The organism is Brevibacterium sp. 91QC2O2 (assembly GCF_024580695.1).
GTDB classification, from domain to species: domain Bacteria; phylum Actinomycetota; class Actinomycetes; order Actinomycetales; family Brevibacteriaceae; genus Brevibacterium; species Brevibacterium moorei.
In genome coordinates, this window is sequence record NZ_JANIJY010000001.1 from 227,619 (window position 1) to 284,571 (window position 56,953).

General features: G+C 67.9%; 54 protein-coding genes and 1 tRNA gene (1 of these 55 running past the window's edge). 5 read left to right on the forward strand and 50 right to left on the reverse strand.

The genetic code is table 11. The features are described 5' to 3' along the window. Positions 1–13: 13 nt before the first annotated feature. Positions 14–448: an OsmC family protein gene (locus NQ036_RS01095; protein WP_257046401.1), complete on the forward strand. Its 435-nt coding sequence runs from the start codon at positions 14–16 to the stop codon at positions 446–448. On the opposite strand, the gene coaE is transcribed toward NQ036_RS01095, so the two are convergent. The 3 genes from coaE to rpsA all read right to left on the reverse strand — a co-directional run bounded on the left by coaE (position 445) and on the right by rpsA (position 5,058). Continuing rightward, positions 445–1,623, reverse strand: a complete 1,179-nt coding sequence (coaE, locus tag NQ036_RS01100) for a dephospho-CoA kinase (RefSeq protein WP_257056861.1) — start codon at positions 1,621–1,623, stop codon at positions 445–447. The two genes, NQ036_RS01095 and coaE, sit on opposite strands and share 4 nt — an antisense overlap. Positions 1,624–1,666: 43 nt before the next feature. Beyond that, complete coding sequence (locus NQ036_RS01105; protein ID WP_257046403.1) at positions 1,667–3,457, reverse strand: hypothetical protein; 1,791 nt, start codon at positions 3,455–3,457, stop codon at positions 1,667–1,669. 128 nt (positions 3,458–3,585) lie between these two features. Beyond that, the gene (rpsA, locus tag NQ036_RS01110; RefSeq protein ID WP_257046404.1) at positions 3,586–5,058 is read right to left on the reverse strand and encodes a 30S ribosomal protein S1; all 1,473 of its coding nucleotides are present in this window, start codon (positions 5,056–5,058) and stop codon (positions 3,586–3,588) included. Positions 5,059–5,263: 205 nt separating this feature from the next. Here rpsA and NQ036_RS01115 point away from each other — a divergent pair, with 205 nt between their 5' ends. Further along, positions 5,264–6,121: a class I SAM-dependent methyltransferase gene (locus NQ036_RS01115; RefSeq protein WP_257046405.1), complete on the forward strand. Its 858-nt coding sequence runs from the start codon at positions 5,264–5,266 to the stop codon at positions 6,119–6,121. A gap of 7 nt (positions 6,122–6,128) precedes the next feature. On the opposite strand, the gene NQ036_RS01120 is transcribed toward NQ036_RS01115, so the two are convergent. Both NQ036_RS01120 and polA read right to left on the reverse strand, forming a co-directional pair. Beyond that, positions 6,129–6,548, reverse strand: a complete 420-nt coding sequence (locus NQ036_RS01120; protein ID WP_257046406.1) for a MarR family winged helix-turn-helix transcriptional regulator — start codon at positions 6,546–6,548, stop codon at positions 6,129–6,131. Between the two features lie 231 nt (positions 6,549–6,779). Next, entirely contained in the window at positions 6,780–9,461 is a 2,682-nt protein-coding gene (polA, locus tag NQ036_RS01125; protein ID WP_257056863.1) for a DNA polymerase I, read from the reverse strand. Between the two features lie 63 nt (positions 9,462–9,524). Between polA and NQ036_RS01130 the strand changes: the two genes are divergently transcribed. Beyond that, positions 9,525–9,989, forward strand: coding sequence for a hotdog fold thioesterase (locus NQ036_RS01130; protein ID WP_257046408.1), 465 nt, complete (start codon positions 9,525–9,527; stop codon positions 9,987–9,989). Between the two features lie 12 nt (positions 9,990–10,001). On the opposite strand, the gene NQ036_RS01135 is transcribed toward NQ036_RS01130, so the two are convergent. Continuing rightward, positions 10,002–10,616 carry a response regulator gene (locus NQ036_RS01135; RefSeq protein ID WP_257046409.1) on the reverse strand — a complete coding sequence of 205 codons (615 nt, stop codon included), beginning with the start codon at positions 10,614–10,616 and terminating at the stop codon, positions 10,002–10,004. Positions 10,617–10,735: 119 nt separating this feature from the next. Between NQ036_RS01135 and NQ036_RS01140 the strand changes: the two genes are divergently transcribed. Further along, positions 10,736–10,817: transfer RNA gene (locus NQ036_RS01140), tRNA-Leu, on the forward strand. A 60-nt stretch (positions 10,818–10,877) separates the two neighbouring features. Here NQ036_RS01140 and pyk read toward each other — a convergent pair. From pyk to NQ036_RS01230, 18 genes are all read right to left on the reverse strand, one after another. After that, positions 10,878–12,362, reverse strand: coding sequence for a pyruvate kinase (gene pyk / locus NQ036_RS01145; RefSeq protein ID WP_257046410.1), 1,485 nt, complete (start codon positions 12,360–12,362; stop codon positions 10,878–10,880). 42 nt (positions 12,363–12,404) lie between these two features. Continuing rightward, positions 12,405–13,850 carry a glutamate synthase subunit beta gene (locus NQ036_RS01150; protein ID WP_257046411.1) on the reverse strand — a complete coding sequence of 482 codons (1,446 nt, stop codon included), beginning with the start codon at positions 13,848–13,850 and terminating at the stop codon, positions 12,405–12,407. Next, complete coding sequence (gene gltB / locus NQ036_RS01155) at positions 13,843–18,489, reverse strand: glutamate synthase large subunit (protein WP_373456812.1); 4,647 nt, start codon at positions 18,487–18,489, stop codon at positions 13,843–13,845. Before gltB ends, NQ036_RS01150 begins: the two co-directional genes overlap by 8 nt. 113 nt (positions 18,490–18,602) lie before the next feature. Next, positions 18,603–18,968: a hypothetical protein gene (locus NQ036_RS01160; protein WP_257046413.1), complete on the reverse strand. Its 366-nt coding sequence runs from the start codon at positions 18,966–18,968 to the stop codon at positions 18,603–18,605. Between the two features lie 8 nt (positions 18,969–18,976). Next, the gene (gene trpA, locus NQ036_RS01165; protein WP_257046414.1) at positions 18,977–19,801 is read right to left on the reverse strand and encodes a tryptophan synthase subunit alpha; all 825 of its coding nucleotides are present in this window, start codon (positions 19,799–19,801) and stop codon (positions 18,977–18,979) included. Next, positions 19,798–21,024, reverse strand: a complete 1,227-nt coding sequence (gene trpB / locus NQ036_RS01170) for a tryptophan synthase subunit beta (protein ID WP_257046415.1) — start codon at positions 21,022–21,024, stop codon at positions 19,798–19,800. The genes trpA and trpB overlap by 4 nt, the downstream gene beginning before the upstream one ends. Positions 21,025–21,069: 45 nt before the next feature. Continuing rightward, a complete protein-coding gene (locus NQ036_RS01175) occupies positions 21,070–21,855 on the reverse strand; it encodes an indole-3-glycerol-phosphate synthase (protein ID WP_257046416.1) in 786 nt (261 codons plus the stop codon). Between the two features lie 11 nt (positions 21,856–21,866). Next, a complete protein-coding gene (locus tag NQ036_RS01180) occupies positions 21,867–22,148 on the reverse strand; it encodes an HGxxPAAW family protein (protein ID WP_257056865.1) in 282 nt (93 codons plus the stop codon). Between the two features lie 91 nt (positions 22,149–22,239). Continuing rightward, positions 22,240–22,737, reverse strand: coding sequence for a Trp biosynthesis-associated membrane protein (locus NQ036_RS01185; RefSeq protein WP_257046418.1), 498 nt, complete (start codon positions 22,735–22,737; stop codon positions 22,240–22,242). Continuing rightward, entirely contained in the window at positions 22,734–24,185 is a 1,452-nt protein-coding gene (gene trpE / locus NQ036_RS01190) for an anthranilate synthase component I (RefSeq protein WP_373566571.1), read from the reverse strand. Before trpE ends, NQ036_RS01185 begins: the two co-directional genes overlap by 4 nt. A gap of 40 nt (positions 24,186–24,225) precedes the next feature. Next, a complete protein-coding gene (gene hisI / locus NQ036_RS01195; RefSeq protein ID WP_257046420.1) occupies positions 24,226–24,597 on the reverse strand; it encodes a phosphoribosyl-AMP cyclohydrolase in 372 nt (123 codons plus the stop codon). After that, complete coding sequence (gene hisF / locus NQ036_RS01200; RefSeq protein ID WP_257046421.1) at positions 24,594–25,364, reverse strand: imidazole glycerol phosphate synthase subunit HisF; 771 nt, start codon at positions 25,362–25,364, stop codon at positions 24,594–24,596. The genes hisI and hisF overlap by 4 nt, the downstream gene beginning before the upstream one ends. Continuing rightward, the gene (locus NQ036_RS01205; protein ID WP_257046422.1) at positions 25,364–26,869 is read right to left on the reverse strand and encodes an acetyl-CoA carboxylase carboxyltransferase subunit alpha/beta; all 1,506 of its coding nucleotides are present in this window, start codon (positions 26,867–26,869) and stop codon (positions 25,364–25,366) included. The genes hisF and NQ036_RS01205 overlap by 1 nt, the downstream gene beginning before the upstream one ends. Positions 26,870–26,908: 39 nt before the next feature. Next, positions 26,909–28,111 carry a CaiB/BaiF CoA-transferase family protein gene (locus tag NQ036_RS01210; protein WP_257046423.1) on the reverse strand — a complete coding sequence of 401 codons (1,203 nt, stop codon included), beginning with the start codon at positions 28,109–28,111 and terminating at the stop codon, positions 26,909–26,911. A 25-nt stretch (positions 28,112–28,136) separates the two neighbouring features. After that, complete coding sequence (locus tag NQ036_RS15760; RefSeq protein ID WP_257046424.1) at positions 28,137–28,589, reverse strand: PH domain-containing protein; 453 nt, start codon at positions 28,587–28,589, stop codon at positions 28,137–28,139. Further along, positions 28,573–29,412, reverse strand: a complete 840-nt coding sequence (gene hisG, locus NQ036_RS01220; RefSeq protein WP_257046425.1) for an ATP phosphoribosyltransferase — start codon at positions 29,410–29,412, stop codon at positions 28,573–28,575. The genes NQ036_RS15760 and hisG overlap by 17 nt, the downstream gene beginning before the upstream one ends. A gap of 71 nt (positions 29,413–29,483) precedes the next feature. Beyond that, positions 29,484–29,747: a phosphoribosyl-ATP diphosphatase gene (locus NQ036_RS01225; protein WP_257046426.1), complete on the reverse strand. Its 264-nt coding sequence runs from the start codon at positions 29,745–29,747 to the stop codon at positions 29,484–29,486. 31 nt (positions 29,748–29,778) lie between these two features. Further along, entirely contained in the window at positions 29,779–30,435 is a 657-nt protein-coding gene (locus NQ036_RS01230) for a nicotinamide mononucleotide transporter family protein (RefSeq protein ID WP_257046427.1), read from the reverse strand. A gap of 131 nt (positions 30,436–30,566) precedes the next feature. Between NQ036_RS01230 and NQ036_RS01235 the strand changes: the two genes are divergently transcribed. Further along, on the forward strand, positions 30,567–31,403 hold the full coding sequence (locus tag NQ036_RS01235) for a hypothetical protein (protein ID WP_257046428.1): 837 nt from the start codon (positions 30,567–30,569) through the stop codon (positions 31,401–31,403). A 10-nt stretch (positions 31,404–31,413) separates the two neighbouring features. Here NQ036_RS01235 and rpe read toward each other — a convergent pair whose 3' ends face one another. From rpe to ruvX, 26 genes are all read right to left on the reverse strand, one after another. Then, positions 31,414–32,079: a ribulose-phosphate 3-epimerase gene (gene rpe / locus NQ036_RS01240; protein WP_257046429.1), complete on the reverse strand. Its 666-nt coding sequence runs from the start codon at positions 32,077–32,079 to the stop codon at positions 31,414–31,416. 30 nt (positions 32,080–32,109) lie between these two features. Beyond that, positions 32,110–33,552, reverse strand: coding sequence for an RsmB/NOP family class I SAM-dependent RNA methyltransferase (locus tag NQ036_RS01245; protein WP_257056867.1), 1,443 nt, complete (start codon positions 33,550–33,552; stop codon positions 32,110–32,112). Continuing rightward, positions 33,549–34,493 carry a methionyl-tRNA formyltransferase gene (locus NQ036_RS01250; RefSeq protein ID WP_257046431.1) on the reverse strand — a complete coding sequence of 315 codons (945 nt, stop codon included), beginning with the start codon at positions 34,491–34,493 and terminating at the stop codon, positions 33,549–33,551. Before NQ036_RS01250 ends, NQ036_RS01245 begins: the two co-directional genes overlap by 4 nt. Before the next feature lie 49 nt (positions 34,494–34,542). Continuing rightward, the gene (locus NQ036_RS01255) at positions 34,543–36,672 is read right to left on the reverse strand and encodes a primosomal protein N' (protein ID WP_257046432.1); all 2,130 of its coding nucleotides are present in this window, start codon (positions 36,670–36,672) and stop codon (positions 34,543–34,545) included. 53 nt (positions 36,673–36,725) lie between these two features. Then, entirely contained in the window at positions 36,726–37,940 is a 1,215-nt protein-coding gene (metK, locus tag NQ036_RS01260) for a methionine adenosyltransferase (protein ID WP_257046433.1), read from the reverse strand. Between the two features lie 11 nt (positions 37,941–37,951). Then, positions 37,952–39,187 carry a bifunctional phosphopantothenoylcysteine decarboxylase/phosphopantothenate--cysteine ligase CoaBC gene (gene coaBC / locus NQ036_RS01265; RefSeq protein WP_257046434.1) on the reverse strand — a complete coding sequence of 412 codons (1,236 nt, stop codon included), beginning with the start codon at positions 39,185–39,187 and terminating at the stop codon, positions 37,952–37,954. A gap of 16 nt (positions 39,188–39,203) precedes the next feature. Next, entirely contained in the window at positions 39,204–39,533 is a 330-nt protein-coding gene (gene rpoZ / locus NQ036_RS01270; protein WP_257046435.1) for a DNA-directed RNA polymerase subunit omega, read from the reverse strand. Continuing rightward, entirely contained in the window at positions 39,534–40,127 is a 594-nt protein-coding gene (gene gmk / locus NQ036_RS01275; RefSeq protein WP_257046436.1) for a guanylate kinase, read from the reverse strand. After that, positions 40,127–40,441: an integration host factor, actinobacterial type gene (gene mihF, locus NQ036_RS01280; protein ID WP_257046437.1), complete on the reverse strand. Its 315-nt coding sequence runs from the start codon at positions 40,439–40,441 to the stop codon at positions 40,127–40,129. The genes gmk and mihF overlap by 1 nt, the downstream gene beginning before the upstream one ends. Positions 40,442–40,485: 44 nt before the next feature. After that, complete coding sequence (gene pyrF / locus NQ036_RS01285) at positions 40,486–41,322, reverse strand: orotidine-5'-phosphate decarboxylase (RefSeq protein ID WP_257046438.1); 837 nt, start codon at positions 41,320–41,322, stop codon at positions 40,486–40,488. Position 41,323: 1 nt separating this feature from the next. Beyond that, complete coding sequence (carB, locus tag NQ036_RS01290) at positions 41,324–44,602, reverse strand: carbamoyl-phosphate synthase large subunit (RefSeq protein ID WP_257046439.1); 3,279 nt, start codon at positions 44,600–44,602, stop codon at positions 41,324–41,326. Positions 44,603–44,613: 11 nt separating this feature from the next. Continuing rightward, positions 44,614–45,771, reverse strand: a complete 1,158-nt coding sequence (gene carA / locus NQ036_RS01295; protein ID WP_257046440.1) for a glutamine-hydrolyzing carbamoyl-phosphate synthase small subunit — start codon at positions 45,769–45,771, stop codon at positions 44,614–44,616. Beyond that, complete coding sequence (locus NQ036_RS01300; protein ID WP_257046441.1) at positions 45,768–46,262, reverse strand: ABC transporter permease; 495 nt, start codon at positions 46,260–46,262, stop codon at positions 45,768–45,770. Before NQ036_RS01300 ends, carA begins: the two co-directional genes overlap by 4 nt. Beyond that, a complete protein-coding gene (locus tag NQ036_RS01305; RefSeq protein WP_257046442.1) occupies positions 46,250–47,569 on the reverse strand; it encodes a dihydroorotase in 1,320 nt (439 codons plus the stop codon). Before NQ036_RS01305 ends, NQ036_RS01300 begins: the two co-directional genes overlap by 13 nt. Then, complete coding sequence (locus NQ036_RS01310; RefSeq protein ID WP_257046443.1) at positions 47,566–48,585, reverse strand: aspartate carbamoyltransferase catalytic subunit; 1,020 nt, start codon at positions 48,583–48,585, stop codon at positions 47,566–47,568. The genes NQ036_RS01305 and NQ036_RS01310 overlap by 4 nt, the downstream gene beginning before the upstream one ends. Next, entirely contained in the window at positions 48,585–49,130 is a 546-nt protein-coding gene (pyrR, locus tag NQ036_RS01315) for a bifunctional pyr operon transcriptional regulator/uracil phosphoribosyltransferase PyrR (RefSeq protein ID WP_257046444.1), read from the reverse strand. The genes NQ036_RS01310 and pyrR overlap by 1 nt, the downstream gene beginning before the upstream one ends. A 138-nt stretch (positions 49,131–49,268) precedes the next feature. Beyond that, positions 49,269–49,946 carry an HAD family phosphatase gene (locus tag NQ036_RS01320; protein WP_257046445.1) on the reverse strand — a complete coding sequence of 226 codons (678 nt, stop codon included), beginning with the start codon at positions 49,944–49,946 and terminating at the stop codon, positions 49,269–49,271. Between the two features lie 6 nt (positions 49,947–49,952). Then, complete coding sequence (nusB, locus tag NQ036_RS01325) at positions 49,953–50,351, reverse strand: transcription antitermination factor NusB (protein ID WP_257046446.1); 399 nt, start codon at positions 50,349–50,351, stop codon at positions 49,953–49,955. Next, positions 50,348–50,911 carry an elongation factor P gene (gene efp, locus NQ036_RS01330; protein WP_257046447.1) on the reverse strand — a complete coding sequence of 188 codons (564 nt, stop codon included), beginning with the start codon at positions 50,909–50,911 and terminating at the stop codon, positions 50,348–50,350. Before efp ends, nusB begins: the two co-directional genes overlap by 4 nt. Positions 50,912–50,975: 64 nt before the next feature. After that, positions 50,976–52,079: a 3-dehydroquinate synthase gene (gene aroB, locus NQ036_RS01335; RefSeq protein ID WP_257046448.1), complete on the reverse strand. Its 1,104-nt coding sequence runs from the start codon at positions 52,077–52,079 to the stop codon at positions 50,976–50,978. A 4-nt stretch (positions 52,080–52,083) separates the two neighbouring features. After that, positions 52,084–52,761 carry a shikimate kinase gene (locus tag NQ036_RS01340; RefSeq protein ID WP_257046645.1) on the reverse strand — a complete coding sequence of 226 codons (678 nt, stop codon included), beginning with the start codon at positions 52,759–52,761 and terminating at the stop codon, positions 52,084–52,086. Further along, positions 52,761–53,951: a chorismate synthase gene (aroC, locus tag NQ036_RS01345; RefSeq protein ID WP_257046449.1), complete on the reverse strand. Its 1,191-nt coding sequence runs from the start codon at positions 53,949–53,951 to the stop codon at positions 52,761–52,763. Before aroC ends, NQ036_RS01340 begins: the two co-directional genes overlap by 1 nt. Before the next feature lie 10 nt (positions 53,952–53,961). After that, on the reverse strand, positions 53,962–54,666 hold the full coding sequence (locus NQ036_RS01350; RefSeq protein WP_257046450.1) for an A24 family peptidase: 705 nt from the start codon (positions 54,664–54,666) through the stop codon (positions 53,962–53,964). A 1-nt stretch (position 54,667) separates the two neighbouring features. Next, entirely contained in the window at positions 54,668–55,525 is an 858-nt protein-coding gene (locus NQ036_RS01355; RefSeq protein WP_257046451.1) for a shikimate dehydrogenase, read from the reverse strand. Then, on the reverse strand, positions 55,518–56,684 hold the full coding sequence (mltG, locus tag NQ036_RS01360; RefSeq protein ID WP_257046452.1) for an endolytic transglycosylase MltG: 1,167 nt from the start codon (positions 56,682–56,684) through the stop codon (positions 55,518–55,520). Before mltG ends, NQ036_RS01355 begins: the two co-directional genes overlap by 8 nt. Further along, positions 56,681–56,953, reverse strand: the 3' portion of a protein-coding gene (ruvX, locus tag NQ036_RS01365; RefSeq protein ID WP_257046453.1) for a Holliday junction resolvase RuvX. It continues 222 nt past the right edge of the window; 273 of the gene's 495 nt are visible here — the last part of the coding sequence; the start codon falls outside the window, past its right edge; its stop codon occupies positions 56,681–56,683. The genes mltG and ruvX overlap by 4 nt, the downstream gene beginning before the upstream one ends.

Here is a 56,953-nt window from a genome sequence, read left to right on the forward strand (position 1 = left end):
AGGATGAACAAGCATGACGCATACTTCGAGCGCCACCGGCACATGGCGCGGCACCCTGGGGACCGGCACCGGCAGCGTCGACCTGACCGGCTCCCGGACGGTCACGCTGCCGCTGTCATGGGAGGCCGGGATCGCCGAGGAGGACCCGGCCAGTGGTACGACCACTCCCGAGGAGTTGCTGGCCTCTGCCCTGGCGGGCAGCTACGCCATGACCTTGGCCAATGCGCTGGCGGCTCAGGGAATCTCACCCGAGGTCGTCACAGCCGGCGCCGAAGTCGAGTTCGATCAGGACAAGGGGGTCACGGGAATCGACCTGACCGTGATCGTGCGAGCCGAGGGGCTGGTGCGGGCCGAGCTGCTCAATTGCGCCGAACGGACCAAACGGGCATGTCCCATCGCCCGTGTGCTGCACCGGGTGCCGCTGCGGCTCAGCGCCGATCTGGCCTAGTCCCCGGAAGGTCGGGACCGCTCGGCGCGGAACCTGGATCGGTAGGCGGGCAGGATAAGAGGAGCGCAGTCCTCGACGAAGCCGCCCCAGTCGTCGGCGCCGGCGTGCTCATCGGCGATTTCGGCCAGCTGGCCGGCGAAGGAGGCGCGCTCGGCGGCATCACTGCGCAGTAGCTCGCGCAGCCACACCGCGAAGTCGAAGGCGCGGGAGCCCGGTTCGCCGACATAGAGCACAGTGGGCCGCCCCGGATCGGCGGAGGCGAAGCGCCGCAGCGCCTCGACGGGTGTTCCGTCCTCCCAGTCATCGGACCAATCCCCCGGTGCAGGCACGAACCCGGCCTGTTCGAGCGCCACTTCCAGGCGCGGGTCCGCAGGCCGGTCCACACGCAGGTGGAACTCCATCAGATCCAGCGCGGGCAAGTCGGCAACGGCCCCCGGGCCGCTCGGCTCGATCCCGGACAGGCCCAGCCGTGCGGTGGCACGTCGGATCCGCGCAACCGTCCGCGCCGTCTCCGCCGGCCAGCTTCGGGGGCGCAGCTCGACGGGACCACGGGCCGCGGCCAGGCCCAAGCGCAGGTTCTCCGCGAACGGCGACAGGCGCAGGTCGAAGATTTTGCCGAAGGCGTCCGTCACCCGGCTCAGGTCCCCCGCATTGTCCAAGTGGATGTCGCACACCGCGCGTCGGGTCTCATCATCGGCTTGGCGTGCGATCCTGGCCTGCGCATCGGCCGGGTCCAGGCCACGCCCGGCGACCAGCCGCTCCAGGCGGATGTCCGCGGGCACATCCACCAGGACCGACAGCTGGTAGTCGGGTGCCAGATCGTTCTCGACCAGCAGGGGGACATCGTGGACGACGATCGAGCTTCGCTCATAACTGGCGAACAGTTCTCGGCTCCGTGCGGCGATTGCCGGATGCATGATCGCATTGAGCGCATCGGTGTGTGCTTGATCGGCGAAGGCCCTGGACGCCAGTTCCGCCCGGTTCAGCCCACCATCGGCATCGAGTACCGCCGGGCCGAACTCGTGTGCGAGGGCCGCCAGCGCCGGCATCCCCGGCTCGACCACCTCGCGGGCCACTCGATCCGCATCGACGACGGGAACGCCGCGCTCGCGGAAGAGCTGGGCCACGGTGGTCTTGCCGGCGCCGATCCCGCCGGTCAGTCCGATCCTGAGCATGCCGTTCTCCTTCGTCTTCGCCACCGGCCCCAGTAGACCGCTGTCATCGTATGTCCACGATATACACCCCGCCGTCGGCTCGTGCCTGGCGCCCCACGGCCTGGGACATGGCACCGGCGAGTTCCGGCACGTCCCAGGGCCGGTACGGGGAGTCCGCGACCAGCAGAACGTACTGGACTCCCCTGGCGCGCAGCTCCGCCACCGCCCGGCGCATCTCAGCGGAATCGCCACTCGGCAGTCGGTGGTCGCGCGACTCGTCGAGCAGGCCGTCGAGGGCATCGGAATCGGCCATATAGCGGATGGGGGCTTGGCTGTCCCCGCCGATGAAATAGCCCCCGGTCTGCCGGAACCGGTTGCCGGCCTCGGCCTGCCAGAGCATGGCCTCGGCCACGCCCGCCTGGTCACCGGCCACCGGGCGCGGCAGGATCTTGACCACGGCGCCCTGCGGCACAGCGCCCGCACCCGCGCGGAAGAACTCTGGGATCAGAGGCGTGCGCACGGGAACGGGCCCGCTCGTGGTCGTCACGAGCACAGCGACCAGGCCGGCGGTGGTCAGCCCCCTGGCCCAGTACGGCCGGGACCACCGGGCTCCGAGGTGCCAGAGTCCGCGCAGGGAGATGGCCAGCAGCAATGCAGCACCCAAGGCGACGGGACCGGCCAGCCGCATGGGCAGTACATTGCCCAATACCGGAAGTGCTTCGACGAGCCCGAACGGGCCCGGGGCCATGGCTCGTCCCCAGGCGAACAGCGGTGAGCCCATCGACAGCAGGAACACCAGGACAGTCGACAGCGCGAGGATCCTCACCGGTCGTCCGTAGACGCGATTGCGCCACAGGACGGGGGTTCCCAAGGCGATGATCATGAGCCACGGAATGCCCAGATATCCGCCGATCTCGGAGGGGTCGAGTCCCGTCACCCGGGGAATCGGGGTCTCGCCACCGCCCAGCAGGGTGTAGCGTCCCGGTACCACGGGATCCAGCAGATCGGCGTTCCAAACCCCATGGGGCCGAATCGCACCGCGGGGCGCCCCCGGCAGACCGAACATCGTCGCCAGTAGGGGCGTGCCGATGGCCAGCGCGATGGCGGCCGCCAGCACCAATCCACCGCACAGCCGCCGGCGGGCCGCCCACAGGCGCCGGAAGTCGCAGCACAGCCAGACCGCCACGACCGCACAGTAGGCCAGGAACGTTCCGGCGAGTACCTCCGTGGAGATGTAGAACTGCCAACCGATGATGATGCCCAGGAAAACAGACCAACCGAGTACCGCACGGTGCCGCCGGGCACGGAGTAGACGGATCAGCCCCAGTCCGACCAGGGGTGCCAGCACCGCGCTGGACAGGTTGAGGTGCCCGGATGACTGGGCGATGACGAACGTGGAGAAACCATAGAAGAACCCCGCAGTGAATGACCAGAACCGGGGTAGGAACTGTGCGGCCAGAGCAGCGGCGGCCAGGGCGCACAGCACCGGAGCCGCCGCGATTGCCAGATTATAGGCCACGAGCGGACCCCACAGCCAGGTCACAGGGGCCAGCGGCAGGGCGATGAGGAACACCGTCGTGTTCCATCCGCCGTTGACCCCGATCGGATAGTTCAACGCGGTCGTATACAGCGCATTGGCCTCGAGGTGGTCCATCCCCAGCCAGCCTGCGGCGACGTCGGCTGCGTGGGCGAACCAGAAGACGAAGAGGGAGGAGTCGTCGTTGTCGGCGAACACCCGGCTGCCCGGATGGGCCAGCAGCGGACCGAAGATGATGAGGTCCCAGCCGAGTAACAGAAGAAGGAAACCGGTCCAGGCGATGAGTGCACGGGAGCGGGCGATTCCTGAAGTCAACACCGAACAACCGTCTCATACCGGGCTGGGAGGAGACGAGGGGACGCGCAAGGGCCCCGCCTCCCGGTTTCCCGGGAGGCGGGGCCCTTGTCACTCAGACCGGCTGGGCCGGTCGGACTGACTCACACGGCTCAGTTGCCCGCGAGCTTCTCGCGCAGAGCAGCGAGTGCCTCATCGCTGGCCAGCGTGCCCGCGTCCGAGGTGGACTCGGAGGCGTAGGACGCCTGGGCCGGAGCTGCCTCGGACGAACCGGTTGCGGCTTCGGCATCGGCGGCAATGGCCTTGGCGACCTGCTTCTTGTGTTCTTCCCAACGGGCCTGGGCTGCGGCGTACTGCTGCTCCCATTCCTCGCGCTGGGCCTCGTAGCCCTCGAGCCATTCGTTGGTCTCCGGGTCGAAGCCCTCGGGGTACTTGTAGTTGCCCTCTTCGTCGTATTCCTGAACCATGCCGTACAGAGCCGGATCGAGGAATTCCTCGGCCTCGGGATCGACACCCTCGTTGGCCTGCTTGAGCGACAGCGAGATGCGGCGGCGGTCCAGGTCGATGTCGATGACCTTGACGTAGATGGTTTCGTCGACCGAGACGACCTGCTCCGGCAGATCGATGTGGCGCACGGCCAGCTCGGAGATGTGGACCAGGCCCTCGATGCCGTCCTCGACGCGCACGAACGCACCGAAGGGAACCAGCTTGGTGACCTTGCCGGGCACGATCTGACCGATGACGTGCGTCCGGGCGAAGTGCTGCCAGGGATCTTCTTGGGTGGCCTTGAGCGACAGGGAGACACGTTCGCGATCCATGTCGACGTCCAGGACCTCGACGGTGACCTCGTCGCCGACCGAGACGACCTCGGACGGGTGGTCGATGTGCTTCCAGGACAGTTCGGAAACGTGCACCAGCCCGTCGACGCCACCCAGGTCCACGAAGGCACCGAAGTTGACGATCGAGGAGACGACGCCGGGACGGACCTGGCCCTTCTGCAGGGTCTGCAGGAAGTCGTGGCGGACCGCGGACTGGGTCTCTTCCAGCCAGGCGCGACGCGACAGGACCACGTTGTTGCGGTTCTTGTCGAGTTCGATGATCTTGGCCTCGACCTGCTGGCCGATGTAGGGGGCCAGATCGCGGACGCGGCGCATCTCGACCAGCGAGGCGGGCAGGAAGCCGCGCAGGCCGATGTCGACGATGAGGCCGCCCTTGACGACCTCGATGACGGTGCCGGTGACGACGCCGTCCTCTTCCTTGACCTTCTCGATGTCGCCCCAGGCGCGCTCGTACTGCGCACGCTTCTTGGACAGCATCAGACGTCCGTCCTTGTCCTCCTTGGTCAGGACGAGGGCTTCGATCGGGTCTCCGACCTCGACGACGTCGGCAGGGTCGACGTCATGCTTGATCGACAGTTCGCGCGAAAGGATGACGCCTTCGGTCTTGTAGCCGATGTCGACCAGGACTTCGTCGCGGTCGACTTTGACGACCGTGCCCTCGACGATGTCGCCATCGTTGAAGTACTTGATGGTCGCGTCGACGGCCGCGAGCAAGTCTTCGGCAGATCCGATGTCGTTGACTGCGATCTGCGAGTTGTTCGCCGTGTCCGGCGTGGTGGTGGTCATGAAGGTAGAGACTCCGTAGTGGACTGACATCCGGTCCAGGACACGAGCGGATCCCGCGGCCCGAATCGAGAAGTTGTTGTTGACAATATGGACGCGTATACACGCACATGCGGCATACAGCTGTCAACTGTAGCATCTTCTACGGAGTTTATAAACCTTCTGTCAGCCTTTCCGGCCGATATCCACCCCGCACTTCGGAGGAACTTTGAACGACGACGACTTCGGCGATCCCCATGAGCCCGACCAGCAGACCATCTCCGGGGGATACCTGGCGATCGACGCGGAATCCTCGGTGCGGGCCAACCGTTCCTACTGGGACGGCTCGGCCGAAGCATATCTGGCCGAGCACGGCAGCTTCCTGGGCGCCAGCGATTTCATCTGGTGCCCGGAGGGGGTCCGCGAAGCCGATGTGCACCTGCTGGGCGATGTGGCCCGCAAACAGGTGCTGGAAGTCGGCTGCGGAGCCGGGCAGTGCTCGCGGTGGCTGGCGGAGAACGGCGCTGTGGCGACCGGTATCGACCTGTCCTCGGGGATGCTCGAACAGGCGTCCCGTCTCCAGCGGGAGAAGCCGCTGAGCCAGGCGGCGACGCCGCCCACCTTCCTCCAGGCCGACGCCAGACACCTGCCTTTCCCGTCCGGCAGCTTCGATATCGCGTTCTCCTCGTATGGTGCGTTGCCCTTCGTCAAGGACGCCGACCAGGTTCTGGCGGAGGTCGCCAGGGTGTTGCGTCCCGGCGGCACCTGGACGTTCTCCGTGACCCATCCGCTGCGCTGGATCTTCCCCGATGTGCCCGGCGAGGCCGGCCTGACCGTCGAGTACTCCTACTTCGACAGAACTCCCTATGTCGAACTCGACGCCCAGGGCAACCCCGTCTACGCCGAGCACCACCGCACGATGGGCGATTGGATCTCCCTGCTCGTCGGCGCCGGCTTCCAGCTCACGAAGCTCACGGAGCCGGAGTGGCCTGCCGACAATACGACCAGCTGGGGCGGCTGGTCGCCGCTGCGCGGTGCCCTGATGCCTGGCACCGCGATCTTCTCCGTCCATCTACCCCAGGACTGATCCCGGCTCAGCGCGAACCGAGTTCCGCCAGCAGGACATCGAGTCCGAGCCTGGCGGATTGGGACAGCCCGGCCGTGAAGTCCGCATCCGCGGCGGCCGCTGCGATAGCCGCGGCGGCCGCGCGATCACGCCCGTGGTCGGTCAGTGCAACCAGTTGCACCCGCCGGTCGGCCTCGCCCCTGGTGCGGGTGACCGCACCGGACGCCGAGAGCTGATCGGTCAGGGTCACCACCAGACTCGGCGCCACGGACAGTGCGCCTGCGATGTCCCGCTGTGACAGTGGCCCCTCCTCCAGCGCCGCCAGATAGGCGGCCTGCCGAGGGGTCAGCCCGACCGATTCGAGGCGTCGGCCCAGCGCCCGCGTGAGTCGTTCCCCCAGTGCCGCCAGGCGCAGACTCGCCGAATCCGCCAACTTCTCGTCCGTCATACGGAACATAATAACAACTGTAATCATTCACAGCTGAATGATTACCCTCAGTATTATATAGCCGATTACCATTTATATCAGGATCATATGGGCGTCCTGGGAGTGCAAAGGCCCGGCGCTCAATGCGCCGGGCCTTCTCAACCGTGTCTCAGGGGTCGGGGGACGCCGGTAACAGCGGTCGGGACCGGCAGCACGTCTGGTGTGCGGGCCCGGCGCCGCCCGCGCCGTTTCTCAGTGGGCGGCGTCCTCCCAGGTCCCACCATGGCCGATGTTGACGGTCAACGGAACCCGCAGGGTAGCCGCCTGGCCCATTGCCTCCGTGACAATCCGGGCGACCTCCTGGCGTTCATCGGCATGGGTTTCGATGATGACTTCGTCATGCACCTGCAGCAGTAGCCGACTGTGCAGACCGGCCTCGTGCAGACCACGGTCCACCCTGCGCATCGCGATCTTCATGATGTCGGCGGCACTGCCCTGGATCGGGGCGTTCAGCGCGGCACGTTCGGCCATCTGCCGCTGCTGCCTGCGGTCGCTGTTCAACTGCGGCAGATACCGTCGGCGCCCGTACATGGTCTCCGTGTACCCGCGTCCGCGCGCCTCCTCGACGATCGCCTCCAGATACTCCTTGACCGCACCGAAACGCGCAAAGTAATCGTCCATCAGCCCCTGGGCCTCCCCCGCCCCGATCCGCAGCTGCCGCGACAGTCCGTAGGCGCTCAGTCCGTAGACCAGGCCATAGGACATCGCCTTGACCTTCGAGCGCATCGCAGGGGTCACCTCGGCAGCGGGCACACCGAAGACCTCGCCCGCGACATAACTGTGCAGATCCTCCCCCGCATTGAAGGCGGCGATCAGACTCTCGTCACCGGCCAGATGCGCCATGATCCGCATTTCGATCTGCGAATAGTCGGCGCTGAGCAGCTCGGTGTAGCCGGCATCGGCCTCGGGCACGAATACGCCGCGGATCCGTTTGCCGGCATCCGAGCGAACGGGGATGTTCTGCAGGTTCGGATCCTTCGAGCTCAGCCGCCCCGTGGCCGCCACCGTCTGCAGATACGTGGTGTGGATCCGGCCATCGCCGGCGACCGTCTTCTGCAGGCCCACCACGGTCTGCTTGAGTTTGATCGTGTCGCGGTAGGCCAATAAGTGGCCCAGGAAGGGATGATCTGTTGAAATGTAGAGATCCGTCAGGGCGTCGGCATCGGTGGTGTAACCCGTTTTCGTCTTCTTCGTCTTGGGCATGTCGAGTTCATCGAACAGCACCACCTGCAGCTGTTTGGGCGAACCCAGGTTGACCTCGTGACCGATCGCCTCGTATGCCTGCTGGGCCGACAAGTCGGCCTGGGTCCCGAACTCGTCGATCAGCGCAGACAGTGCCGGTCCATCGACTCCGATGCCGGCGAGTTCCATCCGTGCCAGCACCTCCTGGGTGGGGCGCTCGATCCGATCGAGCAGGGACACCTCGGCCACCCGGTCCAGCTCCGCGCGCAGAGCGCTCGCCAGGCCGATGACCGCCCAGGCCCGCAACCCCAGCGATTTCCCGGCGTCGAGGTCGAGCGTCCCGGGTTCGGCATCGCCGGTCAGGTCGAGGCCGAGGTGACGCATTGTGAGTTCGGCGAAATCATAGGATCTGGCATCGGGGGTGAGCAGGTACGCGACGAGTTCCGTATCCGTATGCGGTTTGATCTGCCCCAGACCACGGTGGACCAGGGCTTTGACCTGCGGTTTGGCATCGTGGCACGCGAGGTCCTCGGCACCCGCCAGCACGCCGTCGAGGGCGCGCAGTACCGCCTCCGGGAGGGAGTGCAGTTCGATCACGCCGATGTTCCGGTCCTGTGCCAGGGCGAGGACATCGGCGTCCTGGCCGGCCGGATCCGCATCACAGGCCAGGCCCAGGGGCGCAGCCGGGTCGAGACCGTCCAACCATTGCAGAACATCATCGGCAGCCAGCACACGGACCTCGGGTAGTTCGACAGCCGGGGCGCTCGGCGCCCGATCGGCGGGGTCCAGGAACGCGGCGATGCGCTCTCCGAACTGTCTGAACTCCAATTGGTCGAACAGTTCACCGACCCGGGCCCTCTCGCCATGACCCAGGCGAGCGGCCTCGAGGCCCTCGGTCAGCCCGAAGTCCGCCGGTGCCAAATCGTCGATCAAGCGGTTGAGCCGGTAGTTGCGCTCGACGTCGGCCATATGGTCGCGCAGATTCTGACCGGCCTTGCCCTTGATGTCGTCGGCATGGGCGAGAACCCCGGGTAGATCGCCGTAGAGCCCCAGCCACTTCGCCGCGGTCTTCTCACCCACCCCGGGCACGCCGGGCAGGTTGTCAGCCTTCTCCCCCACCAGAGCGGCCAGTCCACGGTAATTCGCCGGGCTGACTCCGTACTTGTCCTCGACGGCCTGCGGGGTCATATAGGTCAGATCCGTGAAACCGCGCTTGGGATACAGGATGGTCACCGCCGCATGGTCCTCGGCTGCTATGCGCGAGAGCTGGAAGGAGTCCTTGTCCCCGGATGCCACGTACGTGTCGTAGCCGGCGGCCGCGCCGACCCCGGCCATGGTGGCCAGAATGTCGTCGGCCTCATAGCCCTTGAGCTCGAGGACCGGCACGCCCAGGGCGCCCAGCACGTCCTTGATCAGTTCGACCTGGCCGTGGAACTCCGGGGCGGTCTTCTTCCGGCCCGCCTTGTACTCGGAGTATTCGGCCAGTCGGAAGGTCTCGCGCCCCAGGTCGAAGGCCACCGCGATGTGGGTGGGCGCCTCGCGTTCGGCTGCGGTGAGCAGCATCGAGGTGAATCCGTAGACCGCATTGGTGGTCTGCCCGGTCGCCGTGGAGAAGTTCTCCATCGGCAGGGCGTGGAAGGCGCGATAGGCCAGGGAATGTCCGTCGATCAGCAGCAGTTTCTCGTCACTCACGCGTCTAGCCTAGCGGGTCGGCGGCCCCTGCTACTCTGAGCAACAGAACCTAGAAGGAGACACATGTCTGATTTCACACTGCCCACGATCGACGCGCAGACCACGGCGGAGGAGTACGCGCAGATCATCGCCCAGTACAACGAAGTCGGCTTCCCCGGCACTCTCAACGCCCGGATGGGTATGGAGTACCTCGAGCTGGGCCATGACTTCATCACTGCGCGCGTCCCGGTCGAGGGGAATCTTCAGCCAGCCGGACTCTTCCACGGCGGTGGCCACGTCGTGTTGGCCGAAACACTTGGGTCCACACATGCCGCACTGCGCGCCGGCGGGCACAATGTGGTGGGCGTCGACCTCAATGCAACCCACCTGCGCTCCATCACCTCGGGCTACGTCTATGGGCGCGCCGAAGTGCTCCACGGCGGTCGCAGCCTGTTCAGCCACGAGGTGCGGATGACCGATGAGGCCGGCCGGCTGCTGTCGATCGTGCGAATCAGCAATATGGTGCTCAGTTCTCAGAAAAAGTACTGAGCACCCGGGCCCTCACTTCTTGGCCTTGCCGATCTGCTCGATCACGGTCTCCGCGACCTCTCGCATCGTCAGGCGACGGTCCATGGAGGTCTTCTGAATCCACCGGAAGGCCTCCGGCTCCGTCAGGCCCATATTGGTGATAAGCGCAGACTTGGCGCGCTCGACCAGCTTACGGGTCTCGAAGCGATCGGACAGGTCGGCGATCTCGGCCTCGAGGGCGGCCATCTCCGCATGCCGACTCAGGGCGATCTCCAGCGCGGGCACCAGATCGGCGGCGGTGAAGGGCTTGACGACATAGGCCATGGCGCCGGCGTCACGGGCCCGCTCCACCAGTTCCCGCTGGCTGAAGGCCGTGAGCAGGACGACCGGCGCGATATGGGCACGGGTGATACGTTCGGCGGCCGAGATCCCGTCGAGCTTGGGCATCTTGATGTCCATCACGACGACATCGGGACGCAATTCCTCCGCCAGGTGGACGGCGGATTCCCCGTCGGCGGCTTCGCCGACCACATCGTAGCCGACCTCCCGGAGCATCTCGACGATGTCGAGGCGGATGACGGATTCGTCTTCGGCCACGACGACGCGGCGGACCGGCTGTTGTTCGGCATTCGTTTCACTGGAAGTCACCGTTACATCTTAAGCCCTTGAGGCCCGAGGACCAATGCCACGGCCCGGTGGTCCTCGGCACGACCCGGGCCGGGATTGGCGCGGTGGCCCCGACATGTGATGTAATTACGGGGTACCCGGCCGGATTGGCGGAATCGGTAGACGCGGCGCACTCAAAATGCGTTATCGAAAGATGTGTGGGTTCGAGTCCCACATCCGGTACGAACACGAGGGGGCCTGCCCGGTTGTTTCCAACCGGGCAGGCCCCCTTTCTCGCGCCTCCTATTTGTATCCGGCCAGCGGATCCTCCGAGGTCACCTGCGAATCGTCATACGCCGGCGCCAGCCCCTTGGCCGCGTCGCCGAGCCGATGCACCCGCAGGGCATTGGTCGAACCGATGATTCCGGGCGGAGAACCCGCGACCAATACAACGTACTGGCCCTCTTCTGCCAGGCCCTCCCCCAGCAGTACGGCATCGAGCTGTTTGGCCATCTGATCGGTGTGGTGAACGGCGGCCACCTTGAAGGCCACAACTCCCCACGACAGGGCCAGCTGATTGCGCACCCGATCGGTCGGGGTGAAGGCGAGGATGGGCCGTGGCGGCCGCAGCCTGGCCATTCGGCGCACGGAATCACCCGACTGGGTGAACGTGCACAGCACGCCGATGTTCAGCTGCTTGGCGATGAGCACCGCCGCAGCCGTGATGGCACCACCCCTGGTGTGGGGCTCGGTGCCCAACGGGGGTACCCGGTCCAGACCGTGGTCTTCGGTCGATTCGATGATCCGCGCCATGGTGCGCACCGAATCCAGCCAGTATTCGCCCACCGAGGTCTCCCCCGAGAGCATCAGGGCGTCGGCGCCGTCGAGCACCGCATTCGCGCAGTCACTGGCCTCGGCCCTGGTGGGACGGGGTTCGCCGATCATCGACTCGAGCATCTGGGTGGCGACGATCACGGGCTTGGCCTGCCTGCGGCACAGCTCCACCGTCTGCTTCTGCACGATCGGCACCTGTTCGAGCGGCAGTTCCACGCCCAGATCGCCACGGGCCACCATGATGCCGTCGAAGGCGTCGACGATCGAGCGGATGTTCTCGACCGCCTGCGGCTTCTCGATCTTGGCGATGATGGGCACCGTGATACCCTCCTCGGCCATCACCGAACGCACCCGGTCCGCATCTTCCGGCGACCGGACGAAGGAGAGGGCGATCCAGTCGGCGCCCATGTTCAGGGCGAAGCGCAGGTCCGCCACGTCCTTCTCGCTCATCGCCGGCACCGAAACCGGCACACCCGGCAGGTTGATGCCCTTGTGATCGGATACCCGGCCGGGGATCTCCACCTGGGTGACGACATCGGTATCGGTGACCTCCACGGCGCGCAGGCGCACCCGGCCATCGTCGATCAGCAGTGGATCGCCGATCTGCACATCGCCCGGCAGGCCGTGGTAGGTCGTGCCCACCACCTCCGCGCTGCCGGGGACGTCCCTGGTGGTAATGGTGAAGGTCTGGCCCTTGACCAGTTCGACCGGGGCGTCCTGCGCGAAGGTCTCCAGTCGGATCTTCGGCCCCTGCAGGTCCGCCAACACTGCAACCGCGCGACCGGTGTCCGCCGCGGCGCGGCGGACCCAGTCATAGAGCCGCTGATGGTCGGCGTGACTGCCGTGACTGAAGTTGAACCTGGCGGCGTTGACCCCCTCCTCGATCAGGGCACGGATGTCCTCATAGGATTTCTGCGCGGGACCCAGGGTCGCCACGATCTTTGCATGCCTCATACGCTCAACCCTATACGCTCCGGTCCATCCGTGTCCGCCCGCTCAGGCTCGCAATGCCTGCTGATCGGGTGTGACGGGAGCCGGCAGCAGGGTCGAACCCGTGAGGTGCTGATCGATTGCGGCGGCCGCCGCACGACCCTCGGCGATCGCCCAGACGATGAGCGACTGCCCGCGCCCGGCATCACCTGCGACGAAGACGCCCTCGGCCGGATTCTGCCACGCAGCGTCCCTGGCAAGGGTACTGCCCTGTGACCGGATGCCCGTTTCCGCAGCCGGCAACTGCGGACCGGTGAAGCCCATCGAAATGAGCACCAGGTCCGCCGGGATCTCCCGCTCGGTCCCCGGGGTGGGAACCCGCCGGCCGTCGACGAACTGGGTTTCGGCAACCTCGACCGCACGGACGTGGCCCGCGTCATCGCCGAGGAAGCGCACGGTCGAGGCCAGGAACTCGCGCGTCCCGCCCTCCTCGTGGCTCGAGGAGATCTCGAAGACGCGCGGCGTGGTGGGCCAGGGCTGTTCGGCCGGCCGCTCGACCGGCGGCTGGGCGCCGATGGCGAGGGTGGTCACGGACTTCGCCTGCTGGCGCAGTGCCGTGCCCAGGCAGTCCGATCCGGTATCGCCGCCCCCGATGACGATGACGTTCTTGCCCTTGGCGTCGATGATGTCGACCTCGTCACCGTGCTGTGCCCGGTTGACCGGCACCAGATAGTCCATCGCGTACTCGACTCCGGCCAGGTCCCGGCCGGGCACCGGCAGATCACGGGGAACCGTCGCACCCGTGCACACGCACACCGCATCGAAGCGCTCGCGCAGGTCGGACCAGGACATATCCGTTCCGATCCGCACCCCGGTGCGGAAGCGGGTGCCCTCGGCACGCATCTGCTCGATCCTGCGGTCGATGGTGGGCTTCTCCAATTTGAAATCGGGGATGCCATAGCGCAGCAGGCCACCGATCCGATCATCGGCCTCGTAGACGACCACGGTGTGCCCCGCCCGGGTCAGCTGCTGGGCACAGGCCAGGCCGGCGGGTCCCGAACCGACGACGGCCACGGTCTTACCCGAGATCCGCTCGGGGGTCTCCGGGCGGACCAGGCCGGCGGCGAAGCCCCGATCGATGATCGTGACCTCGATGTTCTTGATCGTCACCGGCGGCTGGTTGATCCCCAACACGCACGAGTCCTCACACGGTGCGGGGCAGGCCCGCCCCGTGAACTCCGGGAAGTTGTTCGTCGCATGCAGGAGTTTGAGCGCCCGCGGCAGCTCGTCACGGTACATCGCGTCGTTCCATTCGGGGATCAGGTTGCCCAGTGGGCAGCCCTGATGGCAGAACGGGATGCCGCAGTCCATACAGCGTCCGGCCTGCCCGACGAAGGCGGAGTCCCCGAGGTCTGTCGGGATCTCCTTGAAATCGAGCAACCGCAGTGCGACGGGTCGCTTGGACGGCAGTTCGCGGTTGCGAACCTTGAGGAATCCGCGTGGATCAGCCATGAGTAGCCTCCAGAATCTTGTTCCAGGCCTCGTCACCCTCGGGGTCCTGGCCGGAACCGGTGAACATCTGCTGGATCTCCAGCACACTGGCGTAGTCGACGGGAACGAGCTTGGTGAAGCGGCTCATCACGTCCTCGCCGCGTTCGAGCTGGTCCAGCAGTCCGCCGGCCAGCGGGGAATCGGTCCGATCCGCGTGCGCCACGAGGATCTCGCGGATGAACAGCGCATCGGAGTCCGAGAGCGCACTGAGCTGGAATTTCCCGGCCCTCCTGTCCGCCGCGTTGATCCGACCGGGATTGAAGTCCAACATATAGGCGGTGCCGCCGGACATCCCGGCGGCGAAGTTCCGACCGACGGGACCCAGGATCACAGCGGTTCCGCCGGTCATGTACTCCAGCCCGTGGTCTCCGATGCCCTCGACGACTGCGGTGGCCCCGGAATTGCGGACCAGGAAGCGCTCACCGACCTGTCCGGACAGGTAGAGACGCCCACCGGTGGCACCGTATCCGATCACATTGCCGGCGATGACGTTCTCCTGTGGCAGGCCCCGTACTCCGGCAGCGGGCGCCACCGCGATCGTGCCCCCCGACAGACCCTTGCCGACGTAGTCATTGGCGTCACCCCGCAGTCGCAGGGTGATTCCAGCCGGCAGGAAGGCGCCCAGGGACTGGCCGGCGTAGCCATCGAGTTCGACCCTGATGAGGTCCTCGGGAAGGACCTCTGTCCCGCAGGACAGGGTCGCCGTGTGTCCGAGCAGCGTACCGATCGAGCGATCCACATTCGTCGCATGGGCGGTCAACGTCACGGGTTCGCGCGTCTTCAGCGCTTGTTCGACCTCCGCCATGAACTGCTGGTCGAAGTGCTCCTCGATCCGGTGGTTCTGCCCCGTCGTGTGCTTGCGCACCGCGGCGACGGCACCGTCGATGGTGTGCGGGACGTGGAGCACATCGCCCAGGTCCAGTCCCTGCGCCTTCCAGTGCCCGATCGCCCTCTTCATATCGAGACGCTCCACCTGGCCGATTGCCTCGTCGAGGCTCCGGAAGCCCAGTTCGGCCAGATACTCGCGGACCTCCTGGGCGATGAATTCGAAGAAGTTCACGACGAACTCCGGTTTGCCGGAGAAACGCGAGCGCAGTTCTGGGTTCTGGGTGGCCACGCCCACGGGACACGTGTCCCGGTGACACACGCGCATCAGAATGCATCCGGAGACCACCAGAGGTGCCGTTGCGAAGCCGAATTCCTCTGCGCCGAGCAGGGCGGCGATGACGACATCGCGTCCGGTCTTGAGCTGACCGTCGACCTGGACGGAAACGCGTTCGCGCAGCCCGTTGAGCAGCAGGGTCTGCTGTGCCTCGGCCAGGCCCAGCTCCCATGGGGCGCCGGCGTGCTTGAGGGAGTTAAGCGGGCTGGCGCCGGTCCCGCCGTCGTGGCCGGAGATCAGCACGACATCGGCTGCGGCCTTGGCCACGCCGGAGGCGACGGTGCCCACGCCCACGCTCGAGACCAGTTTGACGTGGACCCGGGCCGAGGGGTTGGCCCGCTTGAGGTCGTAGATCAGCTGCGCCAGGTCCTCGATCGAATAGATGTCGTGGTGCGGTGGCGGCGAGATCAGGCCGACGCCGGGGGTGGCATGGCGGGTCCTGGCCACCCAGGGGTAGACCTTCGAGGGTGGGAGCTGTCCGCCCTCGCCCGGTTTGGCGCCCTGGGCCATCTTGATCTGGATGTCGTCGGCCTGCGTCAGGTACAGGCTGGTCACGCCGAAGCGGCCGGAGGCGACCTGTTTGATCGCCGAGCGGCGTTCGGGGTCCATCAGCCGGTCGGCGTCCTCGCCGCCCTCGCCGGTGTTCGACTTCGCGCCCAGGCGGTTCATGGCGATCGCCAGGGTCTCATGGGCCTCTTGCGAGAGTGAGCCGTAGCTCATCGCCCCGGTCGAGAAGCGCTTCACGATGCTGGAGACCGATTCGACCTCGTCCAGGGGGATGGGTCCGTCCGGTCCCGGCTTGAGGTCGAAGAGCCCGCGCAGGGTCATGAGCTCCGCGGCCTGGTCGTCGACCTTCTTCGTGTATTCGCGGAACACGTCCATCCGGCCGGTGCGGGTGGAGTGCTGGAGCTTGAAGACCGTCTCCGGATTGAACAGGTGGGGCGGGCCCTCCCTGCGCCACTGGTATTCCCCGCCGGTTTCGAGCACCCGGTCCTGCAGTCTGGGGTGTTCGCCGGGATATGCCGCGCCGTGGCGCGCCTCGACCTCTGCGGCGACTCCCTGCACGCCCATGCCACCCAGGCGGGCCGAGGTGCCGGTGAAGTAGCGTTCGACGAAATCCTCGCTCAGGCCCAGGGTTTCGAAGGTCTGGGCCCCGTGGTAGGACTGCACTGTCGAGATGCCCATCTTGGACATGATCTTCAGCAGGCCCTTGCCCAGGGCCCTGAGCACTCCGGTGACGGCGGTGGCCTCGTCGATGCCGGGCAGGCGGCCCTGCCTGACCATGTACTCGGCCGATTCCATCGCCAAATAGGGGTTGACGGCCGAAGCGCCGAATGCGATGAGGGTTGCGACGTGGTGGACCTCGCGAACGTCGCCGGCCTCCACGATGATGGAGACCCTGGTCCTGGTGCGCTCCCTGATCAGGTGCTGGTGGACGGCCGAGGTCAGCAGCAGGGAGGGGATCGGGGCGAATTCCGCATTCGAATCGCGATCGGAGACGATGATGAACTGGGCGCCGGCTGCCACTGCGCGGGAGGCCTCGGTGCACAGTTCCTCGATCCGGCGGGCCAGGTTGACTCCCCCGCCGCCGGGCCGGTAGAGCCCGCGCAGCACCTTCGTCGGACTCTGGGCCGAGCGCAGGCCGGCGAACCGCTTGGGGCTCATGTGTTCGAACTTCGCGAGTTCGTCGTTGTTGATCACCGGGTGTGGCAGGAGTACGCGTGCTGTGTGCTCCGGCCCGCCGGAGAGCAGGTTGTGCTCGGAGCCGGTCGAGGACTTCAGCGAGGTCACGAGCTGTTCGCGGATCGCATCCAGTGGCGGATTAGTCACCTGGGCGAAGTTCTGCACGAAGTAGTCGAACAGCAGGCGGGGACGCTGTGCATAGGCGGCGATCGGGGTGTCGGAGCCCATCGCACCCAGGGGTTCGGCGGCGGTGGTCGCCATTGGGCCGATGAGCAGGCGCAGATCCTCCTCGGTATAGCCGAAGGTGCGCTGGCGGCGCTCCACCGAGCTCTGCGGGTGGACGACGTGTTCGCGGTCGGGCAGGTCGGCCAGGTCGATCGCCGCATCGTCGAGCCAGGCGCGGTAGGGCTGGGCCGTGGCGAGTTCGTTCTTGATCTCGGTGTCGGAGATGACCCGGCCGGCTGCCGTGTCGATGAGGAACATGCGCCCTGGCATGAGGCGGCCGCGTTTGACGATCTGCTCGTCCGGCAGGTCGACGACGCCAACCTCGCTGGCCAGTACGATCGTGTCCTCGGTCATCACATAACGGGCCGGACGCAGGCCGTTGCGGTCGAGCACGGCTCCGGCCAGGGTGCCGTCGGTGAACGCGACGCACGCGGGCCCGTCCCACGGTTCCATGAGCATCGAGTGGTATTCGTAGAAGGCCCGGCGCTGTTCGCTCATCAGCGGATCGTTCTGCCACGCCTCTGGGATCATCATCATGATGGCGTGGGGCAGCGAGCGGCCCGACATCACGAGCAGTTCGAGGACCTCGTCGAAGGATGCGGAGTCGGATCCACCCGGATCGACGATGGGGAAGAGCCGGGACAGGTCGCGGTTCGAACCGTCCGACCAGGGGCTGGCCAGTTCGACCGAGGACAGCAGGCTCTCCCTGGCGCGCATCCAGTTGCGATTTCCCCGCACGGTGTTGATCTCGCCGTTGTGGGCGATCATGTGGAAGGGCTGGGCCAGGGGCCAGGACGGGAAGGTGTTCGTGGAGAACCGCGAGTGGACCAGGCCGATCTTGGAGATGAATCGGCCCGACTCCAGGTCCGGGTAGAAGGGCGCCAGCTGGCCGGTGCTCAACATCCCCTTGTATGTCAGGGTGCGACTGGACAGGGAGGGGAAGTACACCCCCGAGTGCTCGGAGCGCTTACGGGTGGCCCAGGCACGGCGCTCCAGCTCCATGGGAGCCGGATTCCCGTGTTCATCGCAGGTCACCGGGATCCGCGGGTCCAGGGCCAGGAATACCTGTTTGAACTGCGGCATTACGGCGCGGGCGCTGCGCCCGACGACGTCGGGGACCACGGGGACGTCGCGCCAGCCGAGGATGCGCAGGCCCTCCTGTTCGGCGAAACTGGTCACCGTCGCCTGGCCCGCGGCCGGATCCGCGGAGTCGAGGAAGGCCGTGCCGACGGCGTAGTGGCCCGGCTCCGGCAGATCGAAGTCGACGACGTCGGTGAAGAAGCCGTGTGGGATCTGGACCGTGATGCCGGCGCCATCACCGGTGCCCTCGTCTCCGCCGACGCCGCCGCGGTGCTCCATATTGCGCAGCGCCGTCAGTGCCTGCTGGACGACCTGGTGGTCGGCCGCACCCCGGTAGCGCACGACCATCGCCAGGCCGCAGGCATCGTGTTCGGCCACGGGATCGTACAGTCCCTGCTTGTCAGGCATATCCGTGAACAAGGGCACAGACGGTCTGGGGTCACCAGTCATAGCACCGTCCTCCAATCACTCGAATCATCTACAAGCGAGGACGGCGCTGTCCCCTAGGTCACATTTTAAAAATGTGGGAGGCCAGGATACAACTATTCGCGTTCATGTCTAATTCACGGTTCATCATTCGGTCTCGAGGACTGCGGCAGACGGTCGACCTGAGGGACGATTGAGATAGCCGAGGTGACGGCTCCGAAAAAGCCAAAAGAACGCTGTCCGAATATCTCGGGGTCCTCTGCCGCGCCGCCGGGAACCTGTGTGGAGCCGCCGGGCTGCAGCATTTCCGGGGTGATCTGCGGCAATGAGGAGGTCTGCGGGCCGAAGCCGACCAGCTCTGGTCCCTGCGCCGCCTGCTGGCGCTCCGCCGCGTCGAGGGCCGCGTCCTCGGCGGCAGCTGCCGCTTTCGACCGCCGCAGGGCCAGGAGCACTCCCGCCAGCACCGCGATGACGAAGACGCATGCGACTATGGCGATCGTCACCGCCGGATTCACCTCCCGACTCCCTCCGCCAGTTCGCGGGCCAAAGCTCCAACGGCCGCCGGTCCTCCACTGCTCAGCGCCTTGACCAGCGCCGAGCCGACGATCACTCCGTCGGCGTACTCGGCGACCTCGGCGGCCTGTGCGGCGCTCGAGACCCCCAGGCCAACGCACACGTGGGCAGCGCCGGCCGTGCGGACCCTGGCGACCAATTCGCGGGCGTGCGTGTCGACGCTGCTCCTGGTGCCGGTCACACCCATGGTCGAGGCCGCGTACACGAAGCCGCGGTGGGCTCCCACGATCGTGGCCAGCCGCTCGGTCGTCGAGGACGGCGCTGCCAGGAAGATCCGGTCGAGATCGTAGGCGTCGCTGGCCGCGGTCCAGGCGCCGGCCTCCTCCGGGATCAGGTCCGAGGTGACGATGCCGGCGCCGCCGGCGGAATCCAGATCGCGTGCGAAGTTCTCCACCCCGTACTGCAGCACGATGTTCCAGTAGCTCATGACGACGGCGGTACCGCCGGCCTCGGCCACCGCTTCGACGGCGCGGAACACATCGCGCGTGCGCACTCCGCCGCGCAGCGCGGCCTCCGAGGCGGCCTGGATGACCGGTCCGTCCATCCCCGGATCCGAATAGGGCATCCCGACCTCGACGATGTCGACCCCGCCGGCGACGAGTTCGCGAACCGCCTCCAGTGAGCCCGGCACATCGGGGTAGCCCACCGGCAGGTAGCCGATCAGGCCCGCGGTGCGGCCGGCGGCCCTGGCCGCGTCGAGGGTCTCGGCGGTACGCCGCCCACGGTGGGTCGGACCGGCGGCGCCTTCGATTGGCGTGCTCATAGCTGCTGTGCTCCTTCGTCGATCAGGTCGAACCATGTGGCAGCGGTCGTCATGTCCTTATCGCCGCGCCCGGAGAGGTTCGCGACGATCACGGCGTCCGGACCGAGCTCCCGGCCGACCTTGAGGACGCCGGCCAGGGCGTGTGAGGACTCGATGGCCGGGAGGATTCCCTCGGTGCGGGCCAACAGCCGCATAGCGTCCATCGCCTCGCCGTCCATGATCGGGGCGTAGGTCGCCCGACCGGTTTCGAACAGATGGGCGTGCTCGGGGCCGACCGAGGTGTAGTCCAGCCCCGCGGAGATCGAATGGGACGGCAGGGTCTGTCCGTCTTCATCCTGCAGCACATAACTGGCCGCGCCCTGCAGCACTCCGGGGCGCCCACCGGCGAACCTGGCCGCGTGACGGCCCGATTCGATGCCCTCGCCACCGGCTTCGAAGCCGTAGAGACGCACCGTGGGTTCGTCGATGAAGGCGGAGAACAAGCCGATCGCGTTCGAGCCGCCGCCCACACAGGCGCAGACGGCGTCGGGCAGGCCCCCGGTGATGGCGGCCAGTTGTGCCCTCGCCTCGGTCCCGATGACCTGCTGGAAACTGCGGACCATCGCCGGGAAGGGGTGCGGGCCAGCGGCGGTGCCGAGCACGTAGTGGGTGTCCTCCACATTCGTCACCCAGTCGCGCATGGCCTCGTTGATCGCGTCCTTGAGCACCTTGGTGCCCTGCTCGACGGCGACCACCTGTGCGCCGAGGAACCTCATCCGGGCCACGTTGAGGGCCTGGCGCTGGGTGTCGACATAGCCCATGTACACGGTGCATTCGAGGCCGAACAGGGCCGCGGCGGTGGCCGTGGCCACCCCGTGCTGTCCCGCCCCGGTCTCGGCGATCAGCCGCGTCTTGCCCAGGCGCTTGGCGATCATAGCCTGGCCGATCGCATTGTTGATCTTGTGGCTGCCGGAGTGGTTGAGGTCCTCGCGTTTGAGGAACACCCGGGCACCGCCCGCATGCTGAGCGAACCGCGGAACCTCGGTGAGCAGACTGGGCCGGCCGATGTAGTCCAGTTGCAGGCGCTTGAGCTCGGCCTGGAACTCATCGTCGACCAGGGACTTCTGCCAAGCCTCTGCGATGTCGTCCAGGGCCGGGACGAGGGCCTCGGGGATGAACCGGCCGCCGAAGTCCCCGAAATACGGGCCACTGGGCAGAGTCGGCGCTGGCACGGTGTCTGACATGGGAGTCACTTTCCTCAGTTGATGGTGGGGGCGGGCCCTGGCGTCCTAGCCGTGCGACGCCCGGGCAGCGGCGGTGAAGGAGGTCACTGCCTCCGCCGGTTCGCCCGCTTTGACCAGGGCCTCGCCGACGAGCACGAGGCCCGCACCGGCTGTGGCGTAGGCGGCGACGTCTGCAGCGGTTCTGACCCCGGATTCCGCGACGAGCACCGGGCCGGTGGGCGCGAGTGCCGCCAGGGGCGCGAATCGTCCGGTGTCCACGCTCAGATCCTTGAGATTGCGCACATTGACCCCCAGCAGAGCGCCGTCGAGGTCCAGTGCGGAGGCCCTGTCGATCTCCTCGGGCGTATGCGTCTCCACCAGTACGGTCAGGCCGAGTTCGCGGCCCAGTCCGTAGAGATGGGACAGTTGGTCGTCGCTCAGCGCGGCGACGATCAGCAGGAGGAGGTCGGCGTCGTGGGCGCGTGTCTCATAGACCTGGTATTCGTCGACGACGAAGTCCTTGCGCAGGATCGGCACGTCCACCGCTGCGCGCACGGCGTCGAGGTCGGCCAGACTGCCGTGGAACCTGCGGCGTTCGGTCAGGACCGAGATCGCGGCGGCGCCCCCGCGCGCATAGGCCGCTGCCAGGGCAGCCGGATCGTCGATGACCGCAAGGGCGCCGGCGGACGGGGAGGCGCGTTTGACCTCGCAGATCAGGCCGGGCCCGGGCCGCAGGATCCTGGCGGGGCCCCGGGTGAGCGCACGGGCGCGGACCTCGGCCAGACCGAGGTCCGCGCGGCGGGCTGCAAGATCGGCGCGGACGCCGACGATGATGTCGTCGAGTACCGTCAACGCAGCCGCCCTCAGCGGTTCAGCGTGTGGTGGTGGGGCTTGGCGCCCAAACCGGCCTTGCTCAGGATGTTGCCCAGCACGAAGCCCACGACCAGGATGATCGCACCGGCCCAGAAGACGGGCCAGCTGAAGATCAGGTTGCCGATCACGCCGACGATGGTGCCGATGAGCATGATCGTCGTGCCCGTCCACCCGGCGATGGAGTGGCCCTCTCCCGGGTCCTGGATCGCCTCGTAGTCGATGCTCGACTTGTCGAGGTCCGTTGCACCGTTGCGGGTGGCCAAAGCTGACATCATTCCTCCAAAGAATTACACAGGGGTCTACGGGGTCATTATTTCACGCGCCGCTGCAGAAGCGAAAAGCCGGGCGCCGAATGTGGACCGATCAGTCCCGCTCGCTGGGATCGTCGCCACGGCTCAGGGCGTCCCAGGTGGCGGCCGGATCATCGGGGTCCGAGCCCACCGTCGTGCGCTCATAGCGCGAACTGGTCTTCCAGGTCCGGGCCGCAGCACAGACCCAACCGGCGGTCCCCGCTGTGAGCAGGCCCAGGACGAGTCCCGCCCAGGGCCACGCGGTGGCGCCGCTGGCTGCGAGCACGGCGATCGCCTCGGCGGCGAAACCCAGGCCCGCCAGGCCCGCCAGTACGCCCATCACCTGGCGTCCGAAACCGCGCAACAGGGCCAGCAGGAGTGCGCACACCGCCACGATCGCAGCACAGGCGATGAGCAGCGGCGACGTTCCGGCTTGGCTGGTCGAGGTCCCGGCCACCCCGGCGATGGTCTGCGCATTGTCGACGACTGCCGGTGTCCAGGGCCGACTCGCAACGATCCACATCAGTCCCGCCGCCACCAACAGCGCCAGGACCCCCCTGCCCTTGGTCATACGTCCTCCTGCAGTCCTGCTGCCGCCGCGGCCGCCCGCAGCACGGCGGCGGCCTTGTTCTGTGATTCCTCGTATTCGGCCTGCGGCACCGAGTCGGCGACGACTCCACCACCGGCGTAGACGTGGACGAGGCCCTGTCTGATGACTCCGGTGCGGATTGCGATCGCCATATCGAGGTTCCCACTGAACGAGAGATACCCCACAACCCCGCCGTAGAGGCCACGGGCGACCGGCTCGAGTTCGTCGATGATCTGCAGCGCCATCGGCTTCGGAGCCCCGGAGAGGGTGCCGGCGGGGAAGGTCGCGCGCAGCACGTCGATGCCGGTCAGCCCTTCGCGCAGGCGGCCCGTGACGGTCGAGGAGATGTGCATGATGTGGCTGAAGCGCTCGATCTCCATGAACTGGGTGACGTCGACGCTGCCGGCGGCGCACACCTTCGACAAGTCGTTGCGGGCCAGGTCGACCAGCATCAGGTGCTCGGCACGTTCCTTCTCATCGGCCAACAGCTCGGCCGCCAGCGCCGCGTCCTGGGCACCGGTGGCACCGCGCGGCCGCGACCCCGCGATCGGGTGGGTCGACAACAGGCCGTCGGCAACGGTCACCAGCGCCTCGGGAGAGGAACCGACGACCGCCAGCGACGGCCCATCGGGCACGGGGATGTCCATCAGGTACATATACGGGCTGGGATTGGTCCGGCGCAGGGCACGATAGACCTCCAGGGGATCGGCGGGGCACTCCGTGGTGAAGCGCTGACCGATGACGACCTGGAAGATGTCACCGTCGACGATCCGGCGCTGGGCCTCGCGCACGGAGTCCAGGTAGTCTGCGTGGGTGGTCGTCGTGGTCACGACCGGGTCCGCCGGGCTCCACTGGGAGATGCTCGCCGGCAGCGGTGCCCGCAGATCGTCCAACAGTCCGTGCAGACGTTCGACGCCGCCGGCGTGGGCTGCCTCGATGCCGGTGTCCAGCCCGTCGACGTTGATGACATTGGCCACCAGTGTCAGCTCGGAGGTGTAGTGGTCGAAGATGACCACGTCTCCGGGAATCGACAGGCTCAACAGCGGCATCGGGGCATCGGCGGCGGGCCCCGGTCCCAAGCGCTCGAAGCGCCGTACCGCATCCCAGCCCAGATACCCGACCAGGGAGGAGATCATCGGCGGCAGATCCGGATGTGGCTCGCTGCGCAGCACGCGCAGCAGCTCGTCGGCGGCGGCGACCGGGTCCCCGGACGTCGGCGCGCCGGTGGGCACCGTGCCCAGCCAGACGAGTTCACCGCCGGCGTCGGCCGTCAGCGTGGCCACCGGGTTCCGGCCGATGAAGGAGTACCGGCTCCAGGCGCCGTGCTGGGCCGACTCCAGCAGGAATCCGCCGGGCCGGCCGTGCGCGATGCGCCGGTAAATGCTCAGAGGGGTCTCCGAATCGGCCAGCACCGTGGTGTAGACGGGCACGACTCGGTGCTCCCGCCCGCTGGCCCGAAAACCCTCGAGATCAGGCGTGATCCGCATCGATACGCCTCCCCGTGAAGCAGGTGGCCGTGCCGGTGTGGCAGGCCGCGCCCGTCTGCTCCACTTCGAGCAGTACGGTGTCGCCATCGCAGTCGACGCTGATCCGGCGCACGTGTTGGACGTGTCCCGAGGTCTCCCCCTTGACCCAGTACTCGCCGCGGGAGCGCGACCAGTAGGTCGCCCGGCGGGTGGCCAGGGTCCGGCGCAGGGCCTCGGCGTCCATCCAGGCCAACATCAGCACGTCGCGGGTGCCCGCCTCCTGCACCACTGCCGGCAGCAGGCCGGCCGAGTTGTAGGTCAACGACTCCGGGTCGAATGCCTCCGGGTCCGGGCCGGACTCCCCCACAGTGTTCATCTGACCTCGATCCCCTCTGCCCGCAGCGCGTCCTTGACCGCTGCAATCGTCATATCGCCGTAGTGGAAGACGCTGGCCGCCAGGACGGCGTCGGCCCCCGCGTGGACTGCGGGGGCGAAGTGTTCGATCCGCCCGGCGCCACCCGAGGCGATGAGCGGGATGTCGACCCTGGCACGGGCGGCGCGGATCAGCTCCAGGTCGAAACCGGCCTTCGTGCCATCGGCGTCCATACTGTTGAGCAGGATTTCGCCCGCCCCCAGTTCGGCGGCCCGGGCGATCCACTCGAGCGCGTCGCGCCCCGTGCCGGTGCGCCCGCCGTGCGTCGTGACCTCGAAGCCGCTGGCGGTCGGCGCAGCGCCCGCCGGCACACGGCGGACATCGGCGGAGAGCACGATGACCTGGTCTCCGAACCGGCGGGAGACCTCGGTGAGCAGGGCCGGACGGGCCAAGGCCGCGGTGTTGATCCCGACTTTGTCGGCGCCGGCCCGCAGCAGCCTGTCGACATCGGCCACGCTGCGCACGCCGCCGCCGACGGTCAGCGGGATGAATACCTGTTCGGCGCAACGGGCGACGATGTCGAGGGTCGGGCTGCGATCGGCCGAGGAGGCCGTGACGTCGAGGAAGGTCAGTTCATCGGCGCCCTCGGTGCCGTAGCGCCTGGCCAGTTCGACGGGATCCCCGGCATCGCGCAGGCCCTGGAAGTTCACTCCCTTGACGACGCGTCCGGCATCGACGTCCAAGCACGGGATGACCCGTACCGCCGGCATTACAACCCCAGCCCGCGGTAGCGCTCAACGCGCTGGAAGAAGCGCCGCGCGGGGTTGATCCGCATCAGTTCGATCAGTTCGTACTCCAAGGTCTGTGCGATCCGCTGCACGAACTCGCGCGGCTCGGCTGCGGCATCGGGGCGTTCCGCGACGATCCGATCGACGATTCCATTGGCCAGCAGCCTATCGGCCTGGACCTGCTGGGCCTCCGCCATTTCGGCCGCGTGCGCGGTGTCGCGGTGGACGATGGCCGAGGCCCCCTCCGGCGGCAGCGGGGAGAGCCAGCCGTTCTGTGCGGTGATGACCCGGTCGGCCGGGATCAGGGCCAGGGCTCCACCGCCGGAGCCCTCGCCGAGGATCACGGAGACGGTGGGTGCCTTGAGCGTCACGAGGTCGCCCAGCGACCGGGCGATCTCCCCTGCCAGGCCGCCTTCCTCCGCACTCTGCGACAGGGCCGCGCCGGGCGTGTCGATGACGGTCACCAGCGGTACTTTGAGCTCCTCTGCGATCGCCATGCCGCGCCGGGCTTCGCGCAGGGCCGCAGGGCCCATGGGAGAGCGCGAGTTCTGCCGGTACCGGTCCTGGCCGAGCACGATGCACGGGGCGTCGCCGAACTTCGCCAGGGCCAGCAGCAGGCCCCGGTCCTTCTCGCCCTGGCCGGTGCCGTTGAGCGGCAGGACGTTGTCTGCCGCCATGCGCAGCAGATCGCGGACCCCGGGCCGCTCGGGATTGCGGGAGGCCGTGATGACGTCCCAGGCGGAGGCGGCTGGTGCGCCGGGATCCGGTGCGGTGTCCGGTTCCGCAACCGGCGCCGGAACCTCCTGGCTGGCCAACAGCACGTCGAGTGCCCGCGAGGCGTAGGCGCCCAGCCGGTCGGGGCTGAGCACGGCGTCGACGAGTCCCTTGCGGAACAGGTTCTCCGCCTTCTGCACGTTCTCGGGGAACTTCTCACCGTAGAGCTCTTCGTATACGCGTGGCCCCAGGAACCCGATGAGGGCTCCCGGCTCCGCCGCGGTGAAGTGGCCCAGCGAGCCCCAGGAGGCGAACACCCCGCCGGTGGTGGGGTGGCGCAGGTAGACGAGGAAGGGCAGTCCGGCGGCGCGGTGGGCTTTGACCGCCGTGGTGATCTTGACCATGGACAGGAAGGCCAGTGTGCCCTCCTGCATCCGCGTCCCCCCGGAGGCTGGGCCGGCCAACAGCGGCAGCCCCTCCGCCGTGGCCCGTTCGATCGCCGTGACGAGGCGTTCGGCCGCCGCCACGCCGATCGAACCGGCCAGGAACTTGAACTCGCAGACGACCAGCGCCACCCGGCGCCCGTCGAGCAGGCCCTCGCCGGTGAGCACCGCCTCGTCCTCGCCGGACTTGCGGCGGGCCTCGGCCAGATCCGCGGCATAGGACTCGCTGATCCCGGCGGCCGGGGTCACCGGGGCGGTGTCCCAGCTGATGAAGCTGCCGTCGTCGACGACCTCTGTGATGAGCTCTCGGGCGCTCAGGCGCTGTGCCATCTGCGTGCCTCCTAGGGGTTCGGGGTGGTTACTGCCGGATCAGGCGTCGAGCCAGCTGCGGATCGCCTGGGCATTGGCATCGAGCAACGGCGGGGCGGTGTGCGCCAGCCGAGTGGTTTCGACCTCGGCGCCGTCTTCGACGTCGAAGAAGCGCAGCGGCGAACCGGGCAGCGCGACCTCGCCGAGGACCGGGTGGTCGACCGTGACCTTGAGGTGCTGGGACAGCGCCTGCTCCCACTCGTAGACCTCCGGAATGGTGCGCACGGTACCGGCGGGGATCCCCGCTTCGCCCAGCTTGGCCAGCAGATCCGCCGCGTTCCAGGAGGCGAAGGCGGACTCCACGACCTCGATCACGGCTTGGCGATTGGCCACGCGCTCGGCGTTGCCCGTCATGCCCTCGGCCTGTGGGTCGAGGTCGAAGGCGGCGCAGAACTTGGCCCACAGGTTCTCATTGCCGACCGAGATCTGCACAGCTCCGTCGGCGCAGCGGAACAGCCCGTAGGGGGCCAGCGAGGGATGGTGGTTGCCCTGCGGTTCGGGGGTCTCCCCGGCGATCGTCGCGCGGGTCCCCTGGAATGCCTGAACGCCCACGATGCCCGCGATCAGCGAGGTCCGCACGATCTTGCCGCGGCCGGTGCGCTCGCGTTCGAGCAGGGCGGCCAGGGCACCGAGCACGCCGTGGATGCCGCCGAGCAGATCGGCGATCGGCACGCCCACCCGCTGCATGTCCTCAGGCCCGGGGCCGGTCACCGACATCAGGCCGGCCTCACCCTGGGCGATCTGGTCGTAGCCGGCGCGCGCGGCCTCGGGGCCGTCGTGGCCGAAGCCGGTGATGGAGACGATGACCAGCCGCGGGTTGAGTTCCATGCAGTGCGCGGTGGAGAAGCCCAGCCGGTCGAGTACGCCGCCGCGGAAGTTCTCGATCAGCACATCGGCGCGCTTGATCAGCTCCGTCAGGGTGCTGTGGCCGTCATCGCTCTTCAGGTCGAGGGCGATCGACTCCTTGTTGCGGTTGCAGGAGAAGAAGTAGGTGGCCTGCGGATCGTCCTCGGGGCCGACGAACGGGGGCCCCCAACGACGCGTGTCGTCACCACCCTTGGGATTCTCGACCTTGATGACGCGCGCGCCCAGGTCGCCGAAGATCTGGCCGCCGTGCGGTCCCGCGAGGGCGCGGGACAGGTCGACGACGGTGTAGCCGCTCAGCGGCAGGCCAGGCGCCCCGGTGGGCTGTGTGTCCGGCATTGTGTCTCCTTCTGTGAATCGGTTGTCAGGGTCTCCCGTGGACATCCACGAGTCTACGCAACTCCCGGCAGGCCTCCTGTGCCCGTTCGCCCTCCGATACCTGGATCGCGTGCAGGGCGAAGGTGGTGCCGTCGCCCAGGTCGAGGACCGCCCAGGGCGAGGTCCCGGCCGGGTGCATGTGCACGCCGACGATGGCGGTCCAGGGGACGGTCCTGGAGGAGAAGAGGTTGCGCACGTGCAGCCCATCGGGATATGCGCGCACCCGGATCGCCCCAAGGCGCCAGATGATGAGTCCGAAGGCGAGTCCCAGGTAGTTCATCCAGACGATGTCGAAGACGTGCCAGCTGCGCCAGCCGATCGTCTCGAGGTAGATCGACAGCGCGGCGAACGCCAGCGTCGTCGCCGGCGCCAGGATCACGGTGAGCGTGCGCACGATGCGCGGGCGCACGCTCAGTAGCGGCTTAGATGCGGCAGGCACCGATGGAACTCACCAGGATCGCGCGGGCACCCAGATCGTAGAGCCGGTCCATCACCGCGTGGACGTCGTCGGCGCGCACCATGGCCCTGGCCGCCACCCAGCCGTCCTCCTCCAGGGGCATGATGGTGGGGCTCTCCAGGCCGGGGGTGATCTCGGTGACCTCTGCCAGGCGGTCCGCCTGGACGTTGTAGTCGACGAGCACGAAGGCGCGGGCGACCATCACCGATTCCATCCGCCGCAGCAGGGTCTGCGCGGCCGGGGCGGGTTCTCCGTGGGAAATCAGGATCCCCTCCGAGGCCAGCAGCTCCTCGCCGAAGATCTCCAATCCGGCCGTGCGCAGCGTGGTGCCGGTCTGGACCACATCGGCGATCGCATCGGCCACGCCCAGCTGGATCGAGACCTCGACTGCCCCGTCGAGGGTGACGATATCGGCTGCGATCCCCCGCTTGTCGAGGTCGGCGCGAACGAGTTCGGGATAGCTCGTGGCAATGCGCTTACCGGCCAATTGAACCGGGTCGGAGAAGCGGCCCTCGGGCCCCGCGTAACGGAACCAGGACTTGCCGAACCCCAGGGGCAGGACCTCCGTGGCGTCGGCCCGCGACTCGGCCAGCAGATCGCGGCCGGTGATGCCGATGTCCAGCACTCCCCTGCCGATGTAGATCGCGATATCGCGGGGCCGCAGATAGAAGAACTCGATGTCGTTGCGCGAATCGACGTGGACCAGGGTCTTGGAGCTCTTGCGCAGGGAATAGCCGGCCTCGCGCAGCATCTCGGTGGCCGATTCTGACAGGGTGCCCTTATTGGGCACTGCGACTCGCAGCATGGGTGGCCTTTCGGTGTGAGGAACCGGGCGGGGATCGGCCCGGTGGGTCTGGGACTGGACGGCTCGGCGGGTCAGAGCACCCGGTAGACGTCTTCGAGGGTCAGCCCACGGGCCAACAGGATGACCTGCAGATGGTAGAGGGCCTGGGAGACCTCGCCGGCGAGTTCCTCATCGGTCTCGTATTCCGCGGCCATCCACACTTCGGCGGCCTCCTCGACGATCTTCTTGCCGATATGGTGGACGCCCTGGTCGAGCTCTGCGACGGTTTTCGAGCCCGCCGGACGTTCTTTTGCCTTTGTCGCCAGTTCCGCGAACAGTTCGTCGAAGGTTTTCACGCTTTCAGGGTAGTACAGTGCGTGCCCGGATTCAGTCCCGGCCCACTTCCTGAGCCGGGACCGCCGGGTGGCTGATGGTCTGGTGTGTCCGCTTGGCCCAGTCCCTGATACCGACGATGACCATGATGAAGAACAGCAGGTAGACGGCTCCGGAGAAGACCAGCCCGCCCATGACCGCCAGCGGGATGCCCACCAGGTCCACGGCCAGCCAGACGAACCAGAATTCGACGATCGCCCGGCCCTGTGCGTACATGGCGACCAGGGAGCCGATGAAGATGTAGGCGTCGGGATACGGATTCCACGACCAACCGCCCCAGGCCAGGACGAATCCGAAGGCCGCGGTGCCGACCACCAGGGCCGCCAGCAGGCCGATCCGCTCACCCCAGCCTGCCCACCTGATGACGACCTCCCCGGTATCCTCACGTGATTTCCTCCAGCGCGACCAGCCCCAGACCGCGGCGATGACGATGACGACCTGGCGGGAGGCATTACCACCCAGATGCGCGGAGATCGAGGCGCAGAACAGGAGTACCGATCCGATGATCTGCACGGGCCAGGACCACAGATTCCGGCGCAGGGCCAGCCACACGGTGGCCAGTGCCAGGATGTTGCCGAAGAAGTCGGAGACGGGCACGGGCTTGCCCAGGAGGTGAAACAGCGGGGCGTTGAGCCAGGTGAGGATTTCCACCGGATCAATGTACCGCGTTTGCAAAGGCGGGCGTATCGCGGACCGGAACCCGGGCGCTACTGCGACTTTCGCGGGATATGCTGTGGGAGCATCGGCCCCATCACGAATCACGGCATGACGGAAGGCTCCATATGTCCCAGCCACCCCAGTTCCCCACGCAGGGGTCCAATCCCCAATGGTCGACCGGTGCACCGGGCAGCGGCCCCGCCGACGACTACGTCAGCGGCCGCTACGGTGTGCCCCAGGCTCCCCGGCCGGCTCCCGAACCGGAGACCATGGTCATCCCCGGCCTCGGTGCCGCGCCGCTGCCTGGCCCGCTGCCGGCTCCGCCCAGCCCACCGGAGGACGAGCAGAGGGCGAAGCGCAAGCGCCTGCTGCTGATCGGGGTCTTCGCGCTCGTGGCGGTCGTGCTGATCGCCAGCGGACTGGGCTACCTGTTCGGCCACGGCGACCGGAAGCCGCAGGCGGCCCAGCCGGCGGCCGGCGCCCACTCGGATTCCGCTGCGGCGCCAGACGACGACGCCGCACAGGACGATTCCGAGAGCACCGAGATCGACGATGCGCTGCGCGCCGACGTCGAGACGGCTGTCAACGACCGGCTGCGCGAGTGCATGAAATCCCATGCCGGCCGGCCCAAGGGCTGTCCCCAGGAGATGACCGCCACGGACTGGGCGCTGGCGGGCAAGCCCGTGCCGGCCGGCGAGGAGATCCGCAGCGGCGTCGATCAGGTCAACCAGTGGTCGATCAACGGGCTGCCTGATTACGAGATGCGTCGCAGCGGGAACACCGTGACGGCCTCGGTGCGCGGGCTCGACGGCCAGGCGACCTATCCGAACAACGATGCGGAATCCGAATACGACTCCTCATCGTCGTTCACCCTGGACTTCGACGCCCGGGTCGACGTGACCGGCGGCAATGTCGGTGAGGTGGCTTTCACCTCGAGCAACACCAGCTTCTCCGGTTACTGAGGGTTCCGAATCAGCTGTGCGCGGCGTGTTCTGCCGCCGCGCGCAGCCCTGCTATCGCCGCGGCCCTGTCATCGGCCCCGTAGACGGCGGAGCCTGCCACGAGCACATCGGCGCCGGCCTCGACGACGCGGTCGATCGTACCGGTTGAGACACCCCCGTCGACCTGCAGGCCGATCTGCAGGCCGGCAGCGCTGATCGCCTTGCGCAGCCTGCGGATCTTCGGCAGGCACACGTCGAGGAACTTCTGTCCGCCGAATCCCGGTTCGACTGTCATGATGAGGACCTGGTCGAACTCCCCCAGCAGATCGATGAACGGTTCGACCGGCGTCGCCGGCTTGAGTGCGATCGAGGCCCGCGCGCCCAGTCGGCGCAGCTCTCGGGCCAGCCGCACGGGGGCGGCCGCGGCCTCCGCGTGAAAGGTCACCGAGGCGCAACCCAGCTCCGCATACACAGGAGCGTTGACATCGGCATCGGTGATCATCAGGTGCGCGTCGACCGGGATCGGGCTGGCCGCGATAATGCGTTCGACCACCGGCGGGCCGAAGGTCAGGTTCGGCACGAAGTGGTTGTCCATCACGTCGACGTGGGCCATATCGGCGGTGGAGATCGCCGCGAGCTCGCCGCGCAGGTCGGAGAAATCGGAGTTCAGAATGCTGGGATTGATCTGGATTCCCATTGCGGGGCCTTTCCTGGAGGTGTTCGGGTATCAGGCGTCTTTGGCGATGAGCGCCAAGAACATTCCATCGGTGCCGTGGAGGTGCGGCCATAGTTGGGCGGCCCTGCCGCCTGCCAGGGACGCTGAGGCGAATTCGCCGGCTGCGGCACCTGTGACCCGGGCCAGGACATCGGCCGCGTCGAGCAGTCGGGCGCCGGGCAGGACGCGCAGGGCGTCTTCGAGTACGACGGTGGTCTCCGCCGCGTGCGGGGAGCAGGTGGAATAGGCCACGACTCCCCCGACGGCGGTGGCCTCCCAAGCGGCTTCCAGCAGTTCCCGCTGCAGGGGCCCCAGCCCGGCGATATCGGCCGGCCGCCGCCGCCAGCGGGCCTCGGGACGCCGGCGCAGAGCGCCCAGTCCCGTGCACGGCGCGTCGACGAGCACGCGGGCGAACTCGCCTGGGTGCTTGCGGGCGAACTCGCGTCCGTCGGCGTTGACGGTCTTGACGGTCCCGCGCAGCGCGCGGGTGGAATCGCGGACGAGTTCGGCCCTGTGCTTGGAGGCATCGGAGGCGACGACGACGCGGCCGAGCTCGGCGGCCCGCGACCCGATCACCGAGGTCTTGCCGCCGGGGCCGGCACACATGTCGTACCAGCTGGCCCCTGCGGTATCCGCCGGGGCGGGCGCCGCCAGCAGTGCCAGGGCGACCAGCTGGGACCCCTCGTCCTGGACCCGTGCAGTCCCCTCCGCGACCTCGGGGACATCGAGCGGGTTGCCGTGGGACAGTTCAACTCCCAGGGGGCTCAGCCGGGTGGGTGTCCCGACCCTGCGAGCCAGCTCGGCGCGGTCGGCGAGCCCGGGTAGGGCGACGAGGTCGACGGCCGCCGGCGCATTGTCCGCAGCCAGCAGCTCGGCGAGTTCGGCCCGGTCCCTGCCGTGGGCGTGCAGAGCCTGCCGCAGTGCTCGGACGATCCAGGCCGGATGAGAGTATTCCAGGGCCAGGCGACCCATCTCGTCGAGCGAGGTGGATACCAGTGTCAGCCAGTCCTCGCGGGTGCGTTCGCTCACCCGGCGCAGTACCGCGTTGACGATGCCGGTGGCCCTGGGCAGGCGTCGTTTGACGATTGCCACGGTTTCCCCGACCGCCGCGTGGTCGGCGATCCGCATGCTCAGGATCTGGTGGGCACCCAGCCGCAGTGCGGTGCGCACAACGGGTTCCATGGAGCTCATGGTGCGTCCGGCCGCGGATTCGATCACGGCGTCGTAGAAGCCCTGGCCCCGCAGGGTACCGTAGGTCAATTCGGTGGCCAGAGCGGCGTCGGCCGGGCTGAGTCGGGCGTGTTTGAGACGGCGCGGCAGCAGCAGATTGGCATAGGCGTCTTCCTTCTCCACCTCGATGAGGACGTCCCAGGCCACGGTCCGCGCGTCTGCCACGGCCGTCCGGCGGGTCGTCCCGCCTCCGCGGTGGGCGGTTGTGTGATTCCTATTGTTCATCGGCTGCTCTCCTGCTGTGCGGTGGTCCAGTCCGTGGCGGCGAATCTGGCATGGGGATGGCCCCGGAGGAAGTCCGCGGCGGCCATCATCGGCTTCCCGAAGGGCTGGACGCGCTGCACTCGCAGGCTGCCGTCCGCGGTGCCGATGAGCAGCGCCGAACCGTCCGGGGCGGTCTCCCCCGGTGCCAGCCCGCTTGTGGGAGCACACGAGGCGCCGGCGAGTTTCGTCTTCTTGCCCTCAAGCAGGCACCAGGCCCCCGGTGCCGGCGTCACCCCGCGGGCGCGGGCGGCCAGCGCCGATGCGGGCTCGCCCAGGTTGAGGTAGCCGTCGGCCTGGGTCAGTTTGGGCGCCTGGCTGCCGTCGGCCGGCTGTGGCCGGAACCGTGCGGTTCCGGCGGCCAGCTCGTCGAAGGCGCGCACCAGCAGCCCGGCACCGCGCTCGGCGAAGTCCGCCAGGGCCTCCCCTGCGGTCATGGTGCCCAGGGGGTACTCTTCCTGGGCGATGATGTCGCCTGTGTCCAGGCCCGCATCGAGTCGGAACACGGTCGCCCCGGACGTGCTCAGACCGTCCATGATGGCCCGCTGCACGGGGGCGGCGCCCCGGTAGTCCGGCAAAAGCGAGAAATGCAGGTTGAACCAGCCGCCGGGGACCGCCGCCAGGGAGCGCGGACCGGCCAGCGCGCCATAGGCGACCACTGCCACCGCATCCACGGCCAGGGCTGCGATGTCCTCGATGATCTCCCAGCGCAGCCTGTCCGCTTCCAAGACGGTCAGGCCGGCTTCCACAGCGGCGGCCTTGACCGGGCTGGGGGTGAGCACGCGTTTGCGGCCCACCGGTTTGTCCGGTCGGGTCAGCACGGCCACGACTTCGTGGCGCGAGCCCACCAGGGCCTGCAAGGACGGGACAGCGGCTTCGGGGGTTCCGGCGAACAGGATTCTCACCCTGGGATTCTATCGTGGAGGTTCCGAGCCCGGTTCCCGCGCCCCGTTTTCACAGGGCGTCGGGGGCGTCCACCCTGACGCCGGGGAGTTCGGCTCTGGCCAGTGACCTGCTGGAGATCCATGCGGCTGCCGCCTCGGTCAGCGCCGGTGCCTCGACCAGGCTCATCCCCAGTGTCAGCCCGGGCGGGTCGAAGTCGTTGAGTAGTACCGTCGGTTCCCCATAGCGGCGCAATTCGGCCAGCAGCGCCTCGCAGGCCTCACGGGACCCGGAGATCCGCATGGTGCGCACCGCCGGGGGCAGACCCAGCCCGCTGCGCTGCGTGGCCTCGTGCGCGGCCCACTCGACGGGTTCGTAGCGGGTCAGGACCCGCAGCAGGTTCGGGTCGTCGTCGAGTACCAGGGCCCGACCGCCCAGGTGGGCACCGCGCACCAGGGACAGGGCCCGCATCCGCCTGGCGATGGCCCGGTCGGCCGAGCGCAGGCTGGGGCCCGGCCACAGGGAGTCCAGCAGTACCGCTGCCGCATAACCGTCCTCGACGTAGGGCTCGGCACCGGTGGTTGCGACCACGATGACGCGGTCGGGGTCGATGCGGGCCAGGACGGCTCCCCCGCCCGAGGCCAGCACCCGGGTTCCGGGGAAGGCCCTGCCCAGTTGCCGGCGCACGGCGTCGAGGCCGTGGACGACGCTGCGCAGCCGGGTGCCGCCACAGTTGGCACAGCGCATCCGGTCTGCACGGAAACCGCACGCGCGGCAGGCGAACGGCCCGCCCGGCCCCGCTGCGGCCAGGGGCCGTGAGCAGGCGGGGCAGCGGATGATTTCATAGCAGGTGTCGCAGGCGACGACCGGGGCGTATCCCACGCGTGGGACCTGGACGAGGACGGGACCGACGGCCTCCCGGTGGCGGCCCCCCGCAAGGGCCGCCCGGGTGATCTCGAAAGCGCGTTCGGGCAGATTGCTGAAGTCGGCCAGGGACCTGGCCGGGGGCGGCTGGAACACCAGGGGCGCCTGGCTGCGCCGCAGATCGCGCGGCGTGTGCACGTCTCCTATCCACCCTGTCGATACCAGTTGGGCCACTGCGACCGAGCGGGAGTAGTCCAGGAACAGCAGGGCACAACCGGCTGCGCGGACGCGTTCGAGCACGATGGCGCGGGCATGGGGGTATGGGGCGCGCTGCTCCTGGTAGGAGTCGTTGTCGTCGTCGAAGCAGATGATCAGGCCCAGGTCGGACAGCGGGGCGAAGGCCGCGGTCCTGGTGCCGATGACCAACCTGGTCCGGCCGGTCAGTGCGCTGACCCAGGCCGACCAGCGTGCATGGGGGCCCTGTTCGGCGGTGAGCACACAGTGGATCCCGCCCAGGCCAGCCAGATGGCGTTCGAGTTCGGCGAGCTCCCTGGCATCGGGCACCAGCCACAGGACGCTGCGGCCGGCGGCCAGGACGGTCTGTGCGGCCTGCAGACCCGCCCTGGCCCAGCCCGTTCCCGGTGTGGCCCCCGGCATCACGCAATAGGCCGCACGCGGGCCGGCGCCGGCAGCCGGCTGGGCCGTATCCCCGTTCGCCGGGGCGCCGGAGGCCGGACCGACATAGGCTTCGAGGGCCTCGAGGTAATCCTCCCAAGCCGGCGGCGCCGGATCGGGATGGGACAGTGCCGCCGCCGATTCCCGCTCCTCCAAAGCGGTGCAGGCGCTCCGCAGGGCTTCCTCGTCAACCCCTTCCGGGCGGGCCAGGACCGCTTTCTCCGCTGCCGCGTGGCGTGGCGGAATGGCCAGGCGCAACACATCGGGCAGGGTCCCGGCGTAGCGGGTGGCGATCGCCCTGGTCAGCGCCAGCAGGTCCTCGCGCAGGACCGGCAGGGCCGAGACGACGCGCTGCAGCGGTGCCAGTTCGCCGACATGTTCGGTCGTCGCCACCCTGGCCAGGATGAAGCCGGAGACCAGGCGCCCTGCGAAGCGCACCCGCACCCGGACCCCTGGCCGGGCCTCGGCGTCGAACTGTGCGGGTACGCCGTAGTCGAAGGCGTGGGCCAGGTGCGGGTGGACCGTCTCCACCAGCACCCGGGCGACGGGATTCGTGGCCGCCGGCTGCACCGCCCCGCGTAGCTTCGGCGGCTGCGGGCCGAGCAGCTCCGAGACCTCCTCTATCGGATCTGCCTGGTCACCCAGCCTCAGTTGTTCGGACACGCCCGCAGTCTATCCGTAGGGCACTGACACGGGGCCGGGGCCCCAGCCCCGTGTCAGTGCGCGGCCGACAGCCCACAGAATGCCGCGAGACGCACGGCGCGGTCGGTGCGTTCCCAGGTGAAGCCGGGCAGTTCACGACCGAAATGCCCGTAGCTGGCCGTGCGCCGGTAGATCGGTCGTTTCAGATCGAGGGCCTTGATGATCGCCGCAGGGCGCAGGTCGAATTCGTGCTCGATCGCAGCGGTGATGGTGGCCACCGGAACGTGTTCGGTGCCGAAGGCCTCCACATAGAGCCCCACCGGCTCTGCCTTGCCGATGGCGTAGGCCACCTGTACTTCGACCCGATCGGCCAGGCCTGCGGCGACCACGTTCTTGGCCACCCAGCGCATCGCATAGGCTCCCGACCGGTCGACCTTCGAAGGATCCTTACCGGAGAAGGCGCCACCGCCGTGCCTGGCGTATCCGCCGTAGGTGTCGACGATGATCTTCCGGCCCGTCAGGCCGGCGTCACCCATCGGACCACCGACGATGAAGCGGCCCGATGGGTTGATGAGGTATTTCGTTTCGGCCAGGTCCAGGCCCGACTCCGCCAGCAGCGGATCGATCACATGCGTGCGGACGTCCCTGGCCAGTTGGGCCTGGGTGACGTCGGGCGAATGCTGCGTCGACAGGACGACGGTGTCCACGGTCACCGGTGTGTCGCCGTCGTAGCCGATGGTCACCTGGGTCTTGCCGTCGGGCCGCAGATAGGGCAGTGTGCCGTTCTTGCGCACTTCGGTCAGGCGTTCGGACAGCCGGTGGGCCAGATGGATGGGCAGCGGCATGAGTTCGGGCGTGGAGTTGTCGGCGTAGCCGAACATCAGGCCCTGATCCCCCGCGCCCAGGCGGGCGTTCTCATCGTCTGTATCATCGCCGAGCCGGTGTTCCAATGAGGTCGTGACCCCGTCGGAGATATCGCTCGACTGGGAGCCGATGGACACGGAGACGCCGCAGCTGTGACCGTCGAAACCCTTTTCGGAGGAGTCGTAGCCGATCTCGGTGATGATCCCGCGCACCAGGGAAGCGACATCCGCATACCCCTCGGTGGTCACCTCGCCGGCCACGTGCACGAGTCCCGTGGTGACCATCGTCTCAACGGCGACGCGGGCGTCGGGGTCCTGTGCCAGCAGGGCGTCGAGCACGGCATCGGAGATCTGATCGCAGATCTTATCGGGATGGCCCTCGGTGACGGATTCCGAGGTGAAGAGTCGTAGGTTATTCGCAGTCACGGAACTGAAGTCTATCCGGTCACCGTGGGACACACGGCGGAAACGACTTCCTGTGCAACGTTGAGTTTGTCACCGCTGAAGTGGCCCAGTTCGACGGGCTGGCCCGCTTCCCCCTGGCCGAAGAGCACGACTGAGTTGCCGTCGGTTCCGAATGCGCGGCCTGCCGAAACGTCGTTGAACACCAGGAAGTCGGCACCCTTGCGCAGGAACTTCCGCCTGGCGTATTCGAGCGCCGAAACCTCGGCGGATCCGGTTTCGGCGGCGAAGCCGATGATCTTCTGGTCAAGGCCGGCAGCGGTCTTGGCGGCGACGAGTTCGCGCAGCACATCGGGATTCTGCACCAGTCGCAGGGTCAGCCCGTCGTCGCCGTCCTTCTTCATCTTGTGCTCGGCCCGGGTGGCGGGCCGGTAGTCGGCCACCGCGGCGGCCATGATGAGCAGGTCGGACCCGGATTGGGAGTCCAACATCGCGCTGCGCAGTTCGGCAGTCGATTCGACCGGCGTCACGCCGATGTCATCGGGCAGTTCGGCCAGCAGGGCCGCGTCGATGTTCGCGGCCACGAGTTCGACCGCGGCACCGGCCGCCCGGGCTGCGCGTGCAAAGGCGATACCCTGCTTGCCCGAGGATCTGTTGCCGAGGAACCGCACGGGATCCAGCGCCTCACGGGTACCGCCGGCGCTGACGAGGACCCGCCGACCGCTCAGCACGCCGGGCGCGTCCTGCCCGCCGGCGGCGGCCAGGGCGAACTCCACAATGTCCGCCGGCTCCGGCAGCCGACCGGGACCGGAGTCCTTGCCGGTGAGCCTGCCGGAGGCGGGGTCGAGCACGTGCACGCCGCGTGAGCGCAGCACTGCCACATTGTCCACCGTCGCCGGATTGAGCCACATCTCCGTGTGCATGGCCGGTGCCAGCACCACCGGGGCCCGGGTCGCCAGCAATGTGGCGGTGAGCAGATCGTCGGCCCGTCCGGCCCTGATTCTGGCCAGCAGGTCGGCGGTGGCGGGGGCGATCAACACGAGGTCGGCGTCTTGTCCGATCCTCACGTGCTCGACCTCGTCGACCCGCACGAACACGGAGGTCGCCACGGGATGGCCACTGAGTGCCTCCCAGGTGGCGGCGCCGACGAATTCGAGCGCATTGGCCGTCGGAACGACACGGACGCTGTGACCGGCCTCTGTGAGATCACGGAGCACCTGACACGCCTTGTAGGCGGCGATTCCGCCGCCTACGCCGAGCACGATTTTCATCTCAGCGTGAGGCTTCTCACGGCTGTTCGAAGTCGGGGAGGTCGTCGATGCCGACTTCCGGGACCTCGGGGACGACCGGGGCGGCGAAGTCGGCCTCAGTGGCCTCCCGCATCTGCACCTTGCCCTCGTCGATCTCGCGCAGCGCGATCGACAACGGCTTCTCATTGGGTTCCGGGGTGACCAGCGGACCGACGTTCTCCAGCATGCCGTCCTGCAGCTGGGCGTAGTAGGCATTGATCTGGCGGGCACGACGCGAGGATTCGATCACGAGTTCGTACTTCGAGTCCACCCGCTTGAGCAGATCGTCGATCGGCGGATTGGTTACGCCCTCAGGCTGAACAGACACTCATTCTCCATCTTCAAGTTGTGTTGCGCGCTCCCGCTGGTTCGGGATACCCATCAATTCTACTAGTTCGCGAGCGGCAGTGGAAACATCGTGGTTGACGATGGTGTGATCGAACTCGGATTCAGCTGCCAATTCGGTCTGCGCCGTTTCCAGGCGCCTGGCCCGTTCCTCCGGGCCCTCCGTACCACGGCCCACCAGCCGACGGACGAGTTCGTCCCAGCTGGGCGGGGCGAGGAAGACATACCGCGCATCGGGGCGCCGCAGTTTGACCTGCCTGGCGCCCTGCAAATCGATCTCCAACAGGGGCGAACGGCCCTGTGCCAGTGCCTCGTCCAGTGGCGCAGAGGGCGTCCCATAGCGGTTGCGCCCGTGCACCGTCGCATACTCCAACAGTCCACCGTCGGCGATCATCCGGTCGAACTCCTCATCGGAGACGAACCAGTAGTGGACACCGTCGACCTCACCGGGCCGGGGGTCGCGGGTCGTCGCCGAGACCGAAAAGTACACCTCGGGGAAATGTTCCCTGATATAGGCGCTCACGGTACCCTTGCCCACTGCGGTGGGCCCTGCCAGGACTGTCAGTCTGTTATCCACTACTCGCCGAATTTCTCCAATAGTGCTGCCTTCTGATGTTTGCCCAGACCACGCAACCGGCGGGACTGGGCGATCCCCACTTCTTCCATGAGGACCACCGCACGGCGATCGCCCACTCCGGGAAGGGAACGCAGAAGATCGTACACCCGCATCTTCGACAGCGCGTCATCGCCGCCGGCCCGCCCGAGCACTTCGCCCAGGCGCAGCCTGCCCGACTTCAGATCCGTCTTGACATCGGCCCGTGCCTGGCGGGCGGCGAAGGCCTTGTCGAGGGCGGCTCTGCGCTGTTCATCGGTGAGGGGTGCAAGTGCCATGTCAGTCCTTCATTGGATCGGGGAATAGCGGGGATAGCGCCATCCTAAGCCAACGAAGCGCTCACTTGTGCAATCCGGTCCACAATGCGGGCCGGCTCCGGACCAGCCTGCGAGACACCGCGCGAGACGTTGACGAGCACCCGGCCCTCCTTCCAGGAACGGCCGAAGACCTCGTCGAGTTCTGCCGGGCCGGCTCCCTGGGCGCCCACTCCGGGGCTGAGGATCGGTCCGTTGAACTCCCCCAAGTCGATGTCCAGCCGGCGCGCGGCCGAACCGATGGTCGCACCGACCACCAGGCCGAACTGCGCCCGACCCGACTTCTCGTTCTCCGCATGGACCCTGGCCACCACCTCGGCCGCCACGGAGGCGCCCGAGGCAGTACGGGCGTGCTGGAATACCTCCGCCCGCGGGTTCGAGGTCAGGGCGAGCACGAACAGGCCTGCACCCGTCTCCCTGGCCACGGCGAAGGCCGGTTCCAGGGAGTCCATGCCCAGATAGGGCGAGACCGTCAGTGCATCGCAGGCCAACGGAGCTCCCTGGCGCAGATAGGCATCCGCGTAGCCGGCCATCGTCGAACCGATATCGCCGCGTTTGGCGTCGAGCACGCTGAGCATCCCGGCCGCCCGGATCCTGGCCTGGATCCGCTCGAGCTCGGCGATCCCGGCGGAGCCGAAGCGTTCGAACAGCGCCGACTGCGGTTTGAGCAGGCCAACGCGCCCGATGCAAGCGTCCACCAGGACGTCGGCGAAGGCCCCGGCCCCGGCCGCGGTGTCCGGCAGCCCCCAAGCGGCCAGGGAGGCCGGGTGGGGATCGATCCCCACACACAGCGGCGAGGCAGCCACGGCCGCGGGCCAGGCCGCGGCGAAATCGATATCGGTCATCTCAGTTGAAGCCCCAATCCTGCAGGGACCGCACGTCGAAGTCGCCCGCCTGGGAGGCCTCGATCGCGGTGACCGCTGCGGAGAACTCCGCGACGGTCGTCATCAGCGGCAGGGCCGCCGCGACGGCGGCCGCACGGATCTCGTAGCCGTCGGCGCGCTCCGCCCGGCCGGCCGGCACATTGACAACGAGGTCGATCTGGCCCTCCTCGATCTCATCGAGGATCGTCCGCTCGGCCTCACCTGCATCGTGCCACTTGGCCAGCGTCTGACTCGGAATGCCATAGCGGGAGAGCACCGCGGCGGTGCCGGAGGTGGCGACGATCTCGAAGCTCATGTCGACCAGCTGTTTGACCGGCAGCACCGTCGAGCGCTTCTCCCGGTCCGCCACGGAGACGAACACGCGGCCACTGGTCGGCAACTTGGAGCTGGCAGCCAGCTGGCCCTTGGCGAAGGCGACGGGGAAGGTCGGGGCAATGCCCATGACCTCACCGGTCGAGCGCATCTCCGGCCCCAGGATCGAGTCGACGACCTTACCGTCGACCGTGCGGAACCGGCGGAAGGGCAGGACCGCCTCCTTCACCGAGATCGGGTGGTCCAGCGGCAGGTGCGAACCATCGGATTCGACGGCCAGCACAGTACCCCGCAGATCGGCGATCGAGCCGCCGATCGCGATGAGTGCCGCGGCCTTCGCCAGCGGATGCCCGGTGGACTTCGAGACGAAGGGCACCGTGCGCGAGGCACGCGGATTCGCCTCGATGACGTAGAGGACGTCGGCTGCCACGGCGAACTGGATGTTGAGCAGACCGCGCACCCCCGTGCCCTCCGCGATGACCCGGGTGGCGTGCCGCACGCGTTCGAGCACGTGCTCCCCCAGGGTGATCGAGGGCAGGGTGCACGAGGAGTCGCCGGAGTGGATGCCGGCTTCCTCGATGTGCTCCATGATGCCGCCGATGTAGAGGTCGGTGCCGTCGAACAGGGCGTCCACGTCGATCTCGATCGCGTCCTCGAGGAACCGGTCGACCAGCACGGGCCGATCGGCCGAGACCTCGGTGGCCGACTCCATATACGACTTCAGCTGCTCGGTCGAGTAGACGATTTGCATACCGCGCCCACCGAGCACATAGGAGGGGCGCACCAGCACGGGATAGCCGATCTCCAGGGCGATCCGCTCCGCCTGGGCATAGGTCGTGGCAGTGCCGTGCTTGGGCGCCAGCAGTCCGCCCTCGTCGAGCACCCGGCCGAATTCTCCGCGGTCCTCGGCCAGGTCGATGGCCTCGGGCTGAGTGCCCAGCACCGTCACACCCGCGGCCTTGAGCCGGGAGGCCAGACCCAGCGGGGTCTGCCCGCCCAGGGTGCACACGATGCCGGCGACGGGCCCTGCCTGCGACTCCGCGTGGTAGACCTCCATCACGTCCTCGAAGGTCAGCGGTTCGAAGTACAGGCGGTCGGCGGTGTCGTAGTCGGTCGACACGGTCTCCGGATTGCAGTTGACCATGATCGTCTCATAGCCCGCATCCCGCAGTGCCATGGTGGCGTGGACACAGGAGTAGTCGAACTCGATGCCCTGCCCGATCCGGTTGGGTCCCGAACCCAGGATGATGACGGCCTCGTGCTCGCGCGGGGCGACCTCGCTGGTGGCGTCATAGCTGGAGTAGTGATAGGGCGTGTGGGCGGCGAACTCGCCGGCGCAGGTGTCGACGGACTTGAACACCGGGCGCAGACCCAGCGCATGGCGCACCCCGGTGACCACCGCTTCGTCCAGATTGCGCAGGGCGGCGATCTGCCGGTCAGAGAAACCGTGGTTCTTGCCCAGCTCGATGACCTCGCGGGTCAGTTCGTCCGCCTGTGCGATTTCGCCGGCGACCTCGTTGATCAACTGGATCTGGTCGAGGAACCACGGGTCGATATCACAGGCCTCATGAACCTCGGGCACCGTCATGCCGGAGAGCAGTGCGCGCTGCACCGTCTGGATGCGGGTCGTCGTCGAATGTCCCAGCTTGCGCACGACATCGGCGCGCACCGCGGGATCTGCCAGGTCGAAGCGGATGTCGAAGCGGAACTCCGAGCCCTTCTGCTCAAGAGAGCGCTGGGCCTTCTGGAAGGCCGTGGTGAAGTTGCGCCCCAGGGCCATCGCCTCGCCAACGGACTTCATGGTCGTCGTCAGCGTCTCATCGGCTGCGGGGAACTTCTCGAAGGCGAAGCGCGGGATCTTCACCACGACGTAGTCCAGGGTCGGCTCGAAGCTGGCCGGGGTGACCTCGGTGATGTCGTTCTTGACCTCGTCGAGCGTATAGCCGACTGCCAGGCGGGCCGCGATCTTGGCGATCGGGTAACCCGTGGCCTTCGACGCCAGGGCCGATGAACGGGAGACCCTGGGGTTCATCTCGATGACGACGATGCGGCCCGTGTCCGGGTCGATCGCGTACTGGATGTTGCAGCCGCCGGTGTCGACGCCGACCTCGCGGATGACGGCGATACCGATATCGCGCAGTTTCTGGTATTCGCGGTCCGTCAGGGTCAGTGCCGGGGCGACCGTCATGGAGTCGCCGGTGTGCACGCCGACGGGGTCGATGTTCTCGATCGAGCAGATGACGACCACATTGTCATTGCGGTCGCGCATGAGTTCGAGCTCGTATTCCTTCCACCCCAGGATGCTCTCTTCGAGCAGCACTTCGGTGGTCAGGGAGTCGTGCAGGCCGTCGCCGGCGATCCGGCGCAGATCGGATTCGTTGTAGGCCATGCCCGAGCCCAGACCGCCCATGGTGAAGGACGGCCGGACCACCATCGGATACCCCAGATCACCGGCGGCCGCCAGGCAGTCCTCCATGGTGTGGCAGATGCGCGAACGGGCGACCTCGGCGCCGATGCCCTCGACGATCTCCTTGAACTTCTGCCGGTCCTCGCCGCGGTTGATCGCGTCGACGTCGGCGCCGATGAGTTCGACGTCGTACTTTTCCAAAGTGCCGGCTTCGAACAGGTTGATCGCAGCGTTGAGCGCGGTCTGGCCGCCGAGCGTGGGCAGCAGGGCGTCGGGCCGCTCCTTGGCGATGATCTTCTCGATCACCTCGGGGTCGATCGGCTCGACATAGGTCGCATCGGCGACTTCCGGGTCCGTCATGATCGTGGCGGGATTGGAGTTGACCAGGATAACGCGCAGGCCCTCCTGTTTGAGGACGCGGCACGCCTGGGTTCCGGAGTAGTCGAACTCGCAGGCCTGGCCGATGACGATGGGCCCGGAGCCGATCACCATGACCGAGTGCAGATCTTTACGAATGGGCAAGAAAAAACTCCTTATTCGGCCGCGGTCTTGGCGGTGGTGGTCATGAGGTCGACGAAGCGGTCGAACAGGCCGCGCGAATCGTGCGGGCCGGCCGCGGACTCGGGGTGGAACTGGACCGAGAAGGCCGGGATGTCAAGGCAGCGCAGGCCCTCCACCACATCGTCGTTGAGCCCGATGTGGCTGACCTCGACCCGCCCGAAATCGGCGTTCGCCGGTGCGGTGACGACCTCGTGCAGGGGCGCGTCGACCGCGAAGCCGTGGTTCTGTGCGGTGATCTCGACGCGCCCGGTGGCGGTGTCGAGCACCGGCTGGTTGACGCCGCGGTGGCCGAAGCGCAATTTGTAGGTGCCGAAGCCCAGGGCCCTGCCCAGCAGCTGGTTGCCGAAGCAGATGCCGAAGAACGGGATACGATGGGCCAGCACCTCGGTCAGCACCTCGATCTGCGCGGTGGCCGTCTCCGGGTCACCGGGTCCGTTGGAGAAGAACACCCCGTCGGGGCCCAGCTCCTGCAGCTTCTCGAAGGGGTAGTCCGCCGGCACCACGTGGACCTCGATGCCGCGTTCTGCCAGCTGCTGCGGGGTCATGGCCTTGATCCCGAGGTCGTAGGCCGCGACCGTGAACTTCTTGGGTCCCACCGCTTCGACGATGTACGGCTCGTCGGTGGAGACCTCGTCGGCCAGCTGAGCGCCGGTCATCGCCGGGGTCTCGCGCACGATCGTGAGCAGCTCGCCGACCGGGCGGCCGGCGTCCTCACCCGAGAAGATGCCGACGCGCATCGCGCCGGCCTCGCGCAGGTGCAGGGTCAGTGCGCGGGTGTCGACATCCTGGATCCCGACGATGTCCAGCCTGCGCAGCCGGGCCTCGAGGTCCTCGGTGGCGCGCCAGTTCGAAGAGATCCGGGCGGCATCACGTACGACGTAACCGGCGACCCAGTACTTCAGCGATTCGTCGTCGACGTCGTTGACCCCGGTGTTGCCGATGTGCGGAGCAGTCTGCACGACCACCTGTCGGTGGTAGGACGGATCGGTCAGCGTCTCCTGATAACCGGTCATCGCGGTGACGAAGACGGCCTCGCCCAGCCCACGGCCGGTAGCGCCATAGGCGTGTCCGGCGAACGTCGTGCCGTCCTCTAAGACGAGGATTGCCTTGGGGCGGTCCAATAAGCTCATGCGTGATGTCCAATCAGTTCGTCTACCGCGGCGATCGCGGGCTTGGTCTGTGCGTGTTCCCTGGGCCGGAAACCGGTGTCGACACGGGTCCCTCCCAGATTCCAGCGGATGATGATGAGGCCGTCGCGCTCGACGAATTTGCCGATCATGCCCGATCCGGCATGTGCCTGTTCCACGGCGGCCGCGGGGATGAAGATGTCATCGGCGCCCTCGCGCTCGATCGCCACGCCCTGGTCGCCGACGAACAGGGCACCGTTCGTCCGCACCCCCAGGGCGTGCACATTGATCCGCTCCAGGTTCTCCCCCGCGTGTGTGGTGGCGACGTACATGCCGGGCACCGGGGTCAGCTCGGCGGTGTAGCCGGCCGGCGGCGCAGCCGGCGCTGCGATCCCCGCCTGCCGGTGCTGCCGACCCCGCCAGCCCCAGTACATGAGGCCGAAGACGCCGACGACGACGATCAGGATGACGATGCTCGGGGTCAGGCGATCCATGCGCCGTCCCCGGCAGCCGGATGCGGCTGTGCCAACTGCCCGTCGGCGACGACCCTGGTCCCGTAGAGGAAGGTGTCGACGATCCGGGTGGAGACCTCCACGCCCTTGAACGGATTGTTCCGGCCCAGCGTCGCGTGGCCGGCCGGATCGATCCGGTGCGGGGCCCGCGGATCCACCAGAACAAGGTTGGCGGGCTGCCCGACGGCCAGTGAACCGTGCGCGGTGAGACCGGTGATCTGGGCCGGCCGGGTACTCATCACCCTGGCGACGTCCTCCCAGCCGAAGTCGTAGTCGGCCATGGCCTCGACCACGATCGGCAGAGCGGTCTCCATCCCGACCATGCCCATCGCCGCGGCGGTCCATTCCGAACACTTGTGTTCGGCCGGATGCGGTGCGTGGTCGGTGCCGATCACGTCGATCGTCCCATCGGCCAAGCCGGCGCGCACGGCATCGACATCGCGTTGGGTGCGCAGTGGCGGGTTGACCTTGTAGACGGGGTCATAGCTGCGAACCAGCTCATCGGTCAGCATCAGGTGGTGCGGGGTGACCTCCGCGGTCACCCGCACCCCGCGGGCCTTGGCCCAGCGGACGATGTCCACGGACCCGGCGGTCGAGAGGTGGCAGACGTGCAGGCGGGAACCGACGTGTTCGGCCAGCAGGACGTCGCGGGCGATGATCGCCTCCTCCGCCACCGCGGGCCACCCCGGCAGGCCCAGCTCGGCAGAGACGACGCCCTCGTTCATCTGCGCGTCCTCCGTCAGCCGGGGATCCTGGGAGTGCTGGGCGATGATCCCGTCGAAGGACTTCACGTATTCCAGCGCGCGGCGCATCAGCTGGGAGTCCGAAACGCACTTGCCGTCATCGGAGAACATCCGCACCTGTGCCGCGCTCGCGGCCATGGCGCCGAGTTCGGCCAGCTGGGCGCCGTCCTGGCCCAGTGTTACAGCGCCCACCGGACGGACCTCCGTGAACCCGGCGGAGCGGCCCAGCCGCCATACCTGTTCGACCACCCCGGCGGAATCGGCGACCGGCTGGGTGTTGGCCATCGCGTGGACGGCCGTGTAGCCGCCGCGTGCGGCGGACTGCGAGCCGGTCAGCACGGTCTCAGCGTCTTCCTTGCCCGGCTCGCGCAGATGCGTGTGCATGTCGACCAGGCCGGGCAGGGCGACCAGGCCGGCCGCCTCGACGACGGTATCGGCCGATTTCGAGGCCTCGGGCGTCGGTTCGCTCAGGCGGCCGTCGACGATCAAGAGATCACGTGCGGCGCCTCCGAGTACGGACGCACCGCGGATCAGTGTGCTGCTCATGCGTGTGGCTCCTCCATCGGGTTGACGACTGCGGCGGGGTCGGGGCCCCGGCCGGTCAGAAGTTTGTACAGTGCCGCCATGCGCACGGACACGCCGTTGGCGACCTGGTCGCGCACCACCGCGCGGGGCGAGTCGGCTGCCACTGCGCAGATCTCGAATCCCCGGTTCATGGGCCCGGGGTGCATAATCGCCGTGTGTTCCCCCAGGTCGGCGTACCGGCTCGGGGTCAGACCCCACATCCGCGAATATTCGCGCGGGTTGGGGAAGAACGCCGCGTGCATGCGCTCCAGCTGGACGCGCAGCATCATCACCGCGTCGAAATCACGTTCGGCCAGCGCCTGGTCGAAGTCGTAGTAGATCTCGACGGGCCAGGATTCCACGCCCCAGGGCAGCAAGGTGGGCGGGGCGATGAGGGTTACTCGGGCCCCCAGGGTGACCAGCAGGTGCACATTCGAGCGGGCGACACGCGAATGCAGAACGTCGCCGACGATCGCGATCCTGGCACCGGCCAGGTCGGTTCCCCGCGTCCCGGACCCTGCGGACAACGGCCCGGAGGCCGGCGCGCCGGTCAGGACGCGGCGCAGGGTGAAGGAGTCCAGTAGTGCCTGGGTGGGGTGTTCATGCGTACCGTCACCTGCGTTGAGGATGGGCAGGTCGATCCAGTCGCTGGCCGCCAGCCGGTGCGGGGCGCCGGATCCGGGGTGGCGGATGACAACTGCGTCTGCACCGATCGCGGCGAGCGTCTGCGCGGTGTCCTGCAGGCTCTCGCCCTTGGACACCGAGGAGCCCTTGGCCGAGAAGTTGATGACATCGGCGGAGAGCCGTTTGGCGGCGGCTTCGAAGGACATCCGCGTGCGGGTCGAGTCCTCGTAGAACAGGTTGACCACTGTGCGGCCGCGCAGTACGGGAAGTTTCTTGATCTCACGGGCCTGGGCGGCAGACATCTCCTCGGCGATGTCGAGCAGTTCGACGGCCTCGGCGCGGCTGAGATCTTTGGTCGACAGCAGATGACGCATCAGGCGGCACCCCCTGTGATGATCACCGAATCGGCTCCGTCGATCTCCTGTAGGGTCACCGAGACCCGTTCGTCGGTCGAGGTCGGCAGGTTCTTGCCCACGTGATCGGCGCGGATCGGCAGGGCCCGGTGGCCGCGGTCGACCAGGACCGCCAGGCGCACCGCGGCTGGCCGACCGATATCGGTCAGGGCGTCGAGTGCCGCGCGGATGGTCCTGCCGGAGTAGAGCACGTCGTCGACCAGGACGACTGTGCGACCGTCGATGCTCCCGGGGATCGAGGTGGGTTCGGGGGCGCGCAGCCGGCCCGTGCGCAGATCGTCACGATACATCGTGACGTCGAGGCTGCCGACGAGTTCGGTGGCTTCCACCGTGGGCTCGATCTGGGCGATCCGCTCGGCCAGCCGGTGGGCCAGCGGGACCCCGCGGGTGGGGATTCCCAGGATCAGCAGGCCCTGGGCACCCTTGTTGTTTTCCACGATTTCGTGGGCGATGCGTGTGATGGCCCGCGAGATCTCGGTCTCGTCGAGCACGGTTCGTGTGCGCATGCGTCCCCCTTCTCCGCCTCACGGGACGGTGCTTAAAGGAGTAGATACGCCTTTACTATAGCGAGGTCCCGGTGTGCCCGGGGCATCCCCGGACACACGTGTGTCCGATCCCATAGCCCAGCGCCACTGGGAGGGGGCTCAAGGACGCAGCAGCTCGGCCGCGTCCGGCAGCGAGGCCACCACCCGATGTGCTCCGGCGGCACGCAGATCCGCCCCGGAGAAAACCGTGGACAGACCGATCACGTAGCCGCCGGCGGCGACGCCGGCCTTAACGCCCGAGGGAGAGTCCTCCAGGACCGCGAACCGTCGACTGGGCGGGTCGAAGGAGGCCGCGGCCGCACGATAGACATCCGGAGCCGGCTTCGGCTGCGGCATGTCCATCCCGCTGAACACATGGGCCGCATGGAACACCTCGTCCAGGGCCGTCCGACGCAATTGCATATCGAGTTTGCCCCGCGGGGAGTTCGAAGCCACCCCGACCCTCCCCTTGAACCGGCGCAGGGCCGCGGCGAGCATCCCCGCCACGCCGTGCATGGGACTCAGCCGCGCGGCCAGCTCGGCATCGCGGCGGGCCCGGTAGGTTTCAACCCAGGAGGCGTCCGGCCGGTCTCCCTGCGCTGCGAAGTGCTCGGTGACGATCTTCACGGTGTCGGGCAGAGCGTGTCCGACGAAGGTCCGGTGTGCCTGGTCCTGGCTCATCGCCCAGCCCAGCTCACCGATCACCTCCCTGAGCACCTCATTGGCGATGGTCTCCGAATCGACCAGCACTCCATCGCAGTCGAAGACCATCGCATCGCAGTCGCGCAGTTCGACCATGGCGGCTCAGGCCTCCAGCTTGCGGATCCGGTCGAGCACGCCGTTGATGAACTTCGGGGAGTCATCCGTCGAATACTGCCTGGCCAGGGACACCGCTTCGTCGATCGCGGTCTTGGCATCCACGGAATCGTTGAACAGGATCTCCCACAGGCCCATCCGCAACAGGGCCCGGTCCACCGCCGGCAGTCGGTCGAGTTCCCAGCCCTGCGCGTGCGTCGCGATGAGTTCGTCGATCTCATCGCGGTGGCTGACCACCCCGTCGACGATTTCGACCGCATAGGGCTTCATCGGGTAATCGGGGTCGTGCGACCGCAGCTGTGTCAGCTCTGCTTCGTCCATTGCCCGCTGTTCGGACTCGAAGAGGATCTCGAGTGCCCGGCGGCGGGCCCTGCTGCGCGAACTCACTCCTTGACGCGCCCCAGGTAGTCACCCGAACGGGTGTCGACGCGGACCTTAGTGCCCTCTTCGAGGAACAGCGGCACCTGGATTTCATATCCGGTCTCCAGCGTCGCCGGCTTCGATCCACCGGTGGAGCGGTCGCCCTGCAGGCCGGGCTCGGTGTGGGAGATGACCAGTTCCACCGCGGCGGGCAGTTCGATGGCCAGCGGGGTGCCCTCGTGGAAGGACACCTGCACGATCTGGTTCTCCAGCATGAAGTTGGCCGCATCCCCGACCAGCTCCGGGCTCAGGTTGACCTGGTCGTAGTCCTTGGCGTCCATGAAGACGTAGTCGGTACCGTCGTTGTACAGGTACTGCATGTCACGGCGGTCGACGGTTGCGGTTTCGACCTTGGTACCGGCGTTGAAGGTGCGGTCGATGATCTTGCCCGAGAGCACGTTCTTGATCTTGGTGCGCACGAAGGCCGGTCCCTTACCGGGCTTGACGTGCTGGAACTCCAGCACCTGCCACAGCTGGTTGTCCAGGTTGAGAACCAGGCCGTTCTTCAAATCGTTGGTCGTTGCCACAGATTTTCCCTTTGTCTAGTGGGTAGGATTCGGAAAGACAATCCGCTCAAGTCTAGCAACTGTTTTACAGTCGCCGCGCCGGGGCGTCAATCCCAATCGTCTGATACGCGGTGAACAGCAGGCTGGGGTCCGGGTTCTCCAGCAGTTTCGGCCTGCCCAGGTCTTCGAGCACGATGAAGCGCATGAGCGAACCGCGGGACTTCTTGTCCCGCCGCATGGTCTCCAACAGCTGCGGCCATTTGTCCCCACGGTAGCCCGTGGGCAGCCCCAGATGTTCCAACAGCGCACGCAGCCGGTCGACGAGCGCGGGGTCGAGGTTCTTCGTCAGGGTGCTCAGTTCGGCCGCGAAGACCATACCGACGGCCACGGCGGCCCCGTGGCGCCACTGATAGCGCTCCTGCCGCTCGATCGCGTGCGCCAGCGTATGTCCGAAGTTGAGGAATTCGCGCCGACCGGATTCTTTGAAGTCCTCCCCGACGATGGCGGCCTTGACCGCAATCGCACGGCGCACCACTTCTGCCAGCACGGGCCCGTGCGGATCCTTGATCTGCTCGAGACTGTGCCCTTCGAGCAGATCAAGGATGACGGGGTCGGCGATGAAGCCGCACTTGACGGCTTCGGCCAGCCCGGTGAACAGTTCGTGATCCGGCAGGGTGGCCAGGGTGTCCAGATCGGCCAGAACGCCCGCGGGCGAATGGAAGAAGCCCACCAGGTTCTTGCCCTCGGCGGTGTTGATCGCGGTCTTGCCTCCGACCGCCGCGTCCAGCATGCCCAGCACCGTGGTCGGGATGTTGACATAGCGGATGCCGCGCAGCCAGCTGGCCGCGACGAACCCGCCCAGATCGGTCACGGCTCCTCCGCCGACGGCGACGATCGCGTCCGAGCGGGTGAAGTCCGACTGCCCCAGGATCTGCCAGCAGAACGCGGCCACCTGGACGTGCTTGGCCTCCTCGGCATCGGGGATCTCGGCGGCCAGTGCCTCGAATCCCGCCGCCTCGAGGTCATCGCGCACGACCTCACCGGTGGTCCGCAGGGCGCGCGGGTGGATGACGAGCACCTTCTTGACCCGGGCGCCCAGGAGCTCGGGCAGCTGCCCGAGCAATCCGTGGCCGATCCGCACGGGATAGTCCCGCTCGGCATGCACGTCGATCTGGATGGTTTCGCTCATGAGTTCAGTCCTCTTCCCCGGTCGGCTCGGCCGACCCTTCCAATGGCACCCCGGCGGCAGCGCCGAGGTCCCCGTAGCGTTTGAGATCCTCGGCCCGTTGCATCCCGGCGACGATGTCGACGATTCGGTTGACGATCGTCGAGGGCGGATCGTTCGTGGCCGAAACGCTCAGCGTCGCGACCGAGCGGTACAGGGGCGCACGCTCGGCCTGCAGCCGTTCGAAGGCCTGCAGCCTGTCCGCGGCGTCGTCGAGCAGTGGCCGGCGCGAACCGCCCAGCCGTTCCAGGGCGGTCTGTGCATCGATGACGATGTTGACGACCTTGATCGCCGGGTGCTTCAGCTGTGCGCGAGTGCCCGGGTTCAGAATGGCCCCGCCGCCCAGGGAAACGACCCCGGGTCCGTCGAGCAGGCCGCGCAGGGCCCGGCGGACCACCTCGCGTTCGATCTCCCGGAACCGGGCCTCGCCGCGCTCGGTGAAGATCTCCTGGATCGGGCCATAGCGGTCGACGATCCGCTGATCCGTGTCGATCAACGGGATGTCGAGCCGATCGGCCAACAGCCGGCCGATCGTCGACTTCCCCGCGGTCGGCGGACCGATCAGCGCCAGTCTGGCCCCGGCGGCCGGCAGCGGGTCCACCGGTGCGGCCGGGCGCGGCAGGGGCCCCTCCTCCGGTGGTACCATCACGAACCCAGCAGCCTGGGGTCGAGGGAAGCGCGGTAGGAGTCGAGGTTCCGGGAGACCTCGGCCACCGAGTCGCCGCCGAACTTCTCCATCACGGCTTCGGCGAGGACCAGGGCGACCATCGCCTCGGCCACGACGCCGGCGGCCGGGACCGCACACACATCGGAGCGCTGGTGATTCGCCTTCGCGGCCTCCCCCGTGCTCACATCGACCGTGCGCAGGGCGCGGGGGACGGTGGCGATGGGCTTCATTCCGGCTCGCACGATGAGTCGCTCGCCGGTCGACATCCCGCCCTCGGTGCCACCGGCACGGTTGCTCGAACGGGCCAGGCCACCGCCGTCGACCAGGATTTCGTCGTGGGCGGCGGAACCGCGTCGGCGCGTCGTGTCGAAGCCGTCGCCGATCTCCACGCCCTTGATCGCCTGGATGCCCATCAGGGCTCCGGCCAGGCGGGAGTCGAGCCTGCGGTCCCATTGGATATGCGAACCCAGGCCGATCGGCAGGCCGTCTGCGATGACCTCGACGACCCCGCCGACGGTGTCCCCCGCCTTCTTCGTTGCGTCGATTTCCTCGATCATCCGTGCGGAGAGTTCGGAGTCGAAGCAGCGCACGGGATCCGCATCGAGCGCCGGGACGTCGGCGATCCTCGGCCGCGGCAGGTCCCGTCCTCCGTCAACGGGGCCGATGGCCACGGTGTGCGAGAGCACCGTGATGCCCAGCTCGGCCAAGAACCGCTGCGCCACAGCGGCCAGCGCCACCCGCATCGCGGTTTCCCTGGCCGAGGCGCGTTCCAGAATCGGGCGGGCTTCGTCCCAGCCGTACTTGAGCATCCCGACCAAGTCGGCATGACCGGGCCGCGGCCGGGTCAGCGGCGCATTGCGCGCCTGCTCGGCCAGCACCTCGGCGGGTACCGGATCGGCGCTCATCACCTCCTGCCATTTGGGCCACTCGGTGTTGCCGACCTCGATGGCGATCGGCGAACCGAGGGTCTCACCGTGGCGCACCCCGCCGAGCATCCGCACCGCGTCGGCCTCGAACTTCATCCGCGCTCCGCGTCCGTAGCCCAGCCGGCGACGGGCCAAAGCCGTCTGGATGTCCTCGGTGGTCACGGGCACGTGCGCCGGCAGCCCCTCGATGATTCCGATCAGAGCCTCACCGTGGGACTCTCCTGCACTCAGCCATCTCAACATGCTTATGAGTCTACAAAAGCGGGGCACCGGCCAGGACCGCCGTCCACGTGCCGATCAGCATATGGGGGCCGTACGCCAGGCTTCCGCCGGGGCGGGTGCGGGTGCGCACCCAGCGGTAGAGCAGGAAGACGAGGGCGGAGACATTCATCACGACCAGCGCGGTCAGGGGTGCCCACGGCTCGACCCCCGCGGCCAGCGCGCCCAGCGGCACGGCGAGTTTGACGTCGCCGAGGCCCATCGACTCACCGGCCAGCAACCGGCCCAGGACGGCGATGAACGCGAAGAACAGGCCCAGCCCCACCGCCCCAGCCAGCATCCGCAGGCTCAGGCCGGGGGCGGCCTGCCAGGCCGCTACCGCTGTGACCAGGACCAGGATCGCCAGAGGTCCGACGATCCGATTGGGCAGGCGGTGGACCCGCGCGTCGATCAGGAAGAGCCACCCGGTGGCGCCGGCCAGCACCCCCAGGATCAACACGAGGCAGGTGCGAGTGGCAGTGGTGGATTCCATACCGGTGGACAGGGCCCACGTCACGAGCAGGGACAGCAGCGGTCCCAGGGCGACGGCGCCGAGCAGATACGTCCGTCCCGCGGTGCGCACCCGCAGGGTGTGCGCGGGGTCGGCCAGCAGCCGGGGCAGGCGCCACCCGATCGCCAGGGCCACGATGAGCGAAACGCACACCGACACGGCGCCGGCCGACCCCGGCAGGGTCGTCATCTCAGACCGTGCGCCGGGCGCCGGCGGCGTCCATCGCCGTCCGAATCGCAGTGGCGTCCCCGGCCGGCAGGCCCGCGGCCTCGCGAAAGGCCTGGAACTGGGCGACTGCCTGGTGGACGAGCATCCGGGTGCCCGCCAGGCCACGGGCCCCGCGCTCGGTGAACATCCCCGTGAGATCGAGCGAGCCCACGGCATAGGCCACGTCGAGCACCGCGGTGGATTCCGGCAGCCGGGCCGGCCAATGCCAGGTGTCGGCCGTCAGCACCCCTGCGGGCAGAGTGGAGATCACCAGGTCGGCGGCACCCGGCTGCAGCTGCGCGATCGGCTCCGTGGTGACCTCGGCTGCGCCCAGGCTGTGCAGGAAGTCCGCCAGCGCAGAAGTCCTGCGGGGGTTGCGCCCGTAGACTGCGAAATCCCGCCCGCCGGCCAGGCGCGCCGCCAGGGCAGCCGAACGGGCCGTTGCCCCGGTGCCCACGATGGCGACACGGCCCGGCTGGATTCCGGCCTCGGCCAGGGCACCGACGATCCCCTGCACATCGGTGTTGAGAATGCGCGGACGACTGCCGCCGACCCAGGTGTTCGCGACCCCGGTCAGGGCTGCGGTCTCGTCTACGTCCCAGCCGTGGACGGCGGCGAGCCTGACGAGTTCCTCCTTCAACGGCATGGTCGCCGAGTAGCCCGCGATGTGCGAATCGGCCCCCAGCAGCACGCCCTCGAGTTCGTCCGCAGTGGTCTCCCTGCGGTCGTAGGACCAGTCGTCCATTCCCAGCGCGGCATATGCCGCGGTGTGCAGCAGCGGGGACAGGGAATGGGCGATCGGCGAGCCGAGCACAGCGGCGCGATGCCGGGCCTCAGCCATCCGAGCCGTCCGCTCCGGACCCCGCGCCGGGAGACTGACTGTTGTGTTCGCGCAGCCAGGCCTGGTACTCCTTGACGTTCGCCTGGTGCTCTTTGTAGGTCTTGGCGAACTTGACCTCGCCGGCATCCGGATCGGTCGCCACGAAGTACTGCCAGTCACCGGTGGCCGGCCGCTTGGCCGCCAGCAGCGCCGAGCGGCCGGGACTGCCGATCGGACCCGGCGGCAGTCCCTTGTGCACATAGGTGTTGTACGGGTTCTTGCTCGCGCGCTCCTTGGAGGTGGTCGTCAGATCGCCCCTGGCGCCGAAGATGTAGGCGACCGTCGCATCGGACTGCAAGAGACCGCGGGTCTCACTGGCCTTGCCCATCCGGTTGAGGAAGACGCGCGCCACCTTGGCCTGGGTCGCCGGATCCTCATTCGATTCGACCTGGACCAGGCTGCCCAGGGTCAACAGACGATTGGCGTCATCGTTGTTGATCGCCAGTTCATTGAACTCGCCCTTCGTGCGATCGACCATATCCTGGACCATCGCAGTGGCCGAGCTGTCCTTCTGCACGTCATATGTCGCAGGGAACAGGTATCCCTCCAAGCTGGGGGCCTTGATCTCGAGTCCGTAGTCCCTCGGCGATTTGTCGTCGATGGCGGCGTCGACGTCGTCGGCGTCCAGCCCGGCCGCGACCATCTTCGGCTTGATCTGCTTGATCGTCTGCCCCTCGGCCACGGTCACCCGATTGGCGGCCTGCCCCTTCTGCAGCAGGTCCAGCGCTGCGGCCGAACTCATCTGCTTGTGCATCCGGAAGGTGCCCGCCTGGATCGTGAAGTCGCGTTCCTCGACCAGTTTGAGGAACGGTCGGGCGGCCTGAATGACCTCCTGGTCGACGAGCTGATTGGCCACGGCCCGGGCAGAGGTCCCCTGTTCGATCGTCACGACGACTTCACCGGTTCCACTGCCCTCGTAGTCTGCGTTCGAACCGAATACCTCGCCGAAGGCGCCCTTGGCGGTGAAGACAGCGAACACCCCGCCGCCGAGCAGCAGGACCGCCGCGACGACGATGATCGCGACCATCCGGCGACGTCGGAACTTCCTGCGGCGCTCTCTGGCCCTGCGGGAAGTCCGGGTCTCCTCACCGAACTGGGCGAACTCTTCGTGCAGTGTCACAAGTGGTCTCCCCCAGGTGGCTGGCTTTCGTGCGGCAGCGGATCGCCTGCGGGCGATCCCGTGGTCTTCTCGGCCTCGAGTGCCGATTGCAGGATGACGACGGCGGCCACAGCGTCGACGCGCTCGCGCCGCTGCCGGGAATTCCTGCCCGCCGACTGTAGCATGCGGTGGGCCTCCGTAGTGGTGAAGCGCTCGTCGAACAGGCGGATCGGAACACCCGAGGTTTCCGCTATCAGTCGGGTGAATTCAAGGGCCGTCGCCGCCGACTT

What these genes read in the sequence shown, in the direction of transcription:
- NQ036_RS01340 (WP_257046645.1), bottom strand. Translation starts at nt 52,761, where the DNA reads ATGGTACCACCGGAGGAGGGGCCCCTGCCGCGCCCGGCCGCACCGGTG.
- trpB (WP_257046415.1), bottom strand. Translation starts at nt 21,024, where the DNA reads ATGTCAGACACCGTGCCAGCGCCGACTCTGCCCAGTGGCCCGTATTTC.
- NQ036_RS01185 (WP_257046418.1), bottom strand. Translation starts at nt 22,737, where the DNA reads ATGACCAAGGGCAGGGGGGTCCTGGCGCTGTTGGTGGCGGCGGGACTG.
- NQ036_RS01095 (WP_257046401.1), top strand. Translation starts at nt 14, where the DNA reads ATGACGCATACTTCGAGCGCCACCGGCACATGGCGCGGCACCCTGGGG.
- hisF (WP_257046421.1), bottom strand. Translation starts at nt 25,364, where the DNA reads ATGCCGGCGGTACGGGTCATCCCGTGCTTGGACGTCGATGCCGGACGC.
- NQ036_RS01150 (WP_257046411.1), bottom strand. Translation starts at nt 13,850, where the DNA reads ATGGCTGATCCACGCGGATTCCTCAAGGTTCGCAACCGCGAACTGCCG.
- NQ036_RS01310 (WP_257046443.1), bottom strand. Translation starts at nt 48,585, where the DNA reads ATGCGTCATCTGCTGTCGACCAAAGATCTCAGCCGCGCCGAGGCCGTC.
- pyrF (WP_257046438.1), bottom strand. Translation starts at nt 41,322, where the DNA reads ATGACCGATATCGATTTCGCCGCGGCCTGGCCCGCGGCCGTGGCTGCC.
- NQ036_RS01300 (WP_257046441.1), bottom strand. Translation starts at nt 46,262, where the DNA reads ATGGATCGCCTGACCCCGAGCATCGTCATCCTGATCGTCGTCGTCGGC.
- rpsA (WP_257046404.1), bottom strand. Translation starts at nt 5,058, where the DNA reads ATGACCACCACCACGCCGGACACGGCGAACAACTCGCAGATCGCAGTC.
- coaBC (WP_257046434.1), bottom strand. Translation starts at nt 39,187, where the DNA reads ATGAAAATCGTGCTCGGCGTAGGCGGCGGAATCGCCGCCTACAAGGCG.
- NQ036_RS01305 (WP_257046442.1), bottom strand. Translation starts at nt 47,569, where the DNA reads ATGAGCAGCACACTGATCCGCGGTGCGTCCGTACTCGGAGGCGCCGCA.
- NQ036_RS01320 (WP_257046445.1), bottom strand. Translation starts at nt 49,946, where the DNA reads ATGGTCGAACTGCGCGACTGCGATGCGATGGTCTTCGACTGCGATGGA.
- NQ036_RS01235 (WP_257046428.1), top strand. Translation starts at nt 30,567, where the DNA reads ATGTCCCAGCCACCCCAGTTCCCCACGCAGGGGTCCAATCCCCAATGG.
- NQ036_RS01130 (WP_257046408.1), top strand. Translation starts at nt 9,525, where the DNA reads ATGTCTGATTTCACACTGCCCACGATCGACGCGCAGACCACGGCGGAG.
- mihF (WP_257046437.1), bottom strand. Translation starts at nt 40,441, where the DNA reads ATGGCACTTGCACCCCTCACCGATGAACAGCGCAGAGCCGCCCTCGAC.
- rpe (WP_257046429.1), bottom strand. Translation starts at nt 32,079, where the DNA reads ATGGGAATCCAGATCAATCCCAGCATTCTGAACTCCGATTTCTCCGAC.
- aroB (WP_257046448.1), bottom strand. Translation starts at nt 52,079, where the DNA reads ATGAGCGAAACCATCCAGATCGACGTGCATGCCGAGCGGGACTATCCC.
- NQ036_RS01205 (WP_257046422.1), bottom strand. Translation starts at nt 26,869, where the DNA reads ATGGCACAGCGCCTGAGCGCCCGAGAGCTCATCACAGAGGTCGTCGAC.
- coaE (WP_257056861.1), bottom strand. Translation starts at nt 1,623, where the DNA reads ATGCTCAGGATCGGACTGACCGGCGGGATCGGCGCCGGCAAGACCACC.
- NQ036_RS01355 (WP_257046451.1), bottom strand. Translation starts at nt 55,525, where the DNA reads ATGGCTGAGGCCCGGCATCGCGCCGCTGTGCTCGGCTCGCCGATCGCC.
- pyrR (WP_257046444.1), bottom strand. Translation starts at nt 49,130, where the DNA reads ATGCGCACACGAACCGTGCTCGACGAGACCGAGATCTCGCGGGCCATC.
- aroC (WP_257046449.1), bottom strand. Translation starts at nt 53,951, where the DNA reads ATGTTGAGATGGCTGAGTGCAGGAGAGTCCCACGGTGAGGCTCTGATC.
- carA (WP_257046440.1), bottom strand. Translation starts at nt 45,771, where the DNA reads ATGAGCTTATTGGACCGCCCCAAGGCAATCCTCGTCTTAGAGGACGGC.
- NQ036_RS01210 (WP_257046423.1), bottom strand. Translation starts at nt 28,111, where the DNA reads ATGCCGGACACACAGCCCACCGGGGCGCCTGGCCTGCCGCTGAGCGGC.
- hisI (WP_257046420.1), bottom strand. Translation starts at nt 24,597, where the DNA reads ATGAACACTGTGGGGGAGTCCGGCCCGGACCCGGAGGCATTCGACCCG.
- gltB (WP_373456812.1), bottom strand. Translation starts at nt 18,489, where the DNA reads ATGACTGGTGACCCCAGACCGTCTGTGCCCTTGTTCACGGATATGCCT.
- trpA (WP_257046414.1), bottom strand. Translation starts at nt 19,801, where the DNA reads ATGAGCACGCCAATCGAAGGCGCCGCCGGTCCGACCCACCGTGGGCGG.
- hisG (WP_257046425.1), bottom strand. Translation starts at nt 29,412, where the DNA reads ATGCTGCGAGTCGCAGTGCCCAATAAGGGCACCCTGTCAGAATCGGCC.
- NQ036_RS01245 (WP_257056867.1), bottom strand. Translation starts at nt 33,552, where the DNA reads ATGAACAATAGGAATCACACAACCGCCCACCGCGGAGGCGGGACGACC.
- pyk (WP_257046410.1), bottom strand. Translation starts at nt 12,362, where the DNA reads ATGAGGCATGCAAAGATCGTGGCGACCCTGGGTCCCGCGCAGAAATCC.
- NQ036_RS01120 (WP_257046406.1), bottom strand. Translation starts at nt 6,548, where the DNA reads ATGACGGACGAGAAGTTGGCGGATTCGGCGAGTCTGCGCCTGGCGGCA.
- NQ036_RS01180 (WP_257056865.1), bottom strand. Translation starts at nt 22,148, where the DNA reads ATGTCAGCTTTGGCCACCCGCAACGGTGCAACGGACCTCGACAAGTCG.
- NQ036_RS01350 (WP_257046450.1), bottom strand. Translation starts at nt 54,666, where the DNA reads ATGACGACCCTGCCGGGGTCGGCCGGCGCCGTGTCGGTGTGCGTTTCG.